Annotated in this window: 39 protein-coding genes; 27 read left to right on the top strand and 12 right to left on the bottom strand. The window is 73.5% G+C overall.

The window, feature by feature from the left end; genetic code table 11:
• Positions 1–175 precede the first annotated feature (175 nt).
• From gatC to AB0I29_RS26225, 4 genes are read left to right on the top strand one after another with little or no spacing between them, the layout of a single operon-like run.
• Positions 176–472 (top strand): Asp-tRNA(Asn)/Glu-tRNA(Gln) amidotransferase subunit GatC, encoded by a 297-nt coding sequence (gatC, locus tag AB0I29_RS26210; protein ID WP_285107085.1) that lies wholly within the window; start codon positions 176–178, stop codon positions 470–472.
• Between the two features lies 1 nt (position 473).
• The gene (gene gatA / locus AB0I29_RS26215) at positions 474–2,030 is read left to right on the top strand and encodes an Asp-tRNA(Asn)/Glu-tRNA(Gln) amidotransferase subunit GatA (protein ID WP_285107087.1); all 1,557 of its coding nucleotides are present in this window, start codon (positions 474–476) and stop codon (positions 2,028–2,030) included.
• A complete protein-coding gene (gene gatB / locus AB0I29_RS26220) occupies positions 2,027–3,547 on the top strand; it encodes an Asp-tRNA(Asn)/Glu-tRNA(Gln) amidotransferase subunit GatB (RefSeq protein WP_285107089.1) in 1,521 nt (506 codons plus the stop codon). Before gatA ends, gatB begins: the two co-directional genes overlap by 4 nt.
• Before the next feature lie 43 nt (positions 3,548–3,590).
• Entirely contained in the window at positions 3,591–4,175 is a 585-nt protein-coding gene (locus tag AB0I29_RS26225; protein ID WP_357487011.1) for a GNAT family protein, read from the top strand.
• Positions 4,176–4,231: 56 nt separating this feature from the next.
• Here AB0I29_RS26225 and AB0I29_RS26230 read toward each other — a convergent pair whose 3' ends face one another.
• Positions 4,232–4,666 (bottom strand): CBS domain-containing protein, encoded by a 435-nt coding sequence (locus AB0I29_RS26230; protein WP_285107093.1) that lies wholly within the window; start codon positions 4,664–4,666, stop codon positions 4,232–4,234.
• Between the two features lie 249 nt (positions 4,667–4,915).
• Between AB0I29_RS26230 and ilvD the strand changes: the two genes are divergently transcribed.
• The 5 genes from ilvD to AB0I29_RS26255 all read left to right on the top strand — a co-directional run bounded on the left by ilvD (position 4,916) and on the right by AB0I29_RS26255 (position 10,242).
• Complete coding sequence (gene ilvD / locus AB0I29_RS26235; RefSeq protein WP_285107095.1) at positions 4,916–6,778, top strand: dihydroxy-acid dehydratase; 1,863 nt, start codon at positions 4,916–4,918, stop codon at positions 6,776–6,778.
• A 147-nt stretch (positions 6,779–6,925) separates the two neighbouring features.
• Positions 6,926–7,597: a VOC family protein gene (locus tag AB0I29_RS26240; protein ID WP_108494984.1), complete on the top strand. Its 672-nt coding sequence runs from the start codon at positions 6,926–6,928 to the stop codon at positions 7,595–7,597.
• 68 nt (positions 7,598–7,665) lie between these two features.
• Positions 7,666–8,484 (top strand): ABC-2 family transporter protein, encoded by an 819-nt coding sequence (locus AB0I29_RS26245; protein WP_357487014.1) that lies wholly within the window; start codon positions 7,666–7,668, stop codon positions 8,482–8,484.
• Positions 8,477–9,280, top strand: a complete 804-nt coding sequence (locus tag AB0I29_RS26250; RefSeq protein ID WP_357487016.1) for an ABC-2 family transporter protein — start codon at positions 8,477–8,479, stop codon at positions 9,278–9,280. The genes AB0I29_RS26245 and AB0I29_RS26250 overlap by 8 nt, the downstream gene beginning before the upstream one ends.
• Positions 9,277–10,242 carry an ATP-binding cassette domain-containing protein gene (locus AB0I29_RS26255; RefSeq protein WP_357487018.1) on the top strand — a complete coding sequence of 322 codons (966 nt, stop codon included), beginning with the start codon at positions 9,277–9,279 and terminating at the stop codon, positions 10,240–10,242. The genes AB0I29_RS26250 and AB0I29_RS26255 overlap by 4 nt, the downstream gene beginning before the upstream one ends.
• Positions 10,243–10,271: 29 nt before the next feature.
• Here AB0I29_RS26255 and AB0I29_RS26260 read toward each other — a convergent pair whose 3' ends face one another.
• Positions 10,272–10,847, bottom strand: coding sequence for a Uma2 family endonuclease (locus tag AB0I29_RS26260; RefSeq protein WP_357487020.1), 576 nt, complete (start codon positions 10,845–10,847; stop codon positions 10,272–10,274).
• A 125-nt stretch (positions 10,848–10,972) separates the two neighbouring features.
• Here AB0I29_RS26260 and AB0I29_RS26265 point away from each other — a divergent pair, with 125 nt between their 5' ends.
• From AB0I29_RS26265 to AB0I29_RS26315, 11 genes are all read left to right on the top strand, one after another.
• Complete coding sequence (locus AB0I29_RS26265; protein WP_357487022.1) at positions 10,973–12,136, top strand: ketoacyl-ACP synthase III; 1,164 nt, start codon at positions 10,973–10,975, stop codon at positions 12,134–12,136.
• Entirely contained in the window at positions 12,133–12,927 is a 795-nt protein-coding gene (locus tag AB0I29_RS26270) for a glycosyltransferase (RefSeq protein WP_357487024.1), read from the top strand. Before AB0I29_RS26265 ends, AB0I29_RS26270 begins: the two co-directional genes overlap by 4 nt.
• On the top strand, positions 12,924–14,126 hold the full coding sequence (locus AB0I29_RS26275) for a cytochrome P450 (protein WP_357487026.1): 1,203 nt from the start codon (positions 12,924–12,926) through the stop codon (positions 14,124–14,126). The genes AB0I29_RS26270 and AB0I29_RS26275 overlap by 4 nt, the downstream gene beginning before the upstream one ends.
• Positions 14,123–15,889: a class I adenylate-forming enzyme family protein gene (locus tag AB0I29_RS26280; RefSeq protein WP_357487028.1), complete on the top strand. Its 1,767-nt coding sequence runs from the start codon at positions 14,123–14,125 to the stop codon at positions 15,887–15,889. The genes AB0I29_RS26275 and AB0I29_RS26280 overlap by 4 nt, the downstream gene beginning before the upstream one ends.
• The gene (locus AB0I29_RS26285; RefSeq protein WP_357487030.1) at positions 15,886–16,860 is read left to right on the top strand and encodes an NAD(P)-dependent oxidoreductase; all 975 of its coding nucleotides are present in this window, start codon (positions 15,886–15,888) and stop codon (positions 16,858–16,860) included. Before AB0I29_RS26280 ends, AB0I29_RS26285 begins: the two co-directional genes overlap by 4 nt.
• Positions 16,861–16,945: 85 nt before the next feature.
• Positions 16,946–19,378 carry an ATP-binding cassette domain-containing protein gene (locus AB0I29_RS26290; RefSeq protein ID WP_357487032.1) on the top strand — a complete coding sequence of 811 codons (2,433 nt, stop codon included), beginning with the start codon at positions 16,946–16,948 and terminating at the stop codon, positions 19,376–19,378.
• Entirely contained in the window at positions 19,375–20,139 is a 765-nt protein-coding gene (locus tag AB0I29_RS26295) for a hypothetical protein (protein WP_285107119.1), read from the top strand. The genes AB0I29_RS26290 and AB0I29_RS26295 overlap by 4 nt, the downstream gene beginning before the upstream one ends.
• A gap of 293 nt (positions 20,140–20,432) precedes the next feature.
• Positions 20,433–22,310 carry an acetolactate synthase large subunit gene (locus tag AB0I29_RS26300; protein WP_357487035.1) on the top strand — a complete coding sequence of 626 codons (1,878 nt, stop codon included), beginning with the start codon at positions 20,433–20,435 and terminating at the stop codon, positions 22,308–22,310.
• A gap of 15 nt (positions 22,311–22,325) precedes the next feature.
• Positions 22,326–22,850 (top strand): acetolactate synthase small subunit, encoded by a 525-nt coding sequence (gene ilvN / locus AB0I29_RS26305; RefSeq protein WP_020013644.1) that lies wholly within the window; start codon positions 22,326–22,328, stop codon positions 22,848–22,850.
• A 131-nt stretch (positions 22,851–22,981) separates the two neighbouring features.
• Positions 22,982–24,010, top strand: a complete 1,029-nt coding sequence (gene ilvC / locus AB0I29_RS26310) for a ketol-acid reductoisomerase (protein ID WP_285107123.1) — start codon at positions 22,982–22,984, stop codon at positions 24,008–24,010.
• Between the two features lie 119 nt (positions 24,011–24,129).
• Positions 24,130–24,720, top strand: a complete 591-nt coding sequence (locus tag AB0I29_RS26315) for an ASCH domain-containing protein (RefSeq protein ID WP_285107125.1) — start codon at positions 24,130–24,132, stop codon at positions 24,718–24,720.
• A gap of 80 nt (positions 24,721–24,800) precedes the next feature.
• Here the strand turns inward: AB0I29_RS26315 and AB0I29_RS26320 are convergent, their stop codons facing one another.
• Positions 24,801–25,307: a pyridoxamine 5'-phosphate oxidase family protein gene (locus tag AB0I29_RS26320; protein ID WP_357487038.1), complete on the bottom strand. Its 507-nt coding sequence runs from the start codon at positions 25,305–25,307 to the stop codon at positions 24,801–24,803.
• Positions 25,308–25,393: 86 nt separating this feature from the next.
• Here AB0I29_RS26320 and AB0I29_RS26325 point away from each other — a divergent pair, with 86 nt between their 5' ends.
• From AB0I29_RS26325 to AB0I29_RS26340, 4 genes are all read left to right on the top strand, one after another.
• Positions 25,394–25,792, top strand: coding sequence for a VOC family protein (locus AB0I29_RS26325; protein ID WP_357487040.1), 399 nt, complete (start codon positions 25,394–25,396; stop codon positions 25,790–25,792).
• A 58-nt stretch (positions 25,793–25,850) separates the two neighbouring features.
• Positions 25,851–26,381: a pyridoxamine 5'-phosphate oxidase family protein gene (locus AB0I29_RS26330; protein WP_285107131.1), complete on the top strand. Its 531-nt coding sequence runs from the start codon at positions 25,851–25,853 to the stop codon at positions 26,379–26,381.
• 74 nt (positions 26,382–26,455) lie between these two features.
• Entirely contained in the window at positions 26,456–27,514 is a 1,059-nt protein-coding gene (locus AB0I29_RS26335; protein WP_285107133.1) for a 3-isopropylmalate dehydrogenase, read from the top strand.
• Positions 27,515–27,670: 156 nt separating this feature from the next.
• Positions 27,671–28,801 carry a branched-chain amino acid aminotransferase gene (locus AB0I29_RS26340; RefSeq protein WP_357487042.1) on the top strand — a complete coding sequence of 377 codons (1,131 nt, stop codon included), beginning with the start codon at positions 27,671–27,673 and terminating at the stop codon, positions 28,799–28,801.
• A gap of 19 nt (positions 28,802–28,820) precedes the next feature.
• On the opposite strand, the gene AB0I29_RS26345 is transcribed toward AB0I29_RS26340, so the two are convergent.
• Positions 28,821–29,636 (bottom strand): GAP family protein, encoded by an 816-nt coding sequence (locus AB0I29_RS26345; RefSeq protein WP_357487044.1) that lies wholly within the window; start codon positions 29,634–29,636, stop codon positions 28,821–28,823.
• 108 nt (positions 29,637–29,744) lie between these two features.
• On the opposite strand from AB0I29_RS26345, the gene AB0I29_RS26350 reads away from it, so the two are divergent.
• Positions 29,745–31,214, top strand: coding sequence for a histidine kinase (locus AB0I29_RS26350; protein ID WP_357487046.1), 1,470 nt, complete (start codon positions 29,745–29,747; stop codon positions 31,212–31,214).
• Complete coding sequence (locus tag AB0I29_RS26355) at positions 31,211–31,870, top strand: response regulator transcription factor (RefSeq protein WP_285107141.1); 660 nt, start codon at positions 31,211–31,213, stop codon at positions 31,868–31,870. Before AB0I29_RS26350 ends, AB0I29_RS26355 begins: the two co-directional genes overlap by 4 nt.
• A 74-nt stretch (positions 31,871–31,944) precedes the next feature.
• Here AB0I29_RS26355 and AB0I29_RS26360 read toward each other — a convergent pair whose 3' ends face one another.
• The 8 genes from AB0I29_RS26360 to AB0I29_RS26395 form a co-directional block, all read right to left on the bottom strand.
• The gene (locus AB0I29_RS26360; protein WP_357487048.1) at positions 31,945–32,523 is read right to left on the bottom strand and encodes a hypothetical protein; all 579 of its coding nucleotides are present in this window, start codon (positions 32,521–32,523) and stop codon (positions 31,945–31,947) included.
• 122 nt (positions 32,524–32,645) lie between these two features.
• Positions 32,646–34,046: a nucleotide pyrophosphatase/phosphodiesterase family protein gene (locus tag AB0I29_RS26365; protein WP_357487050.1), complete on the bottom strand. Its 1,401-nt coding sequence runs from the start codon at positions 34,044–34,046 to the stop codon at positions 32,646–32,648.
• On the bottom strand, positions 34,043–35,248 hold the full coding sequence (gene eboE, locus AB0I29_RS26370) for a metabolite traffic protein EboE (protein WP_357487052.1): 1,206 nt from the start codon (positions 35,246–35,248) through the stop codon (positions 34,043–34,045). The genes AB0I29_RS26365 and eboE overlap by 4 nt, the downstream gene beginning before the upstream one ends.
• A 12-nt stretch (positions 35,249–35,260) precedes the next feature.
• Positions 35,261–36,145 (bottom strand): TatD family hydrolase, encoded by an 885-nt coding sequence (locus tag AB0I29_RS26375; RefSeq protein WP_285107155.1) that lies wholly within the window; start codon positions 36,143–36,145, stop codon positions 35,261–35,263.
• Positions 36,142–36,882 carry an EboA domain-containing protein gene (locus AB0I29_RS26380; protein WP_357487054.1) on the bottom strand — a complete coding sequence of 247 codons (741 nt, stop codon included), beginning with the start codon at positions 36,880–36,882 and terminating at the stop codon, positions 36,142–36,144. The genes AB0I29_RS26375 and AB0I29_RS26380 overlap by 4 nt, the downstream gene beginning before the upstream one ends.
• Complete coding sequence (locus AB0I29_RS26385; protein ID WP_285107157.1) at positions 36,879–37,790, bottom strand: sugar phosphate isomerase/epimerase family protein; 912 nt, start codon at positions 37,788–37,790, stop codon at positions 36,879–36,881. Before AB0I29_RS26385 ends, AB0I29_RS26380 begins: the two co-directional genes overlap by 4 nt.
• Positions 37,787–38,734, bottom strand: coding sequence for an SCO3242 family prenyltransferase (locus AB0I29_RS26390; protein WP_357487057.1), 948 nt, complete (start codon positions 38,732–38,734; stop codon positions 37,787–37,789). Before AB0I29_RS26390 ends, AB0I29_RS26385 begins: the two co-directional genes overlap by 4 nt.
• Entirely contained in the window at positions 38,731–39,984 is a 1,254-nt protein-coding gene (locus AB0I29_RS26395) for an inositol-3-phosphate synthase (RefSeq protein WP_357487059.1), read from the bottom strand. The genes AB0I29_RS26390 and AB0I29_RS26395 overlap by 4 nt, the downstream gene beginning before the upstream one ends.
• Before the next feature lie 397 nt (positions 39,985–40,381).
• On the opposite strand from AB0I29_RS26395, the gene cimA reads away from it, so the two are divergent.
• A complete protein-coding gene (cimA, locus tag AB0I29_RS26400; protein WP_357487061.1) occupies positions 40,382–42,013 on the top strand; it encodes a citramalate synthase in 1,632 nt (543 codons plus the stop codon).
• Positions 42,014–42,128 lie beyond the last annotated feature (115 nt).

The following is a 42,128-nucleotide window of genomic DNA, read 5'->3' on the forward strand; positions in this document are numbered from 1 at the left end:
CGGCGCGGACCCTGGTCCGGGACCATAGGCCGGGCCGGGCTGCGGGGCGTCCGTCGACCAGCTGGTCGACTATCTCAGGAACCCCACCCCCTTTCGACATTCCCGGGGAAGATTTCACACGCGACGGGCGGGGATCCGGGCGAGCTGACGCCGTCCGGCGACTAGACTGGCGGCCATGTCCACCATCTCCCGCGACGAGGTCGCGCGCGTGGCTGCGCTGGCACGGATCGATCTGCGACAGGACGAGGTCGACCGCCTCGCCGGTGAGCTCGACGTGATTGTCGAGTCCGTCGCTCGCATCAGCGAGGTCGCCACCGCAGACGTGCCCGCTACGAGCCACCCGCTCCCGCTGACGAACGTGTTCCGAGACGACGTACCCGAGGCCCCGCTGCCGGTCGAGGACGTCCTGGCCGGAGCCCCGCAGCAGGAGAACGGCCGGTTCGCCGTCCCGCAGATCCTTGGCGAAGAGTGAGATGGGTACCAGCGACATGACGAACGACATCACCCGGCTGAGCGCGTCCGACCTCGCGTCCGCGCTCGGCAGCAAGGACCTCACCAGCGTCGAGGCCACGCAGGCCCACCTGGACCGCATCGCGGCCGTCGACGGCGACCTGCACGCGTTCCTGCACGTCTCCTCCGCGGAGGCGCTGGCCACGGCCGCCGAGGTCGACGCGAAGCGCGCCGCCGGCGAGGAGCTGCACCCGCTCGCCGGCGTGCCCATCGCGGTCAAGGACGTCGTGGTGACCAAGGGCCTGCCCACCACCGCGGGGTCGAAGATCCTCGAGGGCTGGGTCCCGCCGTACGACGCGACCCTCGTGGAGCGCATCAAGGCCGCGGGCCTGCCGATCCTCGGCAAGACCAACATGGACGAGTTCGCCATGGGCTCCTCGACGGAGCACTCGGCGTTCGGCAACACCAGGAACCCCTGGGACCTCGACCGGATCCCCGGCGGGTCCGGCGGTGGCTCCGCCGCGGCAGTGGCGGGCTTCGAGGCCCCCCTGGCGATCGGCACCGACACCGGCGGTTCCATCCGCCAGCCCGGCGCCGTCACCGGCACCGTCGGGGTCAAGCCCACCTACGGCGGCGTCTCCCGCTACGGCCTCATCGCCATGGCGTCGTCGCTCGACCAGGCCGGCCCCGTGACCCGTACCGTGCTCGACGCCGCGCTGCTGCACGAGCTGATCGGCGGGTACGACCACCACGACTCGACGTCGATCAACGAGCCGGTCCCCGGCGTCGTCGCCGCCGCCGAGCTGGGCGCCAAGGGCGACCTGAAGGGTCTGCGTGTCGGCGTCGTCAAGGAGCTCTCCGGCGAGGGCTACCAGGCGGGCGTGTCCGCGCGGTTCGAGGAGTCGCTCGACCAGCTGCGGGCGCTCGGCGCCGAGATCGTCGAGGTCTCGTGCCCCAGCTTCACCTACGCGCTCGACGCGTACTACCTGATCATGCCCGCCGAGGCGTCCAGCAACCTGGCCAAGTTCGACGGCATGCGCTTCGGCCTGCGGGTCGAGCCGGCCGAGGGCCCGGTCACCGCGGAGCGCGTCATGGGCGCCACGCGCGGCGCCGGTTTCGGCGACGAGGTCAAGCGCCGCGTCATCCTCGGCACGTATGCCCTGTCCGCGGGCTACTACGACGCCTACTACGGCAGCGCGCAGAAGGTCCGCACGCTGATCCAGCGCGACTTCGCGGCCGCGTTCGAGCAGGCCGACGTGCTGGTCTCGCCCACGGCGCCGACCACCGCGTTCAAGTTCGGCGAGAAGCTCGACGACCCGCTGGCGATGTACCTCAACGACGTCGCGACCATCCCGGCGAACCTCGCCGGCGTGCCCGGCATGTCGCTGCCGAACGGCCTGGCAGAGCCCGCCGGAGGGGGCGCCGGCCTGCCATCAGGTTTCCAGATCCTGGCCCCCGCCAAGGCGGACGACCGGTTGTACCGCGTGGGCGCCGCCCTCGAGGCGGCCCTCGAGAACGCCTGGGGCGGCCCCCTCCTGAACAAGGCACCCGAACTCAAGACCACGGAGCTCGCCCGATGACCGCACCGTCGACCGCCACGGCCACCAGCCTGGTCGCCTATGAGGACGCCGTCCGCCGCTACGACCCGGTGCTGGGCATCGAGGTGCACGTGGAGCTCGGCACGCTCACCAAGATGTTCTGCGCGGCCGAGGTCGAGTACGGCGGCGAGCCCAACACCCAGGTGACCCCGGTCAGCCTCGGGCTGCCGGGCGCTCTGCCCGTCGTCAACGGCAAGGCCGTCGAGTACGCGATCCGCATCGGCCTCGCGCTCAACTGCAGCATCGCCGAGAGCTGCCGGTTCGCGCGCAAGAACTACTTCTACCCGGACGTCCCCAAGAACTTCCAGACGTCGCAGTACGACGAGCCGATCGCCTACGACGGCTGGATCGACGTCGAGCTGGAGGACGGTGCGGTGTTCCGCGTCGAGATCGAGCGCGCGCACATGGAGGAGGACGCCGGCAAGAACACCCACGTGGGTGGCTCGACCGGCCGCATCCAGGGCGCCGAGTACTCGCTGGTGGACTACAACCGCGCCGGCATCCCGCTCGTGGAGATCGTCACGCGGCCCATCGAGGGCGTCGGCGACCGGGCCCCCGAGGTGGCCCGGGCCTACGTGCAGACGCTGCGCGACATCTTCCGCTCGCTGGGGGTCTCCGAGGCCCGCATGGAGCGGGGCAACGTCCGCGCGGACGTGAACCTGTCGCTGCGGCCGACGCCCGAGTCGCCCCTGGGCACGCGCACCGAGACCAAGAACGTGAACTCGTTCCGCTCGGTCGAGCGCGCCGTGCGCTACGAGGTGTCCCGCCAGGCGGGCGTGCTCGACGCCGGCCTGCCGGTGATCCAGGAGACGCGGCACTTCCACGAGGAGGACGGCACCACGTCGTCGGGCCGCGTGAAGTCGGACGCCGAGGACTACCGGTACTTCCCCGAGCCCGACCTGGTGCCCGTGGCCCCGAGCCGCGAGTGGGTCGAGGAGATCCGGGCGACGCTCCCGGAGCTGCCGGTCGCGCGCCGGCGCCGGCTCCAGGGCGAGTGGGGGTACGCCGACGCCGAGATGCGCGACGTGGTCAACGCCGGCGCCATCGACCTCATCGAGGCGACGGTCGCCGCCGGCACGAGCGCCGCGGGCGCCCGCAAGTGGTGGATGGGCGAGCTGGCCCGCCGTGCCAAGCAGGACGAGCTCTCGCTCGCGGACCTGTCCGTCACGCCGGCGCAGATCGCGCAGCTCCAGCAGCTCGTGGAGTCCGGCCGCATCAACGACAAGATCGCCCGCCAGGTGCTCGACGGCGTGCTCGCCGGCGAGGGCGACCCGGAGGCGGTCGTCGCGGCCCGCGGCCTCGAGGTCGTGTCCGACGACGGCGCGCTGCTCACCGCGATCGACGAGGCGCTGGCGGCTCAGCCCGACATCGTCGAGAAGGTCCGTGGTGGCAACCAGGGTCCGGTCGGCGCGATCATCGGCGCCGTCATGAAGGCGACCAAGGGCCAGGCCGACGCCAAGCGGGTGCGGGAGCTGGTGCTGGATCGGATCGGGCAGTGACGTCGCGAGCCGCGGTGACGTCCCGGGGTGCGAGGCCGGGCCGGTGACCCGCGGACCCCACCTGCACGGCGACATGGTGCGGTTGCGGCCGATCGAGGCACGCGACTCGGAGCGTCTGTGGGAGGCGGTCCAGGACCCGGAGGGCACCCGCCTGACCGGTACCACCGCCGTCTTCACGCGCGACCAGATCGACGAGTGGGCGCGTACCGTCAGCGACCGGCCCGGCCGGTACGACTGGGCGATCTGCCCGGCCGCGATGCGGGACGGCAAGCCGATCAGCGACGACATGATCGGCGAGATCGTGCTGAACGACCTCGACGAGACCGTCGGCTCGGCGAACCTGCGGCTCCAGCTCCTGCCGAACTACCGGGGGCGCGGGTACGGCCGCGAAGCCATCCAGGAGGTGCTGCGCTTCGCGTTCGACGGCGTCGAGGACGCACCAGGCCCGCGACTGCACCGGGTGAGCCTGGACGTGCTCAGCATCAACCCGCGCGCCCAGACCCTCTACGAGTCGCTCGGCTTCCGCGAGGAGGGCCGCCTGCGGGACATCTACCGTGACGGCGACACGTGGGCGGACGCCATCGTGATGAGCATCCTCGAGGACGAGTACCGGGCGCTGCACGACTGAGTCGCCCGGGACCGGATTCCCGGACGGCGCCCCGGCGGCGCCTGACCACTCGACGGTCAGGGGCCGCCGGTGATGTAGGCGGTGAGCTGGTCCCGCTCGGCCTGCACCTCGGCGATCCGGTGCTTGACCACGTCGCCGATGCTCACGATCCCCGTGAGCCGGGCGTCCACGAGCACCGGCACGTGCCGCACCCGGTGCTCCGTCATCACGGGCATGAGCTCGTCGAGCGTGGCGTCGGGGCCGCAGGTGTGCACGGCGACCGTCATGATCGCCTCGACGGTGCCGTCCAGGATGTCGTCCCCGTCCGAGTGCAGCCTGCGCACGACGTCGCGCTCGCTGACGATGCCGTCGACGGTGACGCCGTCGTCGGACACCACGACCGCGCCGATACGGTGCTCGGCGAGGAGGGCGAGCAGGTCGCGCACGCTCCGGTCCTTGGAGATGGTGACCACGGAGCCACCCTTGCGGCGCAGTGCCTCTGTCACTCGCATCGGGATACCTCCATCGAGTGCACGGCGGAGACCGCCTCCTTGCGGCCTCCTGCTACGACGGTACGGCACCGGGCGAATTTTCCCCAGGGGTGAGAGTCCCGCGTCCCGGCCCTCCGGGACGGGGTGCACGACCGTGAGGGGGTCACCCTGTGGACGCCGCCTGTCGGTCCCGGCGGACCGGAGGTAGCGTGACGAGGCCGTTCGCCCGCATCGCGCACGGCCACCCAGCATCGAAGGAGCTGAACAGTCATGAGTCGTCCCCTGCGCTCCCGGACGTCCACCCACGGCCGCAACATGGCCGGAGCCCGCGCGCTCTGGCGCGCCACCGGCATGGGTTCCGAGGACTTCGGGAAGCCGATCATCGCGATCGCGAACTCGTACACGCAGTTCGTACCGGGGCACGTACACCTCAAGGACATGGGCGACCTCGTGGCCTCGGCCATCCGCGAGGCCGGCGGCGTCGCGAAGGAGTTCAACACCATCGCCGTCGACGACGGCATCGCGATGGGCCACGCCGGCATGCTCTACTCCCTGCCGAGCCGCGACCTGATCGCGGACTCCGTGGAGTACATGGTCCAGGCACACACCGCCGACGCCCTCGTCTGCATCTCCAACTGCGACAAGATCACGCCGGGCATGCTCAACGCCGCGCTGCGGCTGAACATCCCGGTGATCTTCGTGTCGGGCGGCCCCATGGAGGCCGGCAAGGCGGTGGTGGCGAACGGCGTCGCGAAGACGCCGCTGAACCTCATCAACGCGATCAACTACTCGGCGGACGAGAACGTGGACGACGCCGCGCTCGGCCTGGTCGAGGAGAACGCGTGCCCCACGTGCGGCTCGTGCTCCGGCATGTTCACCGCGAACTCGATGAACTGCCTCACCGAGGCGCTGGGCCTGTCCCTGCCCGGCAACGGCTCGACGCTGGCGACGCACGCCGCCCGCAAGGAGCTGTTCCTGGAGGCCGGCCGCACCATCGTGGACCTGGCCCGCCGGTACTACGAGGACGAGGACGACTCCGCGGCGCCCCGCGGGATCGCCACCAAGGCGGCGTTCGCGAACGCGATGGCGCTCGACGTGGCCATGGGCGGCTCCACCAACACGGTGCTGCACGTCCTCGCCGCAGCCCAGGAGGCCGAGGTCGACTTCACGCTCGCCGACATCGAGGACATCAGCCGCCGGGTGCCGTGCCTGTCCAAGGTGGCGCCCAACCACCCGGACTACCACATGGAGGACGTCCACCGGGCGGGCGGCATCCCCGCGCTGCTGGGCGAGCTCGACCGCGGCGGCCTGCTGGACCACGACGTCACCTCGGTGCACACGCCCACGCTGCGCGCCTGGCTCGACGACTGGGACGTCCGCGGCGGCAAGGCCACCGACCGGGCGCTCGGCCTGTTCCACGCGGCGCCGGGCGGCGTGCGCACCACCAAGGCGTTCTCCACGAACAACCAGTGGGAGACGCTCGACACCGACGGCGCGGGCGGCTGCATCCGCGACATCGAGCACGCGTACACCGTCGAGGGCGGGCTGGCCGTGCTGCGCGGCAACCTCGCCGAGGACGGCGCCGTGTTCAAGACGGCGGGCGTCGACCCCGACGTCTTCCACTTCGTGGGCAAGGCGCTCGTCTGCGAGTCGCAGGACGAGGCCGTCGAGAAGATCCTGACCAAGCAGGTCGAGCCGGGCCACGTCGTCGTCGTGCGCTACGAGGGGCCGTCCGGCGGGCCGGGCATGCAGGAGATGCTCTACCCGACCTCATACATCAAGGGCCGCGGGCTGGGCAAGGTGGTCGCCCTCATCACGGACGGCCGGTTCTCCGGCGGGTCCAGCGGCATCTCCGTGGGGCACGTCTCGCCGGAGGCCGCGGCGGGCGGCACCATCGGCCTGGTCGAGGACGGCGACGAGATCGAGATCGACGTCGACACCCGGATGATCCGCATCAACGTGCCGGACGAGGTGCTCGCCGAGCGGCGCGCCAAGATGGAGTCGTCCGAGCGGCCGTGGCAGCCCGTCGCCCGCGACCGGTACGTGTCCCCGGCGCTGCAGGCCTACGCGGCCCTGGCGACGTCGGCCGACCGCGGGGCCGTGCGCGACGTCGCGCGCCTGCGGCGCGGCTGACGCCGTCGCCCGACGGTGGACCCGCGCCGGGTCCGCCGTCGGGCGACGCATTGACGAGCGGCGACGCCGAGGGCCTGTCGGGTGTCGGAGTCTCGTGCCATGGTGGTGGGACCCGGACGACTGGACGTACGAGGGAAGGCACTACCCATGAGCGACGCGATCACCGCTGCCGAGTTCACCGCGGCAGAAGGCACGGACGACTGGCGGGTGCTCCACGACGCGGCGCTCGCGCGCTTCACCACCGGTTCGTTCGCCACCGGGCTGGTGCTGGTCGCCCGCATCGGTGAGCTCGCCGAGTCCGCCAACCACCATCCCGACGTCGACCTGCGCTACGGGAGCGTGACGGTGCGGACCTGGTCGCACGACATCGGCGGGCTGTCCGAGCGGGACCTCGCGCTGGCGCGGGCGATCTCGGCCGCGGCCCGCAACGTCGGCGTCGCGGCGGACGTGTCCGGGCTGCGCGAGGTGGCGATCGCGATCGACGCCGTGGTCGGGCCCGCCGTCCAGGCCTTCTGGCAGGCGGTGCTGGGTCACGAGGCGCAGCCGTACCGCGGTGGGAACACCGCGGCCGGTCGGCTGCTCGACCGGGACGGACGCCAGCCGATGTTCTGGTTCCAGCAGACCGACGAGCACCGGGAGCAGCGCAACCGCATCCACGTGGACGTCTGGGTGCCGCACGACCTGGCCGAGGCGCGGGTGGCGGAGGCGGTCGCTGCCGGCGGGCGGCTCGTCACGGACAAGTACGCCCCGTCGTGGTGGGTGCTGGCCGACGCCGAGGGCAACGAGGCCTGCGTCTGCACCTGGCAGGGCGAGTTCTGACACACCCGAGGAATGCACCCGGAAAAGAGGATGAACTCCGGCTCGGGAATGGGTAACGTCTCGCGCTTGTGCGCCCGCTCACCCCACCCTCCCGGAACCCCTACTGGCGGTTCCTCCTGGCGGGCTTCCGCGGGCAGTCGGCCTACCCGCTCGCGACTCTCGCCGGCCTGGTCGCCAACGCGACGTTCGGCGTGCTCAAGGGCTCGATCATGGGGGCCGCGGTCGAGAGCTCGGGCGGTGAGCTGGCCGGGTACACGGCGGGCAGCATGGCCGCGTTCGTCTGGCTGGGCCAGGGGCTGCTCGGGTCGGTGAACCTGTGGGGCGGCAGCGACCTGCAGACCCGGATCAAGTCCGGCGACGTCGCCGTCGACTTCCTGCGGCCCGTGAGCGTCCAGGCCTCCCACGTGCTGACCGACGTCGGCAAGGGGCTGTTCGGCCTGCTGCCGCGAGGGCTGCCGAGCGTGCTGATCGGGGTCGCGATCGGCGGCATGGTGCTGCCGTCCGACCCGAGCGCGTACGCGCTCGGCCTGATCAGCCTGCTGCTCGGCATCGCCGTCTCGCACGCCTGCATCTACACCGTGGGGACGTCGGGCTTCTGGCTCGTGGAGTCCCGAGGCGTCGCCGTGTTCTACCTGTCGTTCTCGGGGCTGTTCGCCGGCCTCTACACGCCGATCTACCTCTTCCCGGACTGGCTGCTGACCCTCGCGCTGCTCACGCCGTTCCCGTCGATGATGCAGCTCCCGGTCGACGTGCTCTCCGGCCAGGTCACCGGTGCGGCGGCCTGGCAGCACCTCGGCGTGCAGGCGCTGTGGCTCGCGATCGTGCTCGCCGTCGGGCACCTGACCACGCGGGCCGGACGCCGCAGGCTGGAGGTGCAGGGTGGCTGAGGCACTTCGCGCCTACCGGGCCGTCGTGGCCAGCCGCGCGCGCTCGCAGGCGAGCCACCGCGCGAGCTTTCGCATGGACCTCGTCGGCGCACTGCTCGTCGGCATCATCGAGTTCGGCGAGATCTGGGTGCTCTACTCGGCGACGGACCAGATCGGCGGGTTCACGCTCGCGCAGATCATGCTCGTGTTCGGCCTGTCCGACCTCGCCTTCTCCCTCGCCGACCTGGTGGCCGGGCACTGCGACAACCTCCCGGTGTACGTCCGCGCGGGCACGCTCGACGTGTTCTTCCTGCGCCCGCAGCCGGTGCTGGCGCAGCTCGTCACGAGCGACCTCAGCCTGCGCCGCATCGGGCGCTGCCTGGTGGGCGCCACGTCGCTCACGGTCGGCCTGGCGCTCAACGACATCGAGTGGACCGCGGGCGCGGTCGGTCTGGTGGTCCTGGCGCTGGTCTGCGGGTTCGTCATCTTCACCGCGCAGTTCGTCACCGCGGCCGGGCTGCAGTTCTTCCTCGTCAACGGCGCCGAGATGACCAACGCGTTCGTGTACGGCGGCCGGTACGCGGCCACGCAGCCCACGAGCGTGTGGCCGCGCAGCCTGCTGGTGGTCTTCGGCGTCGTCTTCCCCGTGGCGTTCGCGGCGTTCCTGCCGGTCTCCACGCTGCTCGGCGTGCCGGGCGTCGCGGGTCTGCCGGTCTGGCTGGGCTGGTGCGCACCGGTCGCCGCGGTCTGGGCGGTCGTCGTCGCGGGGCTGTCCTGGCGCTGGGGCCTTCGTCACTACCGAGGAGCGGGCGGATGAACGTCATCGAGACCGAGGGCCTGACCCGGGTGTTCACCGGGCGGCCGGACCGGGGGAACCGGCTGCGGCGCTCGCGGCACGTCGCCGTCGACGGTCTCGACCTGACCGTCGAGGCGGGCGAGTCCGTGGGCTACATCGGCGCGAACGGGGCCGGGAAGTCGACCACGATCAAGATGCTCGTCGGCATCCTGGTGCCCACGAGCGGCACCGTGACGACCATGGGGCTGCACCCGTTGAAGCAGCGGCGCGCGCTCGCCCGCCGGATCGGCGTGGTGTTCGGGCAGCGCTCGCAGCTCTGGTGGGACCTGCCGGTGCGGGAGTCGTTCTCGATCCTGTCCGCGATCCACTCCCTGACCGCGGCCGACGAGCGCGCCCGCACCGCCGAGCTGGTGGACATGCTGGAGATGGGGGAGTTCCTGGCGACGCCCGTGCGGCAGCTCTCGCTGGGGCAGCGCATGCGGGCCGAGGTCGCGGCCGCGCTGCTGCACCGCCCGGACCTGGTGATCCTCGACGAGCCGACGATCGGCCTCGACGTGCTGTCCAAGCAGCGCCTGCGCGAGTTCCTCGTGGCGCAGCGGAGGGAGCACGGCACCACGCTGCTGCTCACGACGCACGACATGGGCGACGTCGAGCGGCTCTGCGAGCGGATCCTGGTCGTGGACCACGGCCGCCTGGCGTTCGACGGCACGCTGGACGGGCTGGCGCGTACGGTCGGCGCGCGGCGGGAGCTCGTCGTCGACCTCGCCGTCGCGACCCCCGACCTCACCGACGTGGCGGGCGCGGAGCACGTCCGGAGCGACTCGGACGGCCTGCGGCAGCGGTTCGCGTTCGACCCGCAGCGCACGACGGCGGCGCGGGTGCTCGCCGCGATCTCCGAGCGGGCCGAGGTGCTGGACCTGTCGATCGCCGAGCCCGACATCGAGGACGTGGTGCGCGAGATCTACCGCGCCACGCGGCGGTAGGCGGCACCCGGCGGTAGCGGGGGAGCGGCTCAGCCGTAGAGCGACTGGACGTCGAGCTCGATCGGGAACGGCAGGTCGACCTTGAGCGTCTCGCGGTAGATGCCGGTCGGCACGTAGGTCCTGGTGAGGTCGTCGAGCTCGTAGACATGGACTGTCGTCGCCCCGTTGCCGTCGGCGTCCTCGACGCGCCAGAAGTGGCGGATGCCTGCCTCGGCGTACTTGTGGGGGATGACGGCCTTGTCGCGGTGCTCGGACTCTGGCGAGACCACCTCGATCGCGAGCACGATGTCCTTGGCGTCGTACCAGGTCGCGTCTCCGTCGATCGCCGCCGTCGACGCGATCACGTCGGGTTCGGGCCGGTTGTGCTTGTCCAGCAGGACGGTCATCTCGCTGTCGATGACGGTTCCCTCGGGCGCCTGGCTGGTCAGGCCGGACCGGAGGGCGAAGATGACGCTGCTGTGCCAGCGACGTCGTGGGGACATCATGAAGACGAGGGCTCCGTCGATCAGCTCGGTGTGGCGGGGAGCGTCCGGCAGATCGTCCAGGTCCTCGGCGAGCCAGCCCTCCGGGCGCGGCGGGCGCATCCAGTCGGGGAGCTGAGTCATGGGAACACGGTAACAACGGGCAGCCGTGGTGCCATGGCTCATCGCTGCTCCTGTCGATCGCATGCCTAGACGTTCATACGTCTAGCCCTCCTCCGCGCGAGATGGGTGCCGCTAACGTGTGCCGGGTGCTTCCCGAACCAGCCGCCGTGCTGAGCCCGGTTCCCGCCCGATCCGCCGAGCCCGCGCCGTCGACCCCGCGGTCGCCCCGGCCGGTCCCGCACCCCGTCGCCCGGATCGCCGAGGTGGCGGTCCACCTGCCCGAACGCACCCGCGACGTGGCCGAGGCCGAGCGCGACCTGCACCGCAGGAACCCCAGGGTCGCGCCGCGACTGCCGATGGTGTCGCGCCTGACCGGCGTGCGCCGGACCCACGTGGCCGACGCCGACCAGCAGGCCTCGGACCTCGCCGTCGCCGCCTCCCGCACCCTCCTCGACCGGGCGGGTGTCGGGCCGCAGGACGTGGACCTCCTGATCTTCGCCTCGGCCACGCAGGACATGATCGAGCCCGCCACCAGTCACATCACCGCGGCCAAGCTCGGCGTGCGGGCGCCGGTGATGGACGTCAAGAACGCCTGCAACTCCGTGCTCAACGGGATCGAGGTGGCCGAGGCCCTCATCGGGACCGGCCGGTACCGCCGCGTGCTGGTCGCGTCCGGCGAGATGCCGACGCGCGGCGTCCGGTGGGACGTGCCCGACCGGTCGACGTACGCCCTGTCCGCGGCCGGCTACACGATGTCCGACGCCGGGGCGGCGGTGCTCGTCGAGGCGACCGAGGTGCCGTCGGGCTTCGAGGACGAGCTGGCCGCCGAGCTCGCCGGCCTGGTCGAACCCGCGGTCCGGCCGTCCGGCATCCTCGGCTCGGCGTTCACCGCGGAGTCGCAGCACTGGGACGTGGGCATGCTGCCGGGCGGCGGGACGTTCAACCCGCGCGACCCCGAGCGCAGCTACTTCGAGATCGACGGGTCGCGCCTGCGCGAGGCGTTCCTCGCGCTCGGACCGGGCCCGGTCGACGAGGCGCTGGAGCGGGCCGGCGTGACGATGGACGAGGTCGCGCTCGTCGCGGTGCACCAGGTCGCGGTCGGCTACCTCGCCGACGTGCACGCGGCGCTCGGCGTGCCGGCCGACCGCACGATCGTCACGGTGGCCGACCACGGCAACCTGGCCTCGGCGACCCTGCCGCTGCAGCTCGTGACGGCGCTGGAGTCCGGCCGGCTGCGCCGGGGCGACGTGGTGCTGCTCCTCGGGCTCGCGGGCGGGATCAGCATGGGGGCGATGGTGGTCCGGTGGTGACGGAGCGCAGCGAGGGCGCGGCAGAGAGCAGAGCCCGCCTCGCCGTCGTCGTGCCCGCGCTGAACGAGGCGCACGAGCACGGGATCCTGCGCACCCTCGCGGCGCTGCACGCCCAGGAGGACGACGACTTCGACCTCGTGGTGGTGGACAACGGGTCCACCGACGGCACGCCGGACGTGGTGCGCAAGGCGATCGCGGACTGGGGGCGCATGCGCTGGCAGGTCGTCACGGAGCCCGAGAAGGGGACCGGCGCCGCGGCGGACACCGGGATGCGGGCCGCCATCGCCCTCGGGGCCGAGCTGCTGGCCCGGACCGACGCCGACTGCCTGCCGCCCCCGGGATGGACGCGGGCGGTGCGTCAGGCGTTCGCGTCGGGCGACGAGCTGGTCGCCGGGCGGCTGCTGCCGCGCACCGACGACCTGCCGGTCTCCCGGGTCCAGCAGGGTGTGCTGTCGTTCGCGCTGTGGGCGTCCAGCACGTTCGGCAAGGTGCGCCCCGGAAACCGGGACGACGGGTACCTGGGGCCGTACGTGATGACGCCCGGCTGCAACATGGCGATCACGGCGTCCCTGTACGAGCGGGCCGGCGGGTTCCCGCGCACCCGGATCGAGGACGTGCACGAGGACCGGGCCCTGGTGAACGCCGTGCGCCGGCTGACCACCCGGTACGCGGAGCACCGCGAGGTCTGGGTGCGCGCCTCGACGCGCCGCGTGCACGCGTGGGGACTGGTGCGCACCCTCGGCTGGTACGCCGACCACCGCTACCGGCCCGCGGTCGTGGACATCCGATGACGGCCGTCGCGCCCGAGGCGCCCTGGGAGGAGCGGGTGCAGCGGGCCGCGCACCCGCTCGCCTACCCGGCGCTCCGGTCCGCGCGGCACCGGCCCGTGGTGCGCGTCCCGCGCATCGGCGTGGTGGTGAGCGACGCAGCGGTCGCGCGCGAGGTGCTGCTCGACCTGGACCACTTCTCGAAGGTGGGCCCGGGGGCGCCGTCGGACCTGTGGACGCCGGTCCTCGGGCCGTCCGTGCTGCTCAACATGGAGGGGGCGGAGCACGCCTCGCTGCGGCGCGCGCTGGGGCCGCTGTTCGCGCCCCGCGCAGTGCGGGAGCTGGTGTCCGGGGCCGCGGACGGCGGCGGCGTGCTGCCGGACCTGACGCGGCGGCTGGCCGCGGGGGAGACCGTCGACCTCGCCGCCGCGGTGACGGCGCAGGCCGGCGCGGTGATCTGCGGGATGGTGGGGCTGCCGCCGACGGACGACGCCGTGCGCTCCGCGATGTCGGCCGCCCGGACGATCACCGGGATGGTGCGGCTGCACCGGCACGGCCTCACGCGGTCCCAGGTCGCGCGGGCCCGGGCGGTGCTGGAGCGGCTGACGGCGCCCGCCCGCGCCGCCTACGACGACGGCGACCCGGCGACGGTGCCCGGGCGGATGCGCGACCTGGGGCTGTCCGAGCGCGAGGCGATGGGCGCCGTCGGGGCGTTCGTGCTCACGGGGACGGAGACCGTCCAGTCGTTCGTGCCGCGGCTCCTGGCGATCGCGCACGACACCGGGTGGACGAGGCGGCTGCTGGCCGACGACGCCCAGGTGCGGCGGCGCGCCGTCGAGGAAGGGCTGCGCGTCACCGTGCCGACGCCGGCGATGCTGCGCGCGGTGCGGGCCGACGCGTCGGTGGGCGGGGTGCCCGTCGCCGCCGGCGAGCGCGTGGTGATCGCCACGGTCAACTGCTGCCGGGCCGCCGGCGGCTTCGATCCCGGCCGGCCGGTCGACCCCGCAGTGCGGCACCTGTGGTTCGGTGCGGGGCCGCACTTCTGCCTCGGCATGCCGCTGGCGATCGCCCAGGTGGACGCCGTCCTGGACGCGCTCGCTGCCGCGTCGGCCGGCGGCCGGGTGCCCGTCGTCGGCCGGCGCCGGGCCGCGCGCGGCGTGCTGGTTCCGGCGTACCGGTCGCTGGAGCTGCGCCTGGGATCGCCCGGGAAGGAGACGACATGACCCACTTCCTGGAGCGCCTGCCCGTCCTGGCGCGGGACACGCCCGACGCCGTGGCGCTGCGCTGGTTCGGCGGCCGGGGCGGCGCTCGTGTGCGTGAGGAGGTCACGTTCCGCGAGCTCGCCGAGCGCGTCGAGCGGACGGCGTCCGGCCTGCGGGCGCAGGGCTTGCGGCCCGGTGACCGGGTGCTGTTCAGCGTCCGGCCCCGGCCCGAGGGCGTGGTCCTGTGCCTCGCGATCCTGCGCGCGGGCGGCTCCGTCGTCTTCGTGGACCCGGGCTCGACACCGGAGCTGTTCGCCGCCCGGATCGCGGCGGCGGGGCCGCGGTGGGCCGCGACGGAGGCGCTGCTGTACGCGGCGTCGTCGGGGCCGCTGCGCGGGATCGCGCGGTCGCGCGGGCTGCTGCTCCCGGACTACGGCCGGCTGCCCGTGCGGCACCTGTACACCGGGCGGTGGCTGCCCGGGGTGCCGCGCGGGGCGCGGCGGGCGGCGGTACGGAGACCGGTGCCAAGGCTGGAGCCGACGCCGGGGTCGGAACCGGCGCCGCGGCCCGGGTGGGTCGCGGCCGATCCCGAGGCGCTGGTCGTCTTCACGTCCGGGACCACCGCCGAGCCCAAGGCCGTGGTGCACACCGTGGGCACGCTCGGCGGCATGCTGGGCCTGTTCGCGGAGGTCGGTGCGCTGCGGGCCGGTCAGCGAGCGCACACCGACCAGATGTTCCTCGGGCTCCCGGCGATGCTCGCGGGCGGCACGTGGGAGATCCCGGCGAGCACGCCCAAGGACGACCCGGCGGCGTTCGCGCGCGGCGTCGCGGGCGCCGACTCGTCGTTCCTGGTGCCCGCCGACGTCACGGCGCTGCTCGACGTCCTGGAGGCCCGGGCCGCGGACGGCGGCGCGGTACCCGCCGTCGGCCCCGCGGTGCTGGCGGTCGGGGCGGCACCGGTCACCGTCGCGCTGCTGGAGCGGGGCCGCCGAGTGCTGCCGGGCACGCGCTGGATCGCCGTGTACGGGGCCACCGAGATCCTGCCCGCCGCGATGACCGAGGCGGACGAGAAGATCGCGGCGGCCGGGGGTGTGGCGAGTGCCGGGGGCGCTGCGGGCGCCGGGGGCGCGGCGGGCGCCGGTGCCGGCGGCGCGCGGGGCGACCTCGTGGGTCGTCCGTTGGAGGGGATCGGCGTCCGCATCGACACCGGCGTCGTCGGCCTGGACGAGGCGTCAGGTACGTCCGGGGGCGAACCCGGTGACGGGCCGGCGGTGGGCGAGCTGGTGCTGACCGGACCGTCCCTGATGGCGGGCTACCTGTCCGACCTCGACGCCGGCAAGCCGCGGGCCGCCGAGCACCGTACCGGCGACCTCGCCTACCGGGACGCGGAGGACCGGATCGTGCTGGTCGGCCGCAACCGGGACATGATCATCCGCGGCACGGTGAACATCTACCCGGGCCTGTTCGAGCCCCGGCTGCGGGACCTGCCGGGGGTGGCCGACGCCGTGATGGTCGGCGTCCCGATGCCGGACGGCGACGAGCGGGTGGTGCTCGTCGTGACCCCCGAGGGCGCCGTGCCCGGTACGGGAGCGCCCACGGTCCGGGCGGACACCGAGCTCGCCCGGGCCGTCGCCGACCAGGTCGGACGGGTCCTGGACCACGGCGCCCTGCCCGACCTGGTGGTCGAGGCATCGCACGTGCCGCTCGCGGGCCGGTCCCGGAAACCGGACCGTCATGCCCTGGTCGACCTGGTTTCACCTCTCGCGGGTACAGTGCGCGCATGAGGGTGGCTGTGACCGGTTCGTCTGGGTTTGTTGGCGGGGCTGTGGTGCGGGATCTCGCGGCGCACGGCCACGAGGTGATCGCGTTCTCGCGCCGGGTCCCGCGCGTACCCGCCGAGCTGCTCGACAAGGTCTCCCACCAGTTCTGGGACCTGCGGGACGGCCCGCTGGCGAAGGAGGACCGGCCCGAGGACGTCGACGTCGTGGTGCACTGCGGCGCGTCCGTCGGGGACGGCGGCAGCCATGCCCGGGCCTGGGTGGTCAACGTCGAGGGCACCCGCGCGGTCCGCGAGACCTTCCCCGACGCACGGTTCGTCCACCTGTCGTCGGGCAGCGTCTACGACCCCCGGACGCCGAGCGTCGCGGCCACCGAGGCGGAGGCGCCCGCCCGCGGGTACGTGAACCCCTATGGCTCCACCAAGGCCGCTGCCGAGCGGTACCTCGCGGCCGACGCCGCGCGCGAGGACCGCGGCCCCGTCGTCGTGCTGCGGCCGCACGCGGTCTACGGGCCGGGCGACACGACGCTGCTGCCGCGGCTGGAGTCCGCGGCGATCGGCGCCTGGCTGCCGCTGCCGGGCGGCGGCAAGGTGCGGCAGCACCTCACGCACGTCGACACGCTGGCCCGCGCGGTGCGGGCCGCCCTGGACGCCGACGTCGAGCCCGAGATCGCCGCCGGGCGGCCGCTCGTGGCCAACGTGGCCGACGCCAGCCCGGTCGACCTCGACGAGACGCTCGAGCTGCTGATGTTCGCCCGGTTCCGGCCGGTCCAGGTGGTGGGGATCCCGCTGCGGCTGGCGCACGCCCTGGCCTGGGTGGGGGAACGACTGGCGCGGTGGACCGGCCGCGAGCCGCGGCTGTCGCGATACGCCATCAGCCACCTCGCGATGGAGCGCACCTACGACCTCACGGTGCTGCGGGAACGCCTCGGCGTGGACCCGGCGCCGACGTCGCTGCACGGCGCCATGAGCTGGTAGCCCTCGTGTCAGACGTACAGGTCCCTCCCGTGACCTGTGCACCTGACACATCGGGAGGCTGTCCGGAATGCCCTACCCTGTGCGGGTGATTCCAGGGAGCGACGTCGCGATCGAGACGCTCGGGCTGCGCAAGGCGTACCGGTCGGTGCGCGGACGCGCCGTGGGCGTGGACGGCCTCGACCTGCGCGTACCGGCCGGCGGCGTGCACGCGCTCCTCGGCCTCGCGGGCTCGGGCAAGACCACCACGCTGCGCCTGCTCACCGGCCTCGCCCACGCGGACGGCGGCGCCATGAAGATCTTCGGCACCCATGTCCCGGACGGCCTGCCCGACCTCGCCGGCCGCATCGGCGCCGTCGTCGGCGACCCCGGGTTCCACGGCCGGCTGAGCGGACGTCGCAACCTCGCCCTCCTCGCGAGCGCGGCCTCCGTGCCGCGCGCCCGCGTGGACGAGGTGCTCACCCGCGTGGTCCTCGCAGACCGGGCCAGGGCCGCCTACGCCACCTACTCGCCCGACGAGGAACGCCGGCTGGCGCTCGCGGCGGCGCTGCTGCGCGATCCCGAGCTCCTCGTCGTCGACGACCCGAGCGCCGGGCTCGACGCCGTCGGCACACGCGAGATCCGCCAGGCCCTGCGGCGGCTGGCGGACCAGGGCAAGACCGTCCTGATCGCGACCGGCGTGCTCACCGAGGCGCAGCAGATCGCTGACACGGTCACGGTGCTCGACGGCGGCCGCATCCTCGCGCAGGGGAGCACCGCCGAGCTCCTGGGCGACGCCAGGGTGAGCGTCCGCGTGGGCATCGACGAGCCGGGCAAGGCCGCCACGGCCCTGCGGGCCGCGGGGTTCAAGGTCCGGGCCGACGGCGACACGCTCCACGTCGACGACGTCGCCGAGCCCGCCGAGATCTCGCGGGCGCTCGCCAAGCAGAAGCTCTTCGCGGGCGAGCTGGTGCCGCAGCGGGAGGACCTGGCCGCCGTCGTCGGACGGCTGCGTCCTGTGGTGCCGCCGGCGCCCGTACCGCCGAGCCGCGCCGAGGAGCGAGCGGCCCGCAAGGCCGCGGAGCGGAAGGCGGCGGAGCGGAAGAGGGCCGCCGACCAGCGCAAGGCGGACAAGGAGGCGGCCGCGAAGCAGGCCGCGGACGAGGCGAGGGCGACCGAGGAGGCCGCGGCGAAGCAGGCGGCGATCGACGCGCGGGCCGCGGCCAAGGAGGCCGCACGCGCGGAGCGGGCGGCCGCGAAGGAGAACCGGAGGTCGGCGGGACGGTCGGCCGGGCCGGAGGCGGTCGGTGCCGGGGACACGGCTGCCGGGCAGGGGGACGCAACGGTGAAGGCGGTCGCGCAGGTGAGTGCCTCGGTGTCGGGCACCTCGGCGTCGGTCTCGGCACATGCGGGCGCCTCGAAGACCGGCGCCTCGAAGACGAACGCTCCCAAGCCGGGTGCCCCGAAGCCCGGTGTGTCGAAGCCCGGTGTGTCGAAGCCTGCTGCGTCGAAGGCGACCGGCTCGAAGCCCGGCTCGGAGGCGACCGGCTCGGAGGTCGGCGTCCCGAAGCCGTCCGGTTCTCGGCCGGCCGCGCCGAAGCCGGCCGCGCCGAAGCCGTCCGGTTCTCGGCCGGCCCCGCCGAAGCCGTCTGCGCCGAAGTCCTCCGCCGCCAAGTCCTCCGCCACACCAGGCACGGCCGCGGCCACCGCAGAGCCGCCCGCGGACGCCGACGCGCCGCCCAAGCAGTCGAGGTTCGCTCAGCGGCGGGCGGAGTTCGACGCCAAGGTGGCCGAGAAGCAGGCGGCGGCCGAGGCGCGGCTCGCGGAGCGCCAGGCGGCCGCCGACGCGAAGGCCGCGGAGAAGCAGGCCGCGGCGGAGGCCAGGGCGGCCGCGAAGCAGGACAAGGCCGATGCCAGGCAGGACAAGGCGGACGCGCGGCAGGCCAGGATCGACGACCGGGCCGCGCAGAAGCAGGCGGAGCTCGACGCCAAGGAGGCCGCGGCGCGGCAGAGGGCGGCCGAGAAGGCCGCGGCGGAGCAGGCGCGCGCCGACGCGAAGCAGGCCGCCCTCGATGCCAAGCAGGTCGCCCTCGACGAGAAGGCCACCCGGAAGCAGGAGGCCGCCGACGCCAGGACGGCCCGGCTCGCGAGCCGCACGGAGGGCGCCAAGGCGCTCCTGGGCCGGCGCGCGGCGGAGACGTCCGGCGGCCGGGACGGGGGCCTTGAGCTTGACGACCGGGAGGCGGAGGATCTGGAACCGGACGACCTCGAGCTGAAGCGGCTCGAGGCGGAGGGGCTGGAGCTCGACGACCTCGAGCTCGACGACCTCGCACCGGACGCCGCCGAGCCGGCTGAACCCGAGCCGGGCGACACCGAGCCGGGCGACGCCGAGACCGACGACGACGCACCGGACGCCGCCGAGCCGGACGGCGCCGCCGCGCCGAGGCCGGGCCCGCGCACCGACGCGGGGACGGGGCGGCGGCCCCGCCCCGGGCAGCAGGGACCAGGCCGGAGCAAGAAGCGTTCGAAGGGAAGGCGATGATGGGCCTGCTGTGGGCCGAGCTGCGCAGGTTCGCCGTGCGGCCGGCGATCCGGTGGATCGCCGTGGCGATGCTCGCGCACGTGGCGCTGGCGGTCGCGGTGACGGCGTTCGAGCCGGAGGCGTTCACGCTCGCGGCGATGCTCGACCAGGGCCAGATCTCGTTCTACGCGATGACGTCGGTGTTTCTCGCCTACGTGGCGGGCGTGCTGCTGGTGACCGGGCCCGCGGCGCAGGGCGGTACGCGCGCGCTGCTGACCGTCGAGCCCCGCCGCGGCCGCGTCTACTGGAGCAAGCTGGCGGCGGCCGGGCTGGCCGTGGTGCCCGGCATCGCGGCGGCCTGCGCGCTGCTGGGGTTCGGCATGTACTGGGCGCACGCGCGGGCCGGGGTGCTCGGCGGTCCGCCGTCGGACCTGGTGGAGGCGCTGACGTGGAGCGGCGTACGCGTGATCGCCCTCGCGGTGTTCGCCGCGGTCGGCGGCGCGGCGCTCGGGGTGCTCGTGCGGCGCTGGTGGGTGGCGGTCGGGCTCGCGGCGGTGTGGTTCGTGGCCGAGGAGCAGGTGGCGCTGAGCGCGTCGTCCGCCGTCCGGGACTGGCTGCCGTTCACCAACGCGGACTCGTGGGTCCGCGGCACGCGGACCGTGCTCGCCGGCGACGGGGTCCTGGCGGCCCCGTACGTGCACAGCGGTCTCCTGCTGCTCGGCATCACGGTGGCGCTGGCCGTGCTCGGCTCGGTGGTGTTCCGGCACCGCGACGTACGCTGAGCGCGGCGGACCGGTTCCTCGGGAGGCCCGGGATCCTGCGGGCCGGACGACCTCGTGTCTCGGATCGTGGGACCTTTGGCCCGCTGAGTGACACCGGCGACTTTTCGGCGTAACGTGCGTGACGTGCAGACGATCATTCTTGTAGTACTTCCTGAGCGCGCGGCCTAAGCCCCAGCACAGGCATCGTCCGCGCGCTCACCCTGGCAGTCCTTTCACCAAAGGACCCGGGGTTTTTTTGTTGTCACGAACGCTCGCTTTCGCCCCACGACGGGGCGCGACGGCAGGAGAACCGCATGACCGGCACACCGACACCCGCACAGATCGCCGCGCGCGCCGAGGCGCGTGACCAGGTGCGCACCGAGCTTCGGTCCCGCGTAGGCGGCAAGACCGAGCTCGAGAACGCCGCACCGCGCGTCGGGCCGGAGGAGGTGACGGGCGCGCAGTCGATCGTCCGCTCGCTCGAGGAGGTCGGGGCGGAGGTCGTCTTCGGCATTCCCGGCGGCGCGATCCTGCCCACCTACGACCCGCTGATGGACTCCGCGAAGCTCCGGCACATCCTCGTGCGGCACGAGCAGGGCGGTGGCCACGCGGCCTCGGGCTACGCCCACGCGACGGGCCGGGTCGGCGTCACCATGGCGACGTCGGGCCCCGGCGCCACCAACCTGGTGACGCCCATCGCGGACGCCAACATGGACTCGATCCCGCTCGTGGCGATCACCGGCCAGGTGGGCGCCTCCGCGATCGGGACCGACGCGTTCCAGGAGGCGGACATCGTCGGCATCACGATGCCGATCACCAAGCACTCGTACCTGGTCACGGACCCGGCCGAGATCCCGCGCACCATCGCGGAGGCGTTCCACATCGCCTCCACCGGGCGCCCGGGGCCGGTGCTCGTGGACATCGCGAAGTCGGCGATGCAGTCGCGCACCACGTTCTCGTGGCCGCAGGAGCTGAACCTGCCCGGCTACCACCCCGTGACCAAGCCGCACTCGAAGCAGATCCGCGAGGCCGCGAAGCTGTTGGCCACGGCCCGCCGGCCGGTCCTGTACGTCGGCGGCGGCGTGATCCGCGCCGGCGCCTCGGACCTCCTGCGCCAGCTCGTGGACCTGTCCGGCGCGCCCGTGGTGACCACGCTGATGGCCCGCGGCGCAGTGCCGGACAGCCACCCGCAGCACCTGGGCATGCCCGGCATGCACGGCACGGTGCCCGCCGTGGCCGCGCTGCAGAAGGCGGACCTCGTGTTCGCGCTCGGCGCCCGCTTCGACGACCGCGTGACCGGCAAGCTGTCGAGCTTCGCCCCGCTGGCCGCCATCATCCACGCGGACATCGACCCCGCCGAGATCGGCAAGAACCGCGAGGCGGACGTCCCGATCGTGGGTGACCTCCGCGAGGTGATCGGCGACCTGCTGCCCGAGCTGGCCAAGGAGCACGAGACCCACGGCAAGCCCGACGTCGAGGGCTGGTGGCGTCAGCTCGACGAGTGGCGCCGTACCTACCCCCGCGGCTACTCCCAGCCGGAGGACGGCCACCTGTCACCGCAGCACGTGATCCAGCGCCTGGGCGAGCTGACCGGGCCGGACGCGATCTACGTCGCGGGCGTGGGGCAGCACCAGATGTGGGCCGCGCAGTTCATCAGCTACGAGCGGCCCAACACCTGGATCAACTCCGGCGGCCTCGGGACCATGGGCTACTCCATCCCGGCCGCGATGGGCGCCAAGGTCGGCGAGCCGGACCGGACCGTGTGGGCCGTGGACGGCGACGGCTGCTTCCAGATGACCAACCAGGAGCTGGCCACCTGCACGATCAACGACATCCCCATCAAGGTGGCGCTGATCAACAACAGCTCGCTGGGCATGGTGCGGCAGTGGCAGACGCTCTTCTACGAGTCGCGCTACTCCAACACCGACCTGCACACCGGCCACGGCACCATGCGCGTGCCCGACTTCGTCAAGCTCGCCGACGCGTACGGCTGCGAGGGCATCCGCGTGGAGCGGGCCTCCGACGTCGACGCCGCGATCAAGCGGGCCAACGAGATCGACGACCGGCCCGTGGTCGTGGACTTCACCGTCTCGCGTGACGCGATGGTGTGGCCCATGGTCGCCGCCGGCGTGAGCAACGACGACATCCAGTACGCACGCGGCATCTCGCCGGCGTGGGACCGAGAAGACTGAGCGAGGACCGTCCCCATGTCGAGGCACACCCTGTCCGTGCTCGTGGAGAACAAGCCCGGCGTGCTCACGCGCGTCGCCGGCCTGTTCGCCCGTCGCGCGTTCAACATCCACTCCCTGGCCGTCGGCCCCACGGAGCACGAGGAGATCTCGCGCATCACCGTGGTGGTCGACGTCGAGGAACACCCCCTGGAACAGGTCACGAAGCAGCTCAACAAGCTCATCCACGTGATCAAGATCGTCGAGCTCGAACCCGAGTCGTCAGTGCACCGCGAGCTGCTGCTCGTCAAGGTGCGGGCCGACGCCGCCACCCGAACCGGGGTGCTGGAAGTCGTCGAGATGTTCCGGGCGCGCGTGGTCGACGTCGTGCCGGACTCCGTGGTCATCGAGGCCACCGGACCGGCCGCGAAGCTCGACTCGCTCCTCGCGGCGCTGGAACCGTACGGCGTCCGTGAGATCGTCAAGTCCGGCACACTGGCCATCGGCCGGGGCGCCCGGTCCATCACCGACCGCGCGTTCGAGCGCGCGGTGCGATCCGCCTGAGACCAGACTGACGTGGAGGGTGGGGACCGAGGAACGAGGTTCCCACCCGAGACGGAACGCCGGTCTCGGGCGGCGACAAACCCCGCCTGATCTTCTTTCACACCGATATACCCAACTGAGGAGCAAGAACCGTGGCTGAGCTGTTCTACGACGACGACGCTGACCTGTCGATCATCCAGCAGAAGAAGGTTGCTGTGGTCGGCTACGGCAGCCAGGGCCACGCGCACGCCCTGAACCTGCGTGACTCCGGGGTGCAGGTGACCGTCGGCCTGCGCGAGGGCTCCGCCTCCCGGGCCAAGGCCGAGAACGAGGGCCTCGCCGTCGCGACCGTGCCGGACGCCGTGCGCGACGCCGACGTGGTCGTGATCCTCGCCCCCGACCAGGTGCAGCGGCACCTGTACGCCGAGGACATCGCGCCGAACCTCAAGGAGGGCGCCGCGCTCGTCTTCGGGCACGGCTTCAACATCCGTTACGGGTACATCAAGCCCGAGGCCGGCCACGACGTGCTCATGGTCGCCCCCAAGGGCCCGGGCCACATCGTGCGCCGCGAGTTCGCCGACGGCCGCGGCGTGCCCGTGATCGTCGCCGTGGAGCAGGACGCGTCCGGCTCCGCCTGGGGCCTGGCCCTCTCGTACGCCAAGGGCATCGGCGGCCTGCGCGCCGGCGGTATCAAGACGACGTTCACCGAGGAGACCGAGACCGACCTGTTCGGCGAGCAGGCCGTGCTGTGCGGCGGCGCCTCGCAGCTGGTCCAGTACGGGTTCGAGACGCTGACCGAGGCCGGCTACCAGCCGGAGGTCGCGTACTTCGAGGTGCTGCACGAGCTCAAGCTGATCGTCGACCTGATGGTCGAGGGCGGCATCGCCAAGCAGCGCTGGTCCGTCTCGGACACCGCCGAGTACGGCGACTACGTCTCCGGCCCGCGCGTCATCGACCCGCGCGTCAAGGAGAACATGAAGGCTGTTCTCTCCGACATCCAGGACGGCACCTTCGCCGCCCGCTTCATCGCGGACCAGGACGCGGGCGCCCCCGAGTTCAAGGAGCTGCGCGCCAAGGGCGAGCAGCACCCGATCGAGGCCACCGGCCGCGAGCTGCGCAAGATGTTCTCGTGGATCAAGCCGGCCGACTCGGACTACGTCGAGGGAAGCGCGGCGCGCTGACCACACCCCGCTGAGTGCTGAACCCTCGCCTCGACCGACCCGTTCGGCGAGGCGAGGGTCCGGCAACGGGCGGGGCAGGCCACCTTCTGGGGATGGTCCGGTGGTGGCAGGATGTCCCCGTGACCCACGACGTGAACCCGCAGGCCGCGGACGACGACGAGCCGACCTTCGACCCCTCGACCTTCGACCCCGAGCTGGTGCCCGTGGAGGACGAGGAGCTCGCCGCCGAGGTCCTCGACTTCTGGGCGGCCACCCGGCAGTACGCGGGGATGGCCAAGGCGAGCATCGTCGTCGGCCACACGGTGAGCGAGACCGTGCCGCCGCAGGCCTGGTCGTTCGGCGACGAGCCGGAGCTCGCGCAGACGCTCCTCGCGGCGGTCCTGGCGGGGGACAAGACGGCGACGTCGTCCGCCCTGTGGGACTACGACGACGAGGGCGTGCCGCTGCCCGTTGTCGGCGAGCTGTCGATCCTGCTGGACGGCGAGCGCCACCCGCGCGCGCTGATCCGCACCACGAGTGTGGAGACCACCACGTTCGACGAGGTCGACGACGACTTCGCGGCCGCGGAGGGCGAGGACGACCGCACGCTGGAGTCGTGGCGCGCGGGGCACGAGGCGTACTTCCGCCGGACTCTGGGCGAGGGGCGCGAGTTCGCGACGGACATGCCGATCGTGTGCGAGCGGTTCGAGCTCCTGTACCCGAAGCCCTGAGCGGCGCGGGGGCCTGAGCGAGGCCGGCCCACGGCCCGGCGCGTGCTCCGGCGCGCGGGGCGCGGGGCGCGGGCCGGAGGTCAGGCGTCCACGGCCAGACGGCGGTCGATGCCGGTCCCGCGCTCCGGGTCGCTCCCGCGCACGTGGATCTCGGTGCTGGTCACCGTGGCGCGGTAGAGGCGCAGCTCGGCGTCGCCGCTGAGCTCGTCGACGCCGTAGGCCCGTACGCCGCTGCGCACCGACGAGAAGGCGGCGGTCACGGCGGCGGGGAGCTCGGCGTCGGGCACCTGGGCCGCCGTGGCGCCGAGGTAGACGGCGGCCGTGTCGGGGCCCGGGTCGGCCTGGGAGTTGTAGATGACGATCTCGACCCGGGGCCGCGCGGCGACGTTGCGCGAGTGCTGCGCGTCGGGCGACGAGATCCAGTAGAAGTCGCGGTAGGCGGCGTGGTTGTAGAAGACGGGCGAGACGCGCGGTGTGCCGTCCGGCTGGGCCGTGCCGAGGACCATGAAGTGGTTGTCGTCGATGACGCGGTGCGCGATGTCGATGGGCTCCATGGCCGGTGGACGGCCTGCGGGCGGGAAAGTCATCGCGAGCGACCTCGTCGTCGGCGTCGCCCAGGTGTCAGTGGCTCGTCCTACGGTGTGGGCACAGGTCCTGACGAGAGGTGAAGGCGATGGCGCTGCGCTGGTACTCGACCGTGGTGGAGTCCACGGACCACAAGAAGCTGGCCCGCTGGTGGGCCGAGGCCCTGGGCTGGGAGGTCATCTTCGAGCTCGACTCCGAGGCGGTCCTCGTGCCGCCGTGGGCGCTCGAGCTCTCCGACAAGCTCGACTTCCACCAGGTGCCGCCGGGCATGGTGTTCGTCCCCGTCGAGCACCGGAAGACGAGCAAGAACCGTCTGCACTGGGACTTCGCGCCGCACACGAGCGACGACCGGGACGCCGAGATCGCGCGGCTCGTCGGGCTCGGCGCGACGGTGATCGACGTCGGGCAGCCCGCGGACGCGACCTGGACCGTGCTGGCGGACCCGGACGGCAACGAGTTCTGCGTGCTGTCGGCGCGGGACCGGTAGCCCGGGGCGTGCCGGGGCCGGCCGATGAGTTCCCGTCCGCGGGGTCGTCCACCGAGGTATGAAGACGAAGAATCTCGCGGAACTCTACGACCTCCCGACCCTGGACTGGGCGCCGGTCGCGGCCGACCTGGTCGGGCTCACGCAGGCGCCGGGTACGGGCGGACCGGACCGGCACTCGCACTGGCTCACCACCGTCAACGCGGACGGCAGCCCGCACGTCACCGGTATCGGCGCCATCTGGTTCGACGACGCCTTCTGGGTGGTGTCGGGCCGTTCGGCGCTCAAGGCCCGGAACCTGGAGCGCGAGCCGCGGTGCACCATCGCGGTGGCGACCGCCGACTACGACACGGTGGTCGACGGCACGGCCGAGCTGGTCACGGACCCCGACGCCGTGGCGAGGGTCTCCCGGCAGCTCAACGACGGCGGCTGGCCGTGCGAGCCGGACGCGTCCGGCGCGGCGCTCACCGCCCCGTACAGCGCACCGTCGGCCGGGCCCGCGCCCTGGCACGTGTACCGGGTGACGCCCACCCGGGCGACCGCGCTCTACGTGCGGGAGCAGGGCGGGGCGACGACCTGGACGTTCGACTGAACGAAGTTCCAACAAGTCGTCCATTGGATGAGACCCGCGTCTCAGCCCGGTGGTCGCACGCGTAGGCTCCGGACATGGCACAGGTGGGTACGACAGACGGCATCAACCTCGCGGTGGTCGCGGGTGACGGCATCGGTACCGAGGTCGTGGAGCAAGGTCTCTCCGTCCTCGAGGCGGCACTGGCGCCGTCGGGTACCAAGCTCTCCACCACCGAGTTCGATCTCGGTGCGCGGCGCTGGCACGCGACGGGCGAGACCCTCACCGACGAGGACCTCGAGCGGATCAAGGGGCAGGACGCGATCCTGCTGGGCGCGATCGGCGACCCGTCGGTCCCGAGCGGCGTGCTGGAGCGCGGGCTGCTGCTCAAGCTCCGCTTCGCGCTGGACCACTACGTGAACCTGCGCCCGACCAAGCTCTACGAGGGTGTCTCCAGCCCGCTCGCCGACCCGGGCGAGATCGACTTCGTCGTGGTCCGCGAGGGCACCGAGGGTCCGTACGTCGGCAACGGCGGCGCGCTGCGTGTCGGCACGCCGCACGAGATCGCCACCGAGGTCAGCGTCAACACCGCGTTCGGCGTCGAGCGCGTGGTCCGGGACGCGTTCGCGCGCGCCGCCGCCCGCCCGCGCAAGCACCTCACGCTGGTGCACAAGCACAACGTGCTGGTGCACGCCGGCCACCTGTGGCGCCGTACGGTCGAGGCGGTGAACGCGGAGTTCCCCGACGTCACCACCGACTACGCGCACGTGGACGCCGCGACCATCTACCTCACCACGAACCCGAGCCGGTTCGACGTGATCGTCACGGACAACCTCTTCGGCGACATCCTCACCGACCAGGCCGCCGCGATCTCGGGCGGCATCGGGCTGGCCGCCTCGGCCAACATCAACCCGGACCGCACCGCGCCGTCGATGTTCGAGCCGGTGCACGGCTCCGCGCCCGACATCGCCGGCCAGGGCAAGGCCGACCCCACCGCGACGATCCTGTCCGTCGCCCTGCTGCTCGACCACCTGGGTTTCGCGGCCGAGTCCGCGCGCGTCCAGGACGCCGTCGCCGCCGACCTCGCGTCGCGCGGTGACGTAGTACGCACGACCGACCAGGTAGGCCGCGACATCGCGGCCCGCGTGATCGGGTAGCACGCCTCACGAAGGCGGCGCCCGGGTCTCGCAGACCGATCCCGGGCGCCGCTCTCGTATGTCGGGAGCCGTCCGGGCAGACGTCCGGCTCGGATCGCTCCGCCGCCTTGCCGGGCGTGGAAGACTGACAGCAGCATTCCGGTGAAAGGCATCGACATGACAACTACGACGGACCCCATCCTCCCGACCAGGCTCGAAGACCTGGTGGCACTCTTCGACGTGCGGCCCACCGACGCGCCGACGCCGGACGAGGAGCGCATCGAGGCGCTCCGCGCCCCGAAGTTCGGGACCAAGTTCTCCGACCACATGGCACGCGTCTCCTGGAGCAGTGCCGACGGCTGGAAGGACCGGCGGATCGAGCAGTACGGCCCGCTCCAGCTCGACCCCGCCACGGCGGTGCTGCACTACGCGCAGGAGATCTTCGAGGGCCTCAAGGCCTACAAGCATGCCGACGGCTCGGTCTGGACGTTCCGCCCCGACCAGAACGCCGCGCGCTTCGCCCGCTCGGCGCACCGCCTCGCCCTGCCCGCCCTGAGCGTCGACGACTTCATCGGGTCGCTGGCCGCGCTGGTCCGCACCGACATCGACTGGGTGCCGGACGGCGAGGACTCGTCCCTCTACCTGCGGCCCTTCATGTACGCGTCGGAGGCGTTCCTGGGCGTGCGCCCGGCGCTCGAGGTCGAGTACCTGGTGATCGCCTCGCCGGTGGGCCCGTACTTCGCGGGCGGCGTGCGGCCCGTGTCGATCTACGTGTCCCAGGAGTACCACCGGGCCGGCCCGCCCGGAGGCACCGGCGACGCGAAGTTCGGCGGCAACTACGCCGCCAGCCTGCTGCCGCAGCTCGAGGCGCAGAAGGAGGGCTTCGACCAGGTGTGCTTCCTGGACGCCGCCACCAACACCTACCTCGAAGAGCTCGGCGGCATGAACGTCTTCCTCGTGATGAACGACGGCACGCTGCACACCCCCGAGCTCGGCTCGATCCTGGAGGGGATCACGCGCAGCTCGGTGCTCCAGCTCGCCGCCGACCGCGGCTACGACGTGGTGGAGCGGCGCATCCCGCTCGCCGAGGTCGTGGCCGGGCTCGAGTCCGGAGCGGTCAAGGAGTTCTTCGCCTGCGGCACCGCCGCCGTCGTCACGCCCGTGGGGCGCCTCGCGGGCTCGACGTTCGACCACGAGGTCAACGGGGGTGAGCCGGGCGAGCTCACGATGTCGATCCGCCAGGAGCTCACCGACATCCAGTACGGCCGCGCCGAGGACCGGCACGGCTGGATGCGCCGGCTGGCCTGACCACCGTCGACGCGGTCGGTCAGCCCCAGAGGCGGCCGATCGCGTCCCTGGCCACCAGGAACCCCACGATGCCGACCACCCAGGCGGTGGTGCTCGCGGCGTTCCTGGTGAGCCAGCCGTCGAGCCGCCGCAGCGGACGCTCCACGAGCCGCGCGGCGAACAGGCGGGCCGCCGTGAGCACCAGCGCGGGTGCGATCATCACCAGGCAGTAGCCCAGGATCCACAGCCCCGACACCGGCCAGTCCGGGCCCTGCGTGCCGATCAGGCCGAGCGCCGCCAGGTAGGGCAGCATCGTCGCGACCTCGACCAGCCCGGCCCCGACCGCCAGCCCGGCCAGCGCCGTACGGCTGCCCGACTCGCTGCCGAGCGCCCGCTCCCGCCAGCGGTTCAGCTTCCCCGGGCGGGGCATCGGGGCGTCCGTCGCCGGGGTCCCGCCCGGTGCCGCCCGGCCCGGCGCGCTCGCGCCCGGTGCTGCATCGGCGGTCACGGCCTCCGCGGCCTTGCGCTCCTTGGACGGCTCCAGCTTGAAGCTCCACGCGAACAGCCCGATGCCGACCAGGAGCTGCGCGACGAGGAACGGACGCGCGCCGGACAGGGAGGACAGCGTGTCGCCCAGCGCCCCGGCCCCGAGCAGGATCGCCAGCCCGACCAGGGCGTAGAAGCCGGCGATCGACCCGAGGTAGACGACCATCCGGCCCAGCCGCACCCGGCCGGGAGCCATGAGCAGCCACACGGGGATCAGCAGGGTGCCGAAGCTCGTCGAGTCGATGAGCGCGAGCACGGCCAGCGCGCCGATCAGCGCGGCACCCGTGAGCTCGCCGGAGATGAGGTCCATGCCGACCAGCCTCATGCCTGCCGTGCGCGAGCACATCCGCCGAACCGCCGAGACCCGATACATCCTTCGGATGACCCGTCGCGCGCGGCATCGTGCTGAGATGGACGCATGTCCCGCCTGTCCGAGCTGATCGCACCCGTCGTCAAGGTCGTCACGGCCGAGGACCGGCGCGGCGACATGATCACGGCGGCGGGAATCCTCGTGACTGCGCTGGCGCTCGACGCGCTCGGTCTGATCCGGACGTCCTGGAGCGGCCTGCCGGACGTACCGTCGTGGTGGTTCGCGATCCCGGCCGCCATCGGTTGCACCGCGCTGATCTGGCGCCGGGTCCGCCCGCTGGCGGTGCTCGGCGTCGCCACCGTCGCCTTCGTCGTCGACGTGGTGCTCGGCGGCAGCGTCGGCCTCATCGTCGTCCTCTGGGAGGCGCTGTACGCCGTCCACCTGCACGGCAGCCGGGTCGCCCGGCACGTCAGCATCGTCGGGGTCGCGCTGCTGACCGCAGCCCTGATGATCGCCATCGCCGTCGTCACCGGGCAGCTCCGGCCCACGGTCCTCGTCGGGCTGCAGGCGGTCACCCTCCTGGTCATGCCCATGTGGTGGGGCACCAACGTGCGGCAGGGCCGCGAGCTCACCGCCGCCGCGCACGAACGGGAACGCCTCGAACGCGAGCGCGGCACCGTGCTCCTGCGCCTCGCCGAGTCGGCGCGGCACGACGCCGTCCGCGCCGAGCGCACCACCGTCGCCCGCGACCTGCACGACGTCGTCGCCTCGCATCTCTCCGCCATCGCCATCACCTCCGGCGCGGCGCTCGCGGGGGCCGACGACCCCGAGCGCGACCGCGCCGCACTGCGCAGCATCCGGGCGGAGAGCCTGGCCTCGCTGCAGGACATGCAGGCGATGATCCGGGTGCTGCGGACCGACACGGAGCCCGGCGGTGCGCGGCCGGAAGGCGCCGGGCCGGGCGACGCCGGGCAGGGTGGCACCGGGCGGGACGACGCCGTGCGGCAGATCGCCGGTCAGAACCGGGACACGAACGGCGCGGGCGGCACAGGGAGCGGAGCCGACCTCGTGGCGGCGTCGCGCGCCGCCCAGCTGGCCCCGGTGATCGAGCAGGCGCGGCTCGCCGGCCTGGACCTGGGCGTGTCCGACCCCGACGGCGTCCTGACGGGCGCGACGCCCCTGCCCGCCGCGGTGGACCACGCGGTGTACCGGGTGGTCCGGGAGGCGCTGACGAACGTCCACAAGCACGGCGGCGCCCGGGCCGACCTGAGCTTCGCCGCCGGCGGGCCGCTCGAGATCGAGGTGCACGACGCGGGGGCGGTGCACGCCCGGACGGCCCGTCCACGGGCGGACGTCGGCGAAGGCACCGGGATCGGACTGGTCTCGATGCGGGAGCGTGTCGAGTCCCTCGGTGGGTCGTTCTGGGCGGGGCCGGGGGACGCCGGTACGCCGTCGGCTCACCGCCGGTCCGGGCCGACGACGGCGGGGTGGCTGGTCCGCGCCGTCCTGCCCCTGCCCGACCGGGCCGGCGCGGGCTCGGTCTCGCCGCAGCGTCCCGCGCCGGGCGTCACCGCATGATCCGCGTCCTGCTCGCCGACGACCACGCGGCGATCCGCGCGGGCCTGCGCATGCTGCTCGCGAACGCCGGAGACATCGAGGTGGTCGGCGAGGCCGGCGACGGTGCGGCCGCCGTGACCAATGCCCGCGCCCTGCGACCCGACGTGGTGCTGATGGACGTTCGCATGCCCGGCACCGACGGCGTGACCGCGACCCGGCAGATCGTCGACGAGGGGCTGTCCGAGGTCCTCGTGCTCACGACCTTCGACCTCGACGAGTACGTGTTCGGGGCGCTGCGCGCCGGGGCGGCCGGCTTCCTCCTCAAGACCGCGGAGGCGTCCGCCCTGGTCGACGCGGTGCGGCACGTCGCGGCCGGCGACGGCGTGGTGGCGCCGGAGGTGACCCGGCGGCTCATCGCCGAGCTGTCCGCGCCGGCCCGCAACGGCGTCGGCCACCGGGGCGGGTCCGGGGCGGCGGCCCTGCCCGCCGACCTGACGCCGCGGGAGCGCGACGTCCTCGCGGGCCTGGGCTCCGGCCTGTCGAACGCGGAGCTCGCCGCCGAGCTGACCATCAGCGAGGCCACCGCCAAGACCCACGTGTCGCGCGTGCTCGCCAAGCTCGGCGTGACGTCCCGCGTCCAGGCGGCGATCGCGGCCCGCGACGCGGGGCTGGCGTGACCCGAGCCTCTGCTGAGTGCTGGGTCGTCGGGCCAGGCCTCCCAGGCCCAACGACCCAGCAGTCAGCGCGTGGATCAGGTGCGCCGCACCACCGTGCGGCTCAGGGTCCCCGTGAGCAGGGAGTACACGGCGGAGCCGATGATGACCCAGACGATCGCGGCGAGGACCGCCGGCACGAGGTCGGCCTGGCCGGCGAACGGCACCATGGCGAGGATCACCGTGGCGAGCGCGACCACCCAGCCGAAGAACGCCCGGGGGCGCGGTGTGCTCAGGACCAGCAGGTAGAGCACGATCGCGGCCAGGAGCGCGAAGAGCGCCCCCGCCACGACCCACGCCATGAGGTCGGAGCCCGTGCTGAGCAGGTCGGCCTGCGGCTGGATCTCTAGGTTCAGCACCTCTTCGAGGATGAAGCTCGCGGCGAGCCCGATGAGGGCGGCCACCAGCATCGTGGCCAGGGCGCCTGCCCAGTACCGGCCGACCTCCAGGCCGAGGCGCGGGTTCTCGGTGCCCGTCGTGACGGGCTGGGCCCGCGCGTCGGCGGGCGGCTGGCCCACGGGCTGCGTCGGCACCCCGGGCGTCTGGGCCGGCGGCGGGTAGGCCGGCGGCGGCTGCTCGCCGTAGTCGGGGTCGTAGGGGCGGTTCGGGTCGCTCATCGCGTTACCTCCCGGTTTGTGTAGCCCTATCTCCACTAGACCACGGATCGGTCGAGACCGCACGGCGCACGTGTCAGGCCCTCAGGTCACCGGGGTGACCTGAGGGCCTGACAGAGCACGGGTCAGCGCACCCCCTGCAGATCCAGGACCAGGCCCTTGACCGCCGACGCCGGCACCTGGCCCGCGTCGGCCTCCACCCAGTGGGACACCGCCTCGGGGATCCGCGTGTCCGAGCACAGGACCAGCGGGGTGTCCTCGGCCGAGTCGGGCAGCCGGCCGTGCGTGCCGCGCACGTACGAGGCGTCCAGCGGCGTGGTGCCCATCGCGTACCGCAGGCCCAGCTTCTTCCGCACGAGGTTCAGGCCCGCCTTGGCCTTGGCCAGCGGGTCGGCCGGGTCGAAGAACAGCTCGGCGGGGTCGTAGCCGGGCTTGCGGTGGATGTCGACGCCGCGTGCGTACTCGGGCGCGCGGTCGTCGTCGAGCCAGAAGTAGTAGGTGAACCAGGCGCCCGGTTCCGCCACGACCACCAGCTCGCCCGCCCGCTCGTGGTCCAGGCCGTACTTGGCCTGCGCCTCGCGGTCGAGCACCTCGTCGACGCCGGGTACCTCGCGCAGCAGGGCCGCGACCCGGGCCAGGTCGGCGGGGTCGTCCACGTAGACGTGCGCCACCTGGTGGTCCGCGACGGCGAACGCGCGCGACGTCCACGGGTCGAGCTGCTCCCGGCCGTCCTGCACGTAGACCTCCAGGAGGCCCTCGCGGCGCAGCACCCGGTTGATGTCCACCGGCCGGTTGGCCGGGGAGATGCCGTACTCCGACACGGCGACGACGGTGACGCCGGCGGCCTCGGCGTCGTCCAGCAGGGGCGCGAGGGCCGCGTCCAGCTCGGCCGCGGCGCGGTCCGCCTCGGGCGAGCGCGGGCCGAACCGCTGCAGGTCGTAGTCGAGGTGCGGCAGGTACGCCGTCGTCAGGTGGGACGACCTGGTGCGCAGGAGGTGCCGGGTCACGTCGACGATCCACCGCGTCGAGGCGATCGATGCCGTGGGGCCCCAGTACTGGAACAGCGGGAAGTCCCCGAACCGGCCCACGAGCTCGTCGTGCAGCGCCGCGGGCCGCACGTACCCGTCGGCGGACTTGCGGCCGTCGGCGTGGTAGATCGGGCGCGGGGTGACCGTGACGTCCGTGGACATGCCCATCGCGTACCACCAGCACACGTTGTCGGCGCGGTAGCCCGGGTCGTGCCGGCGGCCCGCCTCCCACAGCTTCTCGCCGTCCACCAGCTTGTTGTGCTGCCGCCACAGGTACACGTCGCCCAGCTCGCGGAAGTACCAGCCGTTGCCGACGATCCCGTGCTGCGCCGGCATCAGCCCCGTGAGCATCGTCGACTGCACGCTGCAGGTCACGGCGGGCAGCACGGTGGCCAGCTCGGACTGCCAGCCGGACGTCGCGAGCCGGCTCAGCCGTGGCATGTGGGACAGGGCGCGGGCGGTCAGACCGACGACGTCGAGCAGCAGGACGGGCTTCATGCGTCCACTCCTTCGGTAGCTGTAGCGGCGGCGACGGGCGCCGTGAGCAGGTGCTTGCCGGCCCAGCGCAGCTCGGCCGCGATCCCGGCGACGAGCTCGTCCGCGCCGTCGGGCAGGGTGTCGGGCGGCAGCACCGACCAGGTGTACGTCTCGACGTCGAGGTGCGCGTCGGCGCCGTGCGGCGCCTCGCGCACCGCGGCGACGGCGTCGCGCAGCACGTCGGTGGTCGCGACCAGCGGCGCCGCGGGCTCGTGGTGCAGCGGCACGTGGAAGTGCACCCGCCACGGCCCGTCGCCCGGCAGGCCGGGCCGCCGCTGCTCGTTCCCGAGCGCCACGGGCAGGTCGTCGGAGGCCAGCACGTCGCCGGCCGCCGTGAGCTCGCGCACCTGGTGCAGGTAGCGCTGCTCCACGAACCGCCCGACGGCGTCCCGCGCACCGGGCGCGGACGGGTCGGCGACCTCCAGGGCGGCAGAGGCCTGCACCTTGACCACGCGAAGGCCCGCGTCCGTGATGCGGCGGACGGCGCCGGCCGGGTCCGCGAACGAGACCGCCAGGTGGCAGGTGTCCAGGCAGACACCGACGTGCTCGGGGTCGATGCGCCGGTCGTCCGGGTACTCGGGGCCGGTGCGCGGGGCGAGCCACGCGACGACGTCCTCCACCGTGTCGAGCACGCACCCCGGCTCCGGCTCGACGGCGACCCGCACCGTGCGGCCGGTGCGCCGAGCGAGCTCGCGCAGCTCGGCCGACAGCGTGGCGAAGGCCCGGGTGGCCTCGTCGTCGTCGGCGCGCGTCCAGGGCGCGCGCCAGGCCAGCGGCAGGGTCGAGATCGAGCCGTCGGTGCCCTCGGGCAGCAGGTCGGCCAGCACCCGGGCGCAGGCGAGCACGTAGTCCAGCCGGGCTCGTTCCGCCCACGTGGGGGAGTACACCGCGAGCTTGACCACCTCGCGGTGGAACCCGCCGTAGGGGAAGGCGTTGAGGGTGTGCACCTGGAGCCGGTGCTCGGCGAGCGCCGCGCGCAAGCGGTCGCGGTCCGCCGGGGACGTGTCCAGGCGGTGCGCGAGCTCGGCGGGCAGCCACAGGCCCACGCCGAGCGTGTCGAGGCCCGCGGCTTCGCGCACCGGTCCGGCGTACCGGGCGAGCTGGTCGATCACGCCGTCGAGGTCCTCGGCGGGGTGCACGTTGGTGCAGTAGGAGAGCAGCATCTGGGTGTCCCTTCAGGCCCGCGCGCCGCGCAGCACGGACGATCCCTCGAACTCGACGCCGGGCGTCGGCGGCTCGCCCGCGCTGAACCCGGGGACCGGGTCGAGCACGAGGTTGCCCGACTGCTCGTAGAAGGCGACCGGGTTGCGCCACAGCACCTGGTCGACGTCGTCCTCCGAGAAGCCGGCGGCCAGCATCGCCTCGCCGGTCCGGACGGTCTTGAGCGGGTCGGATCGCCCCCAGTCCGCGGCGGAGTTCACGATCATCCGCTCGGTCCCGTACTCCTGCAGCAGCGCGACCATGCGGTGCTCGTCCATCTTGGTGTCGGGGTAGATCGAGAACCCGGCCCACGCTCCGGCGTCGCGCACGAGGGCGACGTTGGTCTCGTTGAGGTGGTCCACCAGCACCCGCTCCGGCGCCAGCCCGGACTCGCGCACGACGTCGAGCGTGCGGCGCGTGCCGGCGAGCTTGTCGCGGTGCGGCGTGTGCACCAGGACGGGCAGCCCGGCCTCCTCGGCCATCCCGAGCTGGGCGGCGAACACCTCGTCCTCCTCGGGCGTCATCGAGTCGTAGCCCACCTCGCCCACGGCCACGACGCCGTCCTTGAGCAGGTAGCGGGGGATCTCGGCGAGCACCTCGCGGCAGCGGGGGTCGTTCGCCTCCTTGGGGTTGAGGGCGATCGTCGCGTGGTGCCGCACGCCGAACTGGGCGGCCCGGAACCTCTCCCAGCCCAGCAGGGAGTCGAAGTAGTCGGTGAACGAGCCCACGCTGGTGCGGGGCTGACCCAGCCAGAACGCGGGTTCGACGACGGCGCGCACGCCCGCGGCGTACAGGGCCTCGTAGTCGTCGGTGGTGCGGCTCGTCATGTGGATGTGCGGGTCGAGGATGCGCAACGTCACTCCTTCGTGCTGCTGAGCCGGTCGTTCGTGGGCTGGTCGTTCGTGAGGTTGTTCGTGAGCCGGTCCAGGTCCGCCGGGACGGACCGTCCGGCCGCCCGGCGTTCCGCGGCGAAGTCGCGGGCCATGCGGCCCAGCTCGTCGTCGGCACGGCGGTCCAGGTCGCTCGCGGCCGTCAGGCTCACGCCCTGGAAGACGAGCTTGAGGATCGCGTGCCGCCACGTGTGCTGGTCCAGGTGCCGTGCCCCGAACGGGCCGACGGCGGCCGCGACCAGGCTGGGGTCGTTGGCCCGCAGGGCGTCGGCGGCGAGCTCGAGGCCTGCCGTGACGAGCGCGGTGGGCTCGCCGACCGGGCCCAGGTCGCCTCGTTCCGTCAGCGCGTCGAACCCCCGCAGCACGCCGCGCCGCTCGGCGCCGTCGCCCTGCCGGTACAGGAGCAGCAGGCGGTCCGCGCAGTCCTTGTCCGCGTCCGCGCCCACGCAGGTACCCACGCCCATGCCTACGCCCACGGCGTCGGCCAGCGCGACGACGAGGGCGGCGCGCGCGGCGTCGTCCACCGTCCCGTGCACGACGCCGCCCGGGTCGGTGTCCGGACGCAGCGGGGCACGCCCCACCCTGCGGGCCGCGAACGCGAACGCGCGGGTCACGCTGTCGGGATCACGCGCAACCCCGGCGAGCGCCTCGTCGAGCCAGACGGCGCCGGGTGTCCCGGCAGGTATACCCGTGGTGACAGTGTTCATGACAGGGCCCCTTCGCTGCTGGTCGTGGCGGTGCGAGCTCGGGCGCGGGCGCCGGTGACGTCCGCCCACGCCCGCATGAGGGCGGCCCGGCTGTCCCGGGCGAGCCGAGGCGCGTCGTGGGAGTGGCGGGGCAGCTCGACGGCGGCGACCCCCGTGTAGCCGATGTCGGCGAGCGTCGCGAGCACGAGCGGCAGGTCGAGGTCGCCCTGGCCGAACGGGCGGTGCTCGTGGTGCGTGCCCGGCATGTCGTCGAGCTGCACGTTGCTGAGGTACGGCGCCGCGGCGCGCAGCGCGCCCTCGACGCCGTCCGGCTCGACCACCAGGCAGTGCCCGACGTCGACGGTGATCCCCAGCTCGGGCGGCGTACCCAGGTCCGCCAGGAGCCGCAGCGCGTCGCCGACCGTCTCGACGAGCATCCCCGGCTCGGGTTCGAGCGAGAGGTGCACGCCGCGCTCCCCGGCGTACTCGACCAGGGCGCCGACGCGCTCGTGGAGGCGGGCCCAGCCGTCGGCGGCGCTCGCGTCGTCCGGCAGGATGCCGGAGAAGAACGAGACGCACCGGGCGTCGAGGTCCGCCGCGATCTCGACCGCGCGCTCGAGGTACCGCATCCGCAGGGCGGCGTCCCGGTCCACGAGGGTGGGCCGGTGCTTGTGGAGGGGGTCGAGCAGGTACCGCGTGCCGGTCTCGACGACCGCCGCGGCCCCGGTGCCCCCGCGCATCCGCCGCAGGTGGGCACGCAGGGCCCGGACGTCGTCGCCGGCCAGCGGCGCGAACGGGTCGAGGTGCGGAAAGCCGAGCGTGACCGCGACGGCGGCGTAGCCCACGTCGTCGAGCACGTCGAGGGCCACCCGCAGGGGGTGGTCGCCGAAGCCGTTGGTGCCGTAGCCCAGCAGGAACGGCGGTGTCACGTGATGCTCACCCCGGCGCGGCCGCGTGCGCGAGCCAGCAGGCGCAGCCCCTGGCCCACGGCGGCGACGCCGACCAGCAGCGCCGTCGTGCCCAGGCTCCCCGAGCGGGCCGCCCAGGCGGCCTGCAGCGGGACCATCGCCTGGATCCCGGCCCGCGTGGCGGTGCGCGCGTTGGCGGCGGTGGGCCGCGCCGCCGCGCGCACCTGCCCGGGCAGGGCGGCCGCGGCGTAGGCGGTCGCCGCGGCGACGGTGGTCCAGCGGGCGACCGGCCGACCCGCCGTGGCGGTTGCCGGGACCGCGGCGGCGGCGACGGCGCCCGCGACCGTCCCGGCGGCGACACCGCTCGCGACCCGCGTCGACGTACCGTGCACCTCGCCGCGCGAGAGCACGGTGACGCCCAGCGTGTGCGCGGTCAGCCCCGCGGCCGCCGGGAGCGCCGAGCGCAGGCGCCCGGGCGTGGCGCCGAGCAGCACGTCGAGCCCGCGGCACGCCGCCATGACGAACGGCCCGGCGGGGCGGTCCTTGGCCACCAGGTCGTAGGTCCAGACGCAGGCGGCCAGCGGCAGGGCGACGCCGAGCGCGCGCCGGCCGCCCGCGATGCCCGCGGCGGCCACGCCACCCGCGGTGAGCGCCCCGCCGATCGCGAGCGCGGCCCGCGGCGTCACCCGGCCGGACGGGATCGGCCGTTCGGGCCGCTCGACGGCGTCGACGTGCCGGTCGGCGTAGTCGTTCAGCGCCATGCCGCCCAGGTACAGGCAGGCGGAGGCGACGGGCAGCAGGAGGTGGCGGGCGCGCAGCGGCGTCGGCGCGCCGTCGCGGGTGCCGGCGCGTGCGGCGGCCAGCCCGGCCAGCGTGTCGCCCACGACGCTCAGGGCCGCGGGGGCCCGGACCAGCTCGGCGACGTCGGCGAGGCCGGGCGGCCGCACCGTCAGCCGGGGCCTCATCGTCCGGCCCGTGCCGAGGTGACGCGCACCCAGTCCTCCACCGCGCGGGCCTGGTCGGCGGCGTCGTGCACGTCCGAGCCCCACGGGTCCTTGAAGAAGAAGCCCAGCTCCGGCACGGGCCCGCTGATCCCGGCGGCGTGCGCCAGCGCGAGCAGGCGGGCCAGGTCGAGCACGAGCGGGGCGGCGAGCATCGAGTCGTGCGCGCTCCACGTGGTCTGCAGCGTGAGCCGCGACCCGAGGAAGCCCTCGACGTGCACGTGGTCCCAGGCGACCTTGGTGTCGCCCAGGTCGGGCACGTTGTCGATGTGCAGGGGAGTGGTGTCGCTGCCGGTCAGCGCGGTCAGCCCGCGGTTCTTGCTGGCGAGCTTGCTGCGCACGGCGTCGGGGTCCGCGAGGGTGGCGCCGTCGCCGCCGCCCAGCAGGTTGGTGCCGGCCCACGACAGCACCTTGAGGCCGCGCGCGGCGAACGCCGGTGCCAGCACGGTGCGCAGCCACGTCTGCCCGGTCTTGCCGTCCTGCCCTGCCACGGGGATGCCGCGCTGCCGGGCGAGCCGGGTCAGCGCGGGCAGGCCCATGCCCGCCGACGGCGTGAAGGCGGCGTACGCGGCTCCGGCAAGGATCGCCGCGTACGCCGAGACGGAGGACGCGGGAAGCACCGCGCGCGCCGGGTCGGCCAGGGCCGTGAGCAGGGCGTCGACGTCGTCGTGCTCGGGCGCGGGGTCGACGGGCGGCTCGGTCGAGGACAGGTCGATCACGACGACCCGCGCCAGGTCGTGCCGCTCCTGGAACGACGTGATGTCGGCGGCGAGCCGCTCGGCGACCGCCTGCTGGGAGAGGCCCGCGCCGTCGTCCGTGTCCGTGTGCGCCGCGTGCGGGTCGTACCCGGGGCGCACCTCGGCGTCCGCCCGCTCCAAGGCGTCGTGCGTGGCGGCGAACAGCCGCGGCCCGATCATGCCCGTCTCGACGAGGCACTCCGCGCGCTTGGTCATGGTGACCGACGAGATGTCGTGCCCGCCGACCACCAGGTCGGCGAACGCGGGGAGGCCCGCCGAGGCGAAGGGCTCCCGCGCGGTGACGCAGCCCGTCGGTGGGGCCTGCCCCTCGGCGATGGCCGCGAGGCCCACCGTGGCCGTACTGGCCACGGAGCCGCGGGCCCCGACGAACCAGATACCGGTCCGCGCAGAGGCATGGTGGCGTGCAGAGGCGTGGTGCATCATCGCTCCCCAGTCCGACGACGTCGTCGCGAGCACGCTAGTCCCACTTATGGCGATTGGCAAACAAAAGTTCTGAGATCGTCGGGAGAAGAGAGATTTCCGACAAGGCCGCAGTTACCGGGCCAGCCGCCACGGGTGCCACGTGCCTGGCCGCCGACGCCGCCGACGCCGACGCTGCCGACGCCGCTCCTGACTCCGCTTCTGGACACCACTTCCGCGTGCCGCCGCGCTGTGGCACTATGACCCGCATGACTGAGTGCCTCACCCCGAGCTCCACCCTGCGACAGGTGATCATCATTTCGTAGCGCGTCCGGCGACACCCCACCGGACGCGCAGACCTTCCACACCCGGAGGGTCTTTTTTTGTTGGTCCGACCGTCTGGCTCCGTGCCGGGTTGTCGGACACATCGCCAGACACATCGTTGGGAGCATCGATGACCACCGCCTCGTTCCAGGTGTACGACACGACGCTGCGCGACGGCGCGCAGCAGGAGGGCATGAACCTCTCCGTCTCCGACAAGCTCGCGATCGCCGCGCTGCTCGACGAGCTCGGCGTGGGCTACATCGAGGGCGGCTGGCCGGGGGCGGTACCCAAGGACACCGACTTCTTCGCCCGTGCCGCCGCCGAGCTGACCCTGAAGAACGCGGTGCTCGCGGCCTTCGGCGCCACCCGCCGGGCCGGCGTCCGCGCGGGCGACGACCCGCAGGTGCGCGCCCTGCTCGACGCGAGCACCCCCGTGGTCACGCTCGTGGCCAAGTCGGACGTGCGGCACGTCGAGCGCGCCCTGCGGACGACCCGCGCCGAGAACCTCGCGATGATCGCCGACACCGTCTCCTTCCTCGTGGCCGAGGGGCGCCGGGTGGTGCTGGACGCCGAGCACTTCTTCGACGGCTACCGGTACGACGCGCAGTACGCGACCAGCGCCGTCCACACGGCGTTCGAGGCCGGCGCCGAGGTGGTCACCCTGTGCGACACCAACGGCGGCATGCTGCCCACCTGGGTCGGCGAGATCGTGGCCGAGCTGCGGGCGGGCACCGTGGTCGGGCCGGAGCAGCGGTTCGGCGTGCACGCGCACAACGACACCGGGTGCGCGGTGGCCAACTCGCTCGCCGCCGTCGAGGCGGGGGCCACCCACGTGCAGGGCACGGTCAACGGGTACGGCGAGCGCACCGGCAACGCCGACCTGGTCACGGTCGTGGCCAACCTGGAGCTCAAGCGCGGCATGTCCCTCCTGGCGGACGGCGGCCTGCGGGAGGCGGCCCGGATCTCGCACGCCATCAGCGAGCTCACGAACATCTCGCCGTTCGCCCGGCAGCCCTACGTGGGGGCGAGCGCGTTCGCCCACAAGGGCGGCCTGCACGCCAGCGCCATCCGCGTGGACCCCGACATGTACCAGCACACCGACCCCACGCTGGTGGGCAACGACATGCGCATGCTCGTGTCGGACATGGCGGGCCGGGCCTCGATCGAGCTCAAGGGCCGCGAGCTGGGCTTCGACCTCGCCGGCCAGGGCGAGCTGCTCTCCCGGGTCACGAACCGCGTCAAGGACGACGAGGCCGCGGGCTACACCTTCGAGGCGGCCGACGCCTCCTTCGAGCTGCTGCTGCTGTCCGAGCTGGGGCAGCGGCCCGACTTCTTCACCGTCGAGTCGTGGCGCACCATCGTGGAGACCGTTCCCGCGGGCGCGGCCCCGCCGTCGGTCCACGCCCCCGACGCCGCCGCGGTGGCCGAGGCGACCGTCAAGATCCGGGCGGGCGGCGAGCGGATCGTGACGACGGGGGAGGGCAACGGCCCGGTCAACGCGCTGGACCAGGCGCTGCGCACCGCGCTGTCCCGGGTCTACCCGGAGCTCGCGCGGTTCGAGCTCATCGACTTCAAGGTGCGCATCCTCGACACCGAGCTCGGCACCGACGCGATCACGCGGGTGCTGATCGACACCAGTGACGGCGAGCGGTCCTGGTCGACGGTCGGCGTCGGCCCCAACGTGGTCGAGGCCGCGTGGGAGGCGGTCACGGAGGCCTACGTCTACGGCCTCCTCAAGTCAGACGTGGAGCCGCGTCCCTGACGCCAAGACGTCGAGTGCGGGGTGTCTGTGGGCCAACGTGGCCGACGCCGTCGTGGTCGGCAACCTCCTGATCTCGCTGCTGCGGCACACCGACCGCGTGCACGCCGCATCGCTG

This window comes from Promicromonospora sp. NPDC050262 (assembly GCF_040655935.1).
In the GTDB taxonomy this organism is placed as follows: Bacteria; Actinomycetota; Actinomycetes; order Actinomycetales; family Cellulomonadaceae; genus Promicromonospora.

Excerpts from the sequence above, each read along its gene's own strand:
- AB0I29_RS26350 (WP_357487046.1), top strand. The coding sequence starts at position 29,745 with ATGTCCCGCCTGTCCGAGCTGATCGCACCCGTCGTCAAGGTCGTCACG.
- AB0I29_RS26345 (WP_357487044.1), bottom strand. The coding sequence starts at position 29,636 with ATGGACCTCATCTCCGGCGAGCTCACGGGTGCCGCGCTGATCGGCGCG.
- cimA (WP_357487061.1), top strand. The coding sequence starts at position 40,382 with ATGACCACCGCCTCGTTCCAGGTGTACGACACGACGCTGCGCGACGGC.
- AB0I29_RS26330 (WP_285107131.1), top strand. The coding sequence starts at position 25,851 with ATGAAGACGAAGAATCTCGCGGAACTCTACGACCTCCCGACCCTGGAC.
- AB0I29_RS26295 (WP_285107119.1), top strand. The coding sequence starts at position 19,375 with ATGATGGGCCTGCTGTGGGCCGAGCTGCGCAGGTTCGCCGTGCGGCCG.
- gatB (WP_285107089.1), top strand. The coding sequence starts at position 2,027 with ATGACCGCACCGTCGACCGCCACGGCCACCAGCCTGGTCGCCTATGAG.
- AB0I29_RS26390 (WP_357487057.1), bottom strand. The coding sequence starts at position 38,734 with ATGAGGCCCCGGCTGACGGTGCGGCCGCCCGGCCTCGCCGACGTCGCC.
- gatA (WP_285107087.1), top strand. The coding sequence starts at position 474 with ATGGGTACCAGCGACATGACGAACGACATCACCCGGCTGAGCGCGTCC.
- AB0I29_RS26285 (WP_357487030.1), top strand. The coding sequence starts at position 15,886 with ATGAGGGTGGCTGTGACCGGTTCGTCTGGGTTTGTTGGCGGGGCTGTG.
- AB0I29_RS26230 (WP_285107093.1), bottom strand. The coding sequence starts at position 4,666 with ATGCGAGTGACAGAGGCACTGCGCCGCAAGGGTGGCTCCGTGGTCACC.
- AB0I29_RS26280 (WP_357487028.1), top strand. The coding sequence starts at position 14,123 with ATGACCCACTTCCTGGAGCGCCTGCCCGTCCTGGCGCGGGACACGCCC.
- AB0I29_RS26240 (WP_108494984.1), top strand. The coding sequence starts at position 6,926 with ATGAGCGACGCGATCACCGCTGCCGAGTTCACCGCGGCAGAAGGCACG.
- AB0I29_RS26325 (WP_357487040.1), top strand. The coding sequence starts at position 25,394 with ATGGCGCTGCGCTGGTACTCGACCGTGGTGGAGTCCACGGACCACAAG.
- AB0I29_RS26365 (WP_357487050.1), bottom strand. The coding sequence starts at position 34,046 with ATGAAGCCCGTCCTGCTGCTCGACGTCGTCGGTCTGACCGCCCGCGCC.
- eboE (WP_357487052.1), bottom strand. The coding sequence starts at position 35,248 with ATGCTGCTCTCCTACTGCACCAACGTGCACCCCGCCGAGGACCTCGAC.
- AB0I29_RS26300 (WP_357487035.1), top strand. The coding sequence starts at position 20,433 with ATGACCGGCACACCGACACCCGCACAGATCGCCGCGCGCGCCGAGGCG.
- AB0I29_RS26255 (WP_357487018.1), top strand. The coding sequence starts at position 9,277 with ATGAACGTCATCGAGACCGAGGGCCTGACCCGGGTGTTCACCGGGCGG.
- AB0I29_RS26340 (WP_357487042.1), top strand. The coding sequence starts at position 27,671 with ATGACAACTACGACGGACCCCATCCTCCCGACCAGGCTCGAAGACCTG.
- gatC (WP_285107085.1), top strand. The coding sequence starts at position 176 with ATGTCCACCATCTCCCGCGACGAGGTCGCGCGCGTGGCTGCGCTGGCA.
- AB0I29_RS26360 (WP_357487048.1), bottom strand. The coding sequence starts at position 32,523 with ATGAGCGACCCGAACCGCCCCTACGACCCCGACTACGGCGAGCAGCCG.
- ilvD (WP_285107095.1), top strand. The coding sequence starts at position 4,916 with ATGAGTCGTCCCCTGCGCTCCCGGACGTCCACCCACGGCCGCAACATG.
- AB0I29_RS26355 (WP_285107141.1), top strand. The coding sequence starts at position 31,211 with ATGATCCGCGTCCTGCTCGCCGACGACCACGCGGCGATCCGCGCGGGC.
- AB0I29_RS26320 (WP_357487038.1), bottom strand. The coding sequence starts at position 25,307 with ATGACTTTCCCGCCCGCAGGCCGTCCACCGGCCATGGAGCCCATCGAC.
- AB0I29_RS26380 (WP_357487054.1), bottom strand. The coding sequence starts at position 36,882 with ATGAACACTGTCACCACGGGTATACCTGCCGGGACACCCGGCGCCGTC.
- ilvN (WP_020013644.1), top strand. The coding sequence starts at position 22,326 with ATGTCGAGGCACACCCTGTCCGTGCTCGTGGAGAACAAGCCCGGCGTG.
- AB0I29_RS26275 (WP_357487026.1), top strand. The coding sequence starts at position 12,924 with ATGACGGCCGTCGCGCCCGAGGCGCCCTGGGAGGAGCGGGTGCAGCGG.
- AB0I29_RS26260 (WP_357487020.1), bottom strand. The coding sequence starts at position 10,847 with ATGACTCAGCTCCCCGACTGGATGCGCCCGCCGCGCCCGGAGGGCTGG.
- AB0I29_RS26335 (WP_285107133.1), top strand. The coding sequence starts at position 26,456 with ATGGCACAGGTGGGTACGACAGACGGCATCAACCTCGCGGTGGTCGCG.